Annotated in this window: 44 protein-coding genes (2 of these 44 only partly in view); 19 read left to right on the top strand and 25 right to left on the bottom strand. The window is 45.7% G+C overall.

Going from position 1 to position 57,671, the window contains the following annotated elements:
* Both purD and recQ read right to left on the bottom strand, forming a co-directional pair.
* Positions 1-984: the 5' portion of a phosphoribosylamine--glycine ligase gene (gene purD / locus C1N53_RS20055; RefSeq protein WP_137761005.1), read on the bottom strand. It extends 306 nt beyond the left edge of the window; the window shows 984 of its 1,290 coding nt (coding positions 1-984); it begins with the start codon at positions 982-984; the stop codon falls past the left edge of the window.
* A 150-nt stretch (positions 985-1,134) separates the two neighbouring features.
* Positions 1,135-3,312, bottom strand: a complete 2,178-nt coding sequence (gene recQ, locus C1N53_RS20050; RefSeq protein WP_137761004.1) for a DNA helicase RecQ — start codon at positions 3,310-3,312, stop codon at positions 1,135-1,137.
* Between the two features lie 70 nt (positions 3,313-3,382).
* Between recQ and C1N53_RS20045 the strand changes: the two genes are divergently transcribed.
* Both C1N53_RS20045 and C1N53_RS20040 read left to right on the top strand, forming a co-directional pair.
* Positions 3,383-4,354 (top strand): SIS domain-containing protein, encoded by a 972-nt coding sequence (locus C1N53_RS20045; RefSeq protein ID WP_137761003.1) that lies wholly within the window; start codon positions 3,383-3,385, stop codon positions 4,352-4,354.
* A gap of 18 nt (positions 4,355-4,372) precedes the next feature.
* Positions 4,373-5,449 carry a mannose-1-phosphate guanylyltransferase gene (locus C1N53_RS20040; protein ID WP_137761002.1) on the top strand — a complete coding sequence of 359 codons (1,077 nt, stop codon included), beginning with the start codon at positions 4,373-4,375 and terminating at the stop codon, positions 5,447-5,449.
* Between the two features lie 154 nt (positions 5,450-5,603).
* Here C1N53_RS20040 and rlmB read toward each other — a convergent pair whose 3' ends face one another.
* From rlmB to C1N53_RS20015, 5 genes are all read right to left on the bottom strand, one after another.
* Positions 5,604-6,455 (bottom strand): 23S rRNA (guanosine(2251)-2'-O)-methyltransferase RlmB, encoded by an 852-nt coding sequence (rlmB, locus tag C1N53_RS20035; RefSeq protein WP_137761001.1) that lies wholly within the window; start codon positions 6,453-6,455, stop codon positions 5,604-5,606.
* A complete protein-coding gene (locus C1N53_RS20030; RefSeq protein ID WP_240773299.1) occupies positions 6,428-7,651 on the bottom strand; it encodes a GWxTD domain-containing protein in 1,224 nt (407 codons plus the stop codon). The genes rlmB and C1N53_RS20030 overlap by 28 nt, the downstream gene beginning before the upstream one ends.
* Positions 7,652-7,724: 73 nt before the next feature.
* Positions 7,725-10,682 (bottom strand): DUF2723 domain-containing protein, encoded by a 2,958-nt coding sequence (locus C1N53_RS20025; RefSeq protein WP_137761000.1) that lies wholly within the window; start codon positions 10,680-10,682, stop codon positions 7,725-7,727.
* 124 nt (positions 10,683-10,806) lie between these two features.
* Positions 10,807-11,346 (bottom strand): T9SS type A sorting domain-containing protein, encoded by a 540-nt coding sequence (locus C1N53_RS20020; protein WP_240773298.1) that lies wholly within the window; start codon positions 11,344-11,346, stop codon positions 10,807-10,809.
* 380 nt (positions 11,347-11,726) lie between these two features.
* On the bottom strand, positions 11,727-12,476 hold the full coding sequence (locus tag C1N53_RS20015) for a biotin--[acetyl-CoA-carboxylase] ligase (protein WP_137760998.1): 750 nt from the start codon (positions 12,474-12,476) through the stop codon (positions 11,727-11,729).
* A 49-nt stretch (positions 12,477-12,525) separates the two neighbouring features.
* On the opposite strand from C1N53_RS20015, the gene rsfS reads away from it, so the two are divergent.
* From rsfS to C1N53_RS19990, 5 genes are all read left to right on the top strand, one after another.
* Positions 12,526-12,900 (top strand): ribosome silencing factor, encoded by a 375-nt coding sequence (gene rsfS, locus C1N53_RS20010; RefSeq protein WP_137760997.1) that lies wholly within the window; start codon positions 12,526-12,528, stop codon positions 12,898-12,900.
* A gap of 72 nt (positions 12,901-12,972) precedes the next feature.
* Positions 12,973-15,129 (top strand): ATP-dependent zinc metalloprotease FtsH, encoded by a 2,157-nt coding sequence (gene ftsH / locus C1N53_RS20005; protein ID WP_137760996.1) that lies wholly within the window; start codon positions 12,973-12,975, stop codon positions 15,127-15,129.
* Positions 15,130-15,140: 11 nt separating this feature from the next.
* The gene (locus tag C1N53_RS20000; RefSeq protein WP_137760995.1) at positions 15,141-15,794 is read left to right on the top strand and encodes a lactate utilization protein; all 654 of its coding nucleotides are present in this window, start codon (positions 15,141-15,143) and stop codon (positions 15,792-15,794) included.
* On the top strand, positions 15,778-16,548 hold the full coding sequence (locus tag C1N53_RS19995) for a UDP-2,3-diacylglucosamine diphosphatase (protein ID WP_137760994.1): 771 nt from the start codon (positions 15,778-15,780) through the stop codon (positions 16,546-16,548). Before C1N53_RS20000 ends, C1N53_RS19995 begins: the two co-directional genes overlap by 17 nt.
* On the top strand, positions 16,538-17,365 hold the full coding sequence (locus C1N53_RS19990) for a hypothetical protein (protein ID WP_240773297.1): 828 nt from the start codon (positions 16,538-16,540) through the stop codon (positions 17,363-17,365). The genes C1N53_RS19995 and C1N53_RS19990 overlap by 11 nt, the downstream gene beginning before the upstream one ends.
* Positions 17,366-17,370: 5 nt before the next feature.
* On the opposite strand, the gene C1N53_RS19985 is transcribed toward C1N53_RS19990, so the two are convergent.
* The gene (locus C1N53_RS19985; RefSeq protein ID WP_137760993.1) at positions 17,371-17,703 is read right to left on the bottom strand and encodes a multidrug efflux SMR transporter; all 333 of its coding nucleotides are present in this window, start codon (positions 17,701-17,703) and stop codon (positions 17,371-17,373) included.
* A 107-nt stretch (positions 17,704-17,810) separates the two neighbouring features.
* Positions 17,811-19,250, bottom strand: a complete 1,440-nt coding sequence (locus C1N53_RS19980; protein ID WP_137760992.1) for a lipopolysaccharide biosynthesis protein — start codon at positions 19,248-19,250, stop codon at positions 17,811-17,813.
* 372 nt (positions 19,251-19,622) lie between these two features.
* Here C1N53_RS19980 and ricT point away from each other — a divergent pair, with 372 nt between their 5' ends.
* From ricT to C1N53_RS19965, 3 genes are all read left to right on the top strand, one after another.
* Positions 19,623-20,942: a regulatory iron-sulfur-containing complex subunit RicT gene (ricT, locus tag C1N53_RS19975; protein WP_137760991.1), complete on the top strand. Its 1,320-nt coding sequence runs from the start codon at positions 19,623-19,625 to the stop codon at positions 20,940-20,942.
* Complete coding sequence (locus C1N53_RS19970) at positions 20,935-21,414, top strand: gliding motility lipoprotein GldH (protein WP_137760990.1); 480 nt, start codon at positions 20,935-20,937, stop codon at positions 21,412-21,414. The genes ricT and C1N53_RS19970 overlap by 8 nt, the downstream gene beginning before the upstream one ends.
* 173 nt (positions 21,415-21,587) lie before the next feature.
* Positions 21,588-22,685: an endonuclease/exonuclease/phosphatase family protein gene (locus C1N53_RS19965; protein ID WP_137760989.1), complete on the top strand. Its 1,098-nt coding sequence runs from the start codon at positions 21,588-21,590 to the stop codon at positions 22,683-22,685.
* A gap of 86 nt (positions 22,686-22,771) precedes the next feature.
* Here the strand turns inward: C1N53_RS19965 and C1N53_RS19960 are convergent, their stop codons facing one another.
* On the bottom strand, positions 22,772-22,963 hold the full coding sequence (locus C1N53_RS19960; RefSeq protein ID WP_137760988.1) for a cold-shock protein: 192 nt from the start codon (positions 22,961-22,963) through the stop codon (positions 22,772-22,774).
* Between the two features lie 422 nt (positions 22,964-23,385).
* Here C1N53_RS19960 and C1N53_RS19955 point away from each other — a divergent pair, with 422 nt between their 5' ends.
* On the top strand, positions 23,386-25,539 hold the full coding sequence (locus C1N53_RS19955) for a hypothetical protein (protein WP_240773296.1): 2,154 nt from the start codon (positions 23,386-23,388) through the stop codon (positions 25,537-25,539).
* Between the two features lie 87 nt (positions 25,540-25,626).
* Here the strand turns inward: C1N53_RS19955 and C1N53_RS19950 are convergent, their stop codons facing one another.
* The 3 genes from C1N53_RS19950 to C1N53_RS19940 form a co-directional block, all read right to left on the bottom strand.
* On the bottom strand, positions 25,627-26,502 hold the full coding sequence (locus C1N53_RS19950; RefSeq protein ID WP_137760987.1) for an SDR family oxidoreductase: 876 nt from the start codon (positions 26,500-26,502) through the stop codon (positions 25,627-25,629).
* A gap of 59 nt (positions 26,503-26,561) precedes the next feature.
* Positions 26,562-27,431: a hypothetical protein gene (locus tag C1N53_RS19945; RefSeq protein WP_137760986.1), complete on the bottom strand. Its 870-nt coding sequence runs from the start codon at positions 27,429-27,431 to the stop codon at positions 26,562-26,564.
* An 88-nt stretch (positions 27,432-27,519) separates the two neighbouring features.
* The gene (locus tag C1N53_RS19940) at positions 27,520-31,461 is read right to left on the bottom strand and encodes an AAA domain-containing protein (protein ID WP_137760985.1); all 3,942 of its coding nucleotides are present in this window, start codon (positions 31,459-31,461) and stop codon (positions 27,520-27,522) included.
* A gap of 373 nt (positions 31,462-31,834) precedes the next feature.
* Between C1N53_RS19940 and C1N53_RS19935 the strand changes: the two genes are divergently transcribed.
* Complete coding sequence (locus C1N53_RS19935; protein WP_137760984.1) at positions 31,835-32,794, top strand: NAD-dependent epimerase/dehydratase family protein; 960 nt, start codon at positions 31,835-31,837, stop codon at positions 32,792-32,794.
* A gap of 3 nt (positions 32,795-32,797) precedes the next feature.
* Here C1N53_RS19935 and C1N53_RS19930 read toward each other — a convergent pair whose 3' ends face one another.
* On the bottom strand, positions 32,798-33,820 hold the full coding sequence (locus C1N53_RS19930; protein WP_137760983.1) for an AraC family transcriptional regulator: 1,023 nt from the start codon (positions 33,818-33,820) through the stop codon (positions 32,798-32,800).
* A gap of 191 nt (positions 33,821-34,011) precedes the next feature.
* On the opposite strand from C1N53_RS19930, the gene C1N53_RS19925 reads away from it, so the two are divergent.
* From C1N53_RS19925 to C1N53_RS19915, 3 genes are all read left to right on the top strand, one after another.
* A complete protein-coding gene (locus C1N53_RS19925) occupies positions 34,012-34,266 on the top strand; it encodes an autorepressor SdpR family transcription factor (RefSeq protein WP_137760982.1) in 255 nt (84 codons plus the stop codon).
* Positions 34,267-34,269: 3 nt separating this feature from the next.
* Complete coding sequence (locus C1N53_RS19920; protein WP_137760981.1) at positions 34,270-34,932, top strand: SdpI family protein; 663 nt, start codon at positions 34,270-34,272, stop codon at positions 34,930-34,932.
* A 174-nt stretch (positions 34,933-35,106) separates the two neighbouring features.
* Positions 35,107-36,525 carry an alpha/beta fold hydrolase gene (locus tag C1N53_RS19915; RefSeq protein WP_137760980.1) on the top strand — a complete coding sequence of 473 codons (1,419 nt, stop codon included), beginning with the start codon at positions 35,107-35,109 and terminating at the stop codon, positions 36,523-36,525.
* 26 nt (positions 36,526-36,551) lie between these two features.
* Here the strand turns inward: C1N53_RS19915 and C1N53_RS19910 are convergent, their stop codons facing one another.
* The 3 genes from C1N53_RS19910 to yidD all read right to left on the bottom strand — a co-directional run bounded on the left by C1N53_RS19910 (position 36,552) and on the right by yidD (position 39,185).
* On the bottom strand, positions 36,552-37,247 hold the full coding sequence (locus C1N53_RS19910; protein WP_137760979.1) for an ABC transporter ATP-binding protein: 696 nt from the start codon (positions 37,245-37,247) through the stop codon (positions 36,552-36,554).
* Between the two features lie 114 nt (positions 37,248-37,361).
* Positions 37,362-38,834, bottom strand: coding sequence for a DUF5687 family protein (locus C1N53_RS19905; protein WP_137760978.1), 1,473 nt, complete (start codon positions 38,832-38,834; stop codon positions 37,362-37,364).
* Between the two features lie 129 nt (positions 38,835-38,963).
* Positions 38,964-39,185 carry a membrane protein insertion efficiency factor YidD gene (gene yidD, locus C1N53_RS19900; protein WP_137760977.1) on the bottom strand — a complete coding sequence of 74 codons (222 nt, stop codon included), beginning with the start codon at positions 39,183-39,185 and terminating at the stop codon, positions 38,964-38,966.
* Positions 39,186-39,464: 279 nt separating this feature from the next.
* Between yidD and C1N53_RS19895 the strand changes: the two genes are divergently transcribed.
* Both C1N53_RS19895 and C1N53_RS19890 read left to right on the top strand, forming a co-directional pair.
* Positions 39,465-41,786 (top strand): S46 family peptidase, encoded by a 2,322-nt coding sequence (locus C1N53_RS19895; RefSeq protein WP_168194066.1) that lies wholly within the window; start codon positions 39,465-39,467, stop codon positions 41,784-41,786.
* A gap of 144 nt (positions 41,787-41,930) precedes the next feature.
* Complete coding sequence (locus tag C1N53_RS19890; protein ID WP_137760976.1) at positions 41,931-42,746, top strand: hypothetical protein; 816 nt, start codon at positions 41,931-41,933, stop codon at positions 42,744-42,746.
* Here the strand turns inward: C1N53_RS19890 and C1N53_RS19885 are convergent.
* Positions 42,743-43,999 carry a sodium:proton antiporter gene (locus tag C1N53_RS19885; protein ID WP_137760975.1) on the bottom strand — a complete coding sequence of 419 codons (1,257 nt, stop codon included), beginning with the start codon at positions 43,997-43,999 and terminating at the stop codon, positions 42,743-42,745. The two genes, C1N53_RS19890 and C1N53_RS19885, sit on opposite strands and share 4 nt — an antisense overlap.
* 147 nt (positions 44,000-44,146) lie before the next feature.
* Here C1N53_RS19885 and C1N53_RS19880 point away from each other — a divergent pair, with 147 nt between their 5' ends.
* On the top strand, positions 44,147-46,198 hold the full coding sequence (locus tag C1N53_RS19880; protein WP_240773295.1) for a hypothetical protein: 2,052 nt from the start codon (positions 44,147-44,149) through the stop codon (positions 46,196-46,198).
* A 42-nt stretch (positions 46,199-46,240) separates the two neighbouring features.
* Here C1N53_RS19880 and C1N53_RS19875 read toward each other — a convergent pair whose 3' ends face one another.
* From C1N53_RS19875 to C1N53_RS19845, 7 genes are all read right to left on the bottom strand, one after another.
* Positions 46,241-46,750 carry a GNAT family N-acetyltransferase gene (locus tag C1N53_RS19875; RefSeq protein WP_137760973.1) on the bottom strand — a complete coding sequence of 170 codons (510 nt, stop codon included), beginning with the start codon at positions 46,748-46,750 and terminating at the stop codon, positions 46,241-46,243.
* 42 nt (positions 46,751-46,792) lie between these two features.
* Complete coding sequence (locus tag C1N53_RS19870; RefSeq protein WP_137760972.1) at positions 46,793-48,697, bottom strand: DUF3857 domain-containing protein; 1,905 nt, start codon at positions 48,695-48,697, stop codon at positions 46,793-46,795.
* Positions 48,698-48,803: 106 nt separating this feature from the next.
* Complete coding sequence (locus tag C1N53_RS19865) at positions 48,804-50,849, bottom strand: DUF3857 domain-containing protein (protein WP_137760971.1); 2,046 nt, start codon at positions 50,847-50,849, stop codon at positions 48,804-48,806.
* A gap of 60 nt (positions 50,850-50,909) precedes the next feature.
* Positions 50,910-52,892: a DUF3857 domain-containing protein gene (locus C1N53_RS19860; RefSeq protein WP_137760970.1), complete on the bottom strand. Its 1,983-nt coding sequence runs from the start codon at positions 52,890-52,892 to the stop codon at positions 50,910-50,912.
* Between the two features lie 395 nt (positions 52,893-53,287).
* Complete coding sequence (locus tag C1N53_RS19855) at positions 53,288-53,656, bottom strand: hypothetical protein (RefSeq protein ID WP_240773294.1); 369 nt, start codon at positions 53,654-53,656, stop codon at positions 53,288-53,290.
* A 202-nt stretch (positions 53,657-53,858) separates the two neighbouring features.
* Positions 53,859-54,638 (bottom strand): TIGR03915 family putative DNA repair protein, encoded by a 780-nt coding sequence (locus C1N53_RS19850; protein ID WP_137760969.1) that lies wholly within the window; start codon positions 54,636-54,638, stop codon positions 53,859-53,861.
* 248 nt (positions 54,639-54,886) lie between these two features.
* The gene (locus C1N53_RS19845) at positions 54,887-56,152 is read right to left on the bottom strand and encodes a putative DNA modification/repair radical SAM protein (RefSeq protein WP_137760968.1); all 1,266 of its coding nucleotides are present in this window, start codon (positions 56,150-56,152) and stop codon (positions 54,887-54,889) included.
* A 250-nt stretch (positions 56,153-56,402) separates the two neighbouring features.
* On the opposite strand from C1N53_RS19845, the gene C1N53_RS19840 reads away from it, so the two are divergent.
* Positions 56,403-57,671: the 5' portion of a hypothetical protein gene (locus C1N53_RS19840; RefSeq protein WP_137760967.1), read on the top strand. The gene runs 615 nt beyond the window's last position; the window shows 1,269 of its 1,884 coding nt (coding positions 1-1,269); the start codon lies at positions 56,403-56,405; the stop codon falls past the right edge of the window.

Genomic DNA, 57,671 nt, shown 5'->3' with positions numbered 1-57,671 from the left:
TTCCAGCTTAAACTCCCCGAGTTTATGGTCGTGCAAAGCACAGAACAGCTCTACCAGGTCAGATTTAATGCGAGGCAGTATAGCTTCTGTCTCGGGATCTCCAAGCCGCACATTATACTCTATCACATAAGGCTCTCCATTCACATTCATCAACCCGATAAACAAAAATCCTGTGTAAGGAATATTATCAGCCTGCAAGCCCTGTAAAGTTGGCAGTATAACCCGCTCTTTTACCTTCTGCATAAACACGTCATCAGCAAACGGAACAGGAGAAATTGCTCCCATCCCACCTGTATTCAGGCCTGTATCACCTTCACCAATGCGCTTATAGTCTTTTGCCTCCGGCAGAAGTACATAATCTTTTCCATCTGTCAGAATAAAAACAGATACCTCTATCCCCTGCAAAAACTCCTCGATCACCACTTTGCTGCTGGCTTTGCCAAACTTGTGGTTACGCAGCATATCTTCCAGCGCATCTATGGCTTCATCATAATCCTGAGCGATAATTACTCCTTTACCCGCTGCCAAACCATCGGCTTTGATTACCGCAGGGTAACTGTGCGTGCGCAGGTACTCCACTGCATCACGGAAATTATCTTCTGTAAAGGTCTTGTAGGCGGCAGTAGGGATGTTATGCCTTGCAAAGAAAGCCTTACAGAAATCCTTACTACCTTCTAACATGGCTCCGGCCTTAGTCGGTCCGATTACCAGGATATGCTTCAGAAACTCAGAGCTCTTAAAGTAATCGTGAATACCTTCTACAAGAGCATTTTCCTGCCCCACTACCATCATCATAATGTTGAAATCGGTAGCAAACTTAGCCAGTTCCTCAAAGTTATGAATGTCAATACTGGCATTCGTGTGAAACTCAGAGGTACCTGCATTACCAGGTGCTACAAATATTTTGTCGCAGTATTGGCTTTGGCTTAACTTCCAGGCTATGGCATGCTCTCTGGCTCCAGATCCTATAATAAGTACGTTCATGTTTAGGTATTCTTCTGTTGGTTGATTGTATAGCTCCCGGCTACTAAGTTAAATAATTTATAACGGCTCCTGCTGCCAAAAAATGGTTTACGAAGGGTATAAACACAAAGAGGCTGGTGTATTACCCAGCCTCTTGCTTATGAGTTAGTATTAGTTGGCATACTCTGACAGGAACTTGATACGCATCAGGCGCAGGTCTTCTTCTGTATAGTCATCGGTGCCAAGCTCTTTAAGCGCTACCGCAATATTATCGGTGCTGGCCTGCATAAAGTAGTCGTAAATCTCATCCTGGCGCTCCTCATCTAAAATATTATTGATGTAGTAGTTCAGGTTTAGTTTCGTTCCTGAGTAGCAGATGTGCTCAATTTCTTCAATCAGTTCCTGCATCGTCAGGTCTTTAGAAGCCGCAATCTCTTCCAGGTCTACTTTCTTATCTATCTGCTGAATAATGTAGATCTTTATTTTAGATTTGTTAACTGTTGTTTTCACTACCACATCGGCAGCTGTTACAATGTCGTTCTCATCTACATACTTCTGGATCAGGTCTAAGAATGGCTTACCGAATTTCTGCACCTTGCCCATACCAACACCCGCAATGTGTGCCAGGTCTTCTTTTGTAGTTGGGTAAACAGTGGCCATCTCTTTCAGCGAAGGGTCCTGGAACAGCACGTACGGTGGCAAGCCTTTTTCCTTTGCCAGCTTTTTGCGCAGGTTCTTCAGCAGGTCGAAAAGTACTTCGTCGTGCCCGGCAGCAGCCTGGGTTTCTTCTTTTTCCTCATCCTGTTTCACTTCCTGTTCATAATCATGGTCTTTCGAAAGCTGGAACGAATGTGGGTGTTGAATAAAATCAAGCCCTTTCTGTGTCAGTCTCACCACTCCAAAGTTCTCGATATCTTTCTCGAGGAACTCCGACAGAAGAATTTGGCGCAGCACCGAGCTCCAGAACTGTGCGTCGTTTTCTTTTCCGGCACCAAACACTTCTAGCTGATCATGGTCGTAGCTGGTAGTATACTGGTTACGTAAACCTGTTAATACTGCTGTGATGTGCTCAATTCCAAAGCGCTCGCCTGTTTGCTGCACCGCTTTAAGCGCCAGTTGCACCTCTGCCTGTCCTTCAAATCGTTCTTTCGGGTGAAGGCAGTTATCACAGAAGCCGCAGTCTTTTTCGTAAGCTTCACCAAAGTAGTGCAGCAACTGCTTGCGGCGGCAAACTGCTGAATCGGCGTAGGCGGCCATCTCCTGCAGCAACAGTTTAGAGTTGTCCCGCTCCGTTACCGGCTTATCTTTATTAAACTTCTCCAGCTTGATAATATCATCATAACTGTAGAACATGATACAGTTCCCTTCCAGTCCGTCACGACCGGCACGGCCCGTTTCCTGGTAGTAGCCTTCTATCGATTTTGGTGTATCGTAGTGAATCACAAAGCGCACATCTGGCTTATCAATCCCCATTCCAAAAGCAATAGTAGCCACAATTACATCAGCTTCTTCGTTCAGGAAAGCGTCCTGGTTAGCCATACGTACACTGGCGTCCAATCCGGCGTGGTAAGGCAAAGCCCGCACATCATTTACACGAAGCAGTTCGGCAATCTCTTCTACTTTTTTTCGGCTAAGGCAGTAAACAATACCGCTTTTACCTTTATTTTTCTTTACATACTGTATCAGTTGCTTCTTGGTGTTGTGCTTCGGACGCACCTCATAGTACAGGTTAGTGCGGTTAAAAGAAGATTTAAACACAGAAGCTTCATCCATCTGCAGGTTGCGCTGAATATCGATCTGCACCTTTGGCGTAGCTGTAGCTGTCAGGGCAATAATAGGCAGATTGCCAATCTGATCGATAATGCCCCGGATGCGGCGGTACTCCGGGCGGAAATCATGTCCCCATTCCGAAATACAGTGGGCCTCGTCAATGGCTACAAAAGAAATGTTGGAGTTGCGCAGAAATTCTACTGTTTCCTCTTTCGTAAGCGATTCAGGCGCCACATATAGAAGCTTTACTTCACCAGCCAAGGTTTCCTTCTTCACTTTATTAATTTCGGCTTTCGAAAGCGTAGAGTTCAGAAAGTGTGCATTTACACCAAATGCATTCAGTTGATCCACCTGGTTTTTCATCAGGGCGATCAAAGGTGAAATAACAATAGCAGTGCCAGGAAGCGAAAGAGCAGGCAATTGGTAACACAAAGACTTGCCCGCACCGGTAGGCATAATCACAAAGGTATTCTTCCCGTTGATAATGTTGTTTATTATCAGTTCCTGATTTCCTCTGAATTGATTATACCCAAAAACTTCCTTTAATTTGTTCTTGAGATTGATCTCTTTAAGTGACATGTATGTATAGCAAAAAATATTATTCTTGTCTGAGAGGCATCTTTCCCGATTACCTTAACACAAATTTAACTTGAATCTCCTTAATAATATAACGAAAACTGCAAAAAAAGTCTTAGAGGCTGAAGCTGAAGCCGTCGGCAGACTGGCAGATTTAATCGATGAAAGCTTTGAAAATTGCGTTAAAGCCATTCTTGCCATTAAAGGGCGTGTTGTTGTAACGGGTATTGGCAAAAGTGCCAATATTGCATCTAAGATAGTTGCCACTCTTAACTCAACCGGTACTCCTGCCCTTTTTATGCATGCTGCCGACGCCATACACGGCGATCTGGGTATGATACAGCCTGAAGATTTTGTGATTTGCATCTCTAAAAGCGGCAACACCCCGGAGATAAAAGTTTTAGTACCTCTTTTAAAACGAAAAGGTTCTAAACTGGCAGCTATGGTATCGAGCACCGACTCATATCTTGCCAGATGTGCCGATTTTTTACTTAATGCTTCTGTAGAGCGCGAGGCTTGCCCTCACAACCTGGCCCCCACAACCAGCACCACTGCGGCACTTGCGCTTGGCGATGCCTTGGCCGTAGCACTACTGGAAGCCCGTGGTTTCAGTTCTGCAGATTTTGCTGTTCTGCACCCTGGCGGATCATTAGGAAAAAGACTATATTTGAAAGTAGAGGATATTTACGGACAAAATGAGGCTCCAAGGGTAAATGAGACAGCATCTGTAAAGGAGGCCATCATTGAAATTTCATCTAAACGTCTGGGAGCTACAGCGGTAGTAAAAGAAGGCTCTGGAGAATTAATAGGTATTATAACCGATGGAGACGTTCGTCGTATGCTCAACAATCATGATTCGATTGGCGGTATCCGCGCTGTTGATATTATGACGGTTTCACCTCTTACCATTGAACCCGATCAGTATGCTGCGGAAGCCATGGCAATTATGCAGGAAAAGAACATTACACAATTAGTAGTAACAAAATCAGGCAAATTCGAGGGCTTTGTGCACCTCCACGATTTATTAAAAGAAGGACTTGTATAGTATCTAATAATAGCTCCCATGGATAATAATACTTATGTAATCATAATGGCAGGCGGAATCGGAAGCCGCTTCTGGCCATTTAGCCGTACCAATTTCCCTAAGCAATTTCACGATGTGCTGGGTATCGGCGAAAGCATGCTCCAAATGACAATGAAACGCTTCAGAGACATTTGTCCTGTGGAAAATGTATTTGTGGTTACAAACAAAGATTATGAAGGCCTGGTAAAGGAGCAACTGCCTCAACTCAGCGATAACCAGATATTGCTTGAGCCTGTTGGTCGTAATACGGCTCCTTGTATAGCTTATGCTTCTTATAAAATCGCCCAGCTTAACCCAAATGCAAACCTGGTGGTAAGCCCCGCCGACCACGTGGTATTAAAAGAAGAGGCTTTTACCAGAGTAGTTACAGAAGGACTTAAAGCTGCCTCGCAAAGCGATGTGCTTATTACACTGGGCATCACACCAAGCCGGCCAGACACTGGCTATGGCTACATTCAATTTATAGATGATGACTCCAGCCCTATAAAAAAGGTGAAGACTTTTACAGAAAAGCCTAACCTGGAGCTGGCTAAGATGTTCCTGGACAGCGGAGACTTCGTTTGGAATTCGGGTATCTTTATCTGGAACGTTAAAAGCATTCTCAGTGCGTTCAGACAGCACTTGCCCGAAATCTCTGAGATTTTTGAGGATAGCTCTGCCGCTTATAATAATCCGCAGGAGCAAAATTTTATCACCAACGCTTACTCTCAATGCCGGAATGTATCGATAGACTATGGTATTATGGAGAAGGTAGACAATGTATTTGTAGTTCTTAGCGATATCGGCTGGTCAGACTTAGGCACCTGGAACTCTCTTTATACAATCGGGGAGAAAAATGAAGAGGGCAACGTAATAGACGGGGACACCATTCTTTACGACACCAAAAACTGCATCATCAAAACGCCAAAAGAGCGCCTGGTAGTGGTGCAGGGCTTAGACGATTATATTGTAGCCGAGTACGACAATGTGCTTATGATCTGCAAGAAGTCTGAGGAGCAAAAAGTAAAAGAATTTATGTCCGATGCAAAAGCAAAAAAAGGAGCTGGCTATATTTAAGCACAACAGCCCATTCCGGCTCTTATATCGGCACCAGATACAAAAATTTTCTGTGCTTACTTAGGCAAGCAAGGCTCGAATAAGATCATAAAAGCAGAGGCCTGTAGCAAAAGAATGCTACAGGCCTCTGCTTTTATAGATAAGTAATTTTAAACTACAATGGCTCAAATCTGTTGAGGTTAGCATAGCCATTTTCTCGCAGGCGCTGGCTCATTGCTTCGTACAATATAATGCCTGTCGCGACAGACACGTTCAGCGAACCTATTTGGCCTACCAGCGGAATGCGCAATCTGGCATCTGCACGTTTCAAGTACTCTGGCGAGATGCCGTCTTCTTCGCTACCCATGATAATAGCAGTTGGCCCTACCATGTCTACTGTGGTGTTGGTCAGGTGCTCCTCTGTTTTCTCGGTACAGGCTACCAGCTGTATCCCGGAATCCCGGAGGTAATCGAGTGTTTGCTTCAGGTTCGGCTCGCGGCATACCGGCACCAGGTGTAAAGCACCTGCCGATGTTTTAATAGCATCAGCATTCACCTGGGCGCCTCCTCTGCTCGGAATCACTATGGCATCCACGCCTAAACATTCTGCATTTCGGGCTATAGAACCAAAATTACGCACATCTGTTATCCTATCCAGGATCAGCAGCAAAGGGTTCTTTCCTTTCTCGAACAGCGACGTTACAATCTCTTCTAAAGGATAATAAGTGATGGCAGAAATAAAAGCAACTGCTCCCTGGTGGTTCTTTCGGGTCAGGTTGTTCAGCTTTTCTACAGGCACAGTAGCCACCGGCACATCCGCTTTTTTAGCCAGATCAGTAAGCTCGTCTATATTAGCGTTGCGGGCACCTTTCTGCAGAAAGATTTTCTCCAGCACCTTGCCTGCCAGCATTGCTTCTATGATAGGCCGAAGCCCGAATATCATTTCAATTTTATCTTCCTTCGGTTGTCTCGGACGACCTCCGTAGCGGTTTCCACCGCTTAAATGTCTGTTACTCCTGCTCTCCATTTTGCGACTGTGCTGTACCAACTCTCCTCATAATCTCGGCGCCGTACCAGCTCGTAGTGATTTTCTGTAAAGTTATTCTGTTTTTTATTAAAAACGAATTTAAGGTAAGGACTTGTATTCGTTTCGCGATAGGTCCAGGTTAATACATCTCCCGATTGATTTACTACATCTGGCTGCCCGAAGATAATATAGATCATACCTCTATCTGTCGCCCAACCACTTTTATGAGACGTAAAGGCCTTATTGGCCGCTTCTACTCTACTGTAAAAAACACGAATTAACTCTCGCGCTATACTTTTGTCTTTGGCTGTTCTGAGCCAGAATTCATCTACTGCCGCCTTCGGATCTGCTGCATTATACAAGGCTCTCCGCTCAGTGGAAGTAGTCATATAGATGAGTGGCTGAATGAGTTCATCGGCTGTGGTAAGCAAAGGAAACTTCTCCGGCCGCACCAGTATGCCAGTGGCAGAACCAGGCGAGGCATTTACTAGGTAAAGTCCGGGTTCCTCAAAACGAATGGTATCGCCAGAAGAAAAATGCAGCTTCTTCGTAATTTTCAAGGTTCGGGGAACCTGCTGCTCCTGGCTAACAGCCATTGGCGGTAAAGCAGGCGGAAAATCGGCGTTCAGGTGCTGTAATTCGATGGTTTTCGAAGTATCTTCCTGTACCACAACAACTTGCTCTGATGCATTGAGATACGTTTGAAACAAAGGCTTACCTGTACCTGCCTTTGTTAACAGGTAATCCTTTTGCAGCATCTCTTTGCGGAGCGTTATGTTTTCAGATAAAACAACTCGCTCCTGCCCTTCCGACGTCTGCCAGGCCCTAAGCTGAAAGGCATCACCTGCGGAAAACGACTCCTGCGGCAGAGCAAAGGTAAGATACACCGCTTCCTGTTCTGTTGTTCGTTTTAATAGCTTTATCGCACTTGTTACAGCCTCTCTGCCTTCTCCTTTTCTCACTGCATAATCAAACCGAAACACTTCTTCCGACAGGTCCATCACCTGCCTTACATCTTCTACCTTAAAGTACAGAAAGAGGGAGTCATTTGCAGCATTAAAATCGTGGTTCAGTATAATTTCAGATTTTACAGGCTTAAAACCTGTATACTGATCCATCTGGCTATCAAACATGGGGCCTCCACACGAACAGAGCAGGCACAGGAAAGCAAGGGTTAGATTAGCTGTATGTTTCATCGCTACCAGATTGTATTAAACTATAATGCCAGGTTGTAGCCTGGCATTATTACTTATTCGAATCGTTTTTTGTTTAGCGGCGAATACGCTGCAAGTACCCCATTAGATCCTGCTGAATCTGCGCAGCACGTTCGTCCATACCTATAGCCTGTGCTTCTCCCATCAGTTGCTGCAGTACATACAGGTTTGTCTGAATCTCCATGTCAAACAAGGCGCCTTTCGTCAGGTAATAGTCTACGGCCGTTTTTGAATTCGCAGCCATCGCTTCTAATAATTGCTTGGCCCTGTCTTCTTCACCTATTTCAGCCATCATGGAGATAAACTGAGGCGTATAGTAATCGTATGGCACCGTTTCTACAGGCAGTTGTGTAAAGCAGTGGTCAATTATTTCTTTTGCTCTGGCTGTATTACCCTGCTCTAAATAAGATGCCGCCAGCTTCGCAAATTTATCACGGGCATTGGCTGCAAACCTGTAGTAGTTCTCATCGTGGTAAATACTAGGATCGCTGAAACCACGGAAGCTGAACTTCTTCATCATGTTCTCATACATTACCTCCTGGTTTATATTAGCAGGAGAATCTTCGTCGCCACCAGACCTTACAGGTACTATGCGCGTTGTTAAACCTTCTAGCTGGAAGTACTCCGATAAGCCCATGTAGTCTGCACTGTTAACAGTAGTAGAGAAGTACACGGGGCGTTCCCAGTTGTTTGTTGCCAGCAGGTCCAGTATAATCAGGTGTTTCTTCTCGATCAGCGACTTGTTAATAGTCCACTGCATTCTGTCTACGATTTCATTTTGCTTATTGGCTGATACAAAGCCCATGTCAGCAACTTTCTGCTTATCAATTTTCAGGAAGAAGTTCTTTGTAGGCATTGTCGTTAACGTGGTGCCAGAACCAAACACCTCCTGTAGTACCGGGTGCTTCTGCTTCACCAGGCTGATGAACTGTACCAGGTCCATACCCGATGCCACCTGCGGCTTCTCTACAAATGGCAGGTAATCGTTGGTGCCTTGCCTATAGTTTTCGTTTTCCAGAGATAAAGGCCAGGGCTGCGACAGGTAAGAAGGGCGCTTCATCTGATCGATATACCAGTCTGTGTTCAGGTAGCTCAGAACGGCCACCCTTACATCGGTTCTGTATCCTTCTACCTCCTGCACATACCAGAGCGGGAAGGTATCATTATCGCCATTTGTAAACAATATGGCATTAGGCGCACAGGAGTCTAACAGGTTCTTAGCCGAATCTACGGAGTGATAGCGGTTAGAACGGTCGTGGTCGTCCCAGCCCTCTGCTGCCAGAATGGTAGGCGCTGCCAAACAAACCACCACCGCTATAGCAGACTGAAGCGACCGGTTAGCTATTATTTTACCCAGCAGGTCCGCCAGCCCCAGCACACCTAAGCCAATCCAAATACTAAAGGCATAAAACGATCCGGCAAAAGTATAATCCCTTTCCCGTGGCTCAATAGGCGGCTGGTTCAGGTACAGCGCAATGGCAATACCGGTAAAGAAGAACAAAAGCCCGATAATAAAAGCATCGCGTTCATTTTTACGAGCCTGATAGATGAGTCCCAGTATACCTACAATAAGCGGCAGCAAATAAAAGCAGTTTCGCGCCTGGTTGTTAGCAATTCTGGCCGGAAGCCCGTTCTCATTTTTCCCAAACCATAGAACTCCGGCCTGCTGCACATCGCTCTCGCGGCCAACAAAGTTCCACAGGAAGTAGCGCCAGTACATGTGCCCCAGCTGGTAACGGAACAGGAAGCTTAAGTTTTGCCCAAAAGTAGGCATCTGCCCTTCGCGCAAGTCAATCCATTTTTTGTATTCCTGCAAATGCTGCGGCTGGTCACTGTAGATACGCGGCAGCAAGGTTTTATCTTTACTGGCATACACGCTTTCTAACTTATTGCCGGTATTAATGTACTTGTCTTTGCCTTTGATGTAACGGGGCGCCCCTTCTACCTGCTCTATAGGCTGCGCGTTATATTGCGGGCCATATAGCAAGGGACGATCACCGTACTGCTCACGCTTCAGATACGCCACAAAGCTTAGGATATCCTGCGGGTCATTCTCATCAATAGTAGGGTTATAAGACGACCTGATCGGGATCATCATATAAGAAGAATAGCCTATCAGGATAAAAACGAAAGCCAGAACAGCGGTATTCAGAATGCGGTTCTGATTTTTGATAGAGTAACGAAGTCCGATAACAATTGCTGCTACCAGCAAAATCACAAAGAAGATGATGCCGGAGCCAAACGGCAGGCCAAGAGAGTTTACAAAAAATACTTCTATGTTTCCGGCTAAAGAAGGCAAACCAGGTATGATTCCCCAAAGTATGGCCACAACAATAACCGCGCTTACGGCAAAAGCTATTATGCCGCCTTTCCAGCTTGGTTTATACAATCGGAAATAATAAATAAACCCAAGGGCAGGAATAGTTACTAGGTTCAGCAAGTGAGCACCGATGGAAAGCCCTACCAGGTATGCGATCAGGATCAACCATTTATCGGAGTAGGCATGCCCCACTCTTTGTTCCCAGCGCAGCATGGCCCAAAAGACAATAGCTGTAAAGAAAGAAGACATGGCATATACCTCTGCCTCTACTGCAGAGAACCAGGCAGAATCGGTAAAGGTATAGGCTAAAGCACCTACAGCGCCACTTGCCATAATCAGTAAAAGATTACCTGTGGTAACGGCTTCTCCTTCTTTTACCAGTAACTTACGAGCCAGAATAGTAATTGTCCAGAACAGGAACAGCACTGTAAAGGAGCTGGCCAAAGCCGACAGCAGGTTTACCCACCATGCTACCTGAGAAGCATCGCTGGCAAACAGAGAGAAAATACGACCTAGTAACAGATAAAGCGGAGCTCCTGGCGGGTGCGGTACTAAAAGCTTATAAGAACAGGCTATAAATTCGCCTGCATCCCAGAAACTGGCAACAGGCTCCAGTGTTAATACATAAACGGTTGTGGCAATAAGAAACACAATCCAACCTACCAGGTTGTTAATCCGACGATAATCCATCATAGCGTTTTTACAATTCAGCCTCGAAAATACTAAATATTGATAAGCCGATATGTACTTTTTACAATAAACACAAAAAAAAGCTGGTCTTTCGGACCAGCTTTTCTATAACGGAGTTTTATGGATTCTATTTTTGAAGCACCAGACGTTTTGTTTCAACAGTCTTGTCATTGATCAGCAAGCTGTAAAAATAGATACCGGCCGGATATACGCTCATGTCCATATCCAGCACAACGGTAGTATTGTCCGGGACAGGAGGCAATTCGAAAGTGCGCATTACTTTACCGATCGTGTTTGATACTTTGATTTTATAGTTATCCCCGCCAACCTGGGTAAGCGAAAGACGCGTAGCCCCACGCGAAGGATTAGGATAAGCACTGATGGAAGGCAACTGACGTACTTCACGCGCCGGAGCAAAAGAAGCGAATGTGATGCTATACAGGCTTCTGGTAACGTTATCAGACTCCCCGCCATGGAATTCAGAGCTCACAGCCGAAGCAAAAATCTTAGAGCAGGTATGTTTGCTGTTGTCAACCACAAAAGCCGGGCGGGCATTCTGGGCAGACAAGGTAAGCTCTGCTTTTTTCTCAGGCATCAGTTTCCACAGAGTAGCTCCGCCTTTATATACCGGATCAACTCCCAGGTTTTGTTCCTGATTTGCTATCATTCCATTTTTATCTGCTGCGAAACTCAATAAGTGAGAGCTTATAAGCGTTACAACAAAAAATATCTTCGTAAAAGTCTTCATAGTCAGTACCTCAAATTTTAAACTGCTGCTACAGTATTGGCTTGGGTTAACAAATATAGTTGATCTTGAGCAGAATAATTTAAAAAGTTGTAATTAATTTATCAGGATTTAATAAAAATATAATACAGTTTTTGCGCTTCCTGCCCGCCTTCCACCAAAACAACAGTATCAATAATTGTGCCCTTTCCTTCTAAACCACGCCCAACCAATATAGAAAACTATAAATTTTTTAATTCATTAGAAAAAATCAATAATTTATTTGATAACCTATAGCTACTACTTTCATTGAAAAAGGCCAGCTAAATCAGGTAAGCAATTTCTTTAAAATCAAAATACTGCAATTGCTGCTCTATCTCCACCGCTAACCTGCCACTCTCCTCTACCCCCACTATTGTGCCGGCCACTCTTTTGCCGCCTACCTCAAAGCAGGCAGGCTCCTGGTAACGATATAAAGCCTGCAGGTAATCAAATTTGAGCTGGCCCAGCTTACCAGCTCGCAATCCTAGGTAACGCTTTTCCAATAGTTCCAGCATACGAACGGCAACTTCTTCCACGTTTAATGCTTTATTAAGAATCTTTGAGACCGAAGTTGCCGTAGGATTGCCGAACACTAATTGGTTTATGTTTAAACCAATCCCGACAATGCTATGTTGTATAATTTGGCTGTTTATAGTATTTTCTATTAATATCCCGCCAAGTTTACTATCTTCAAAATACAGATCGTTGGGCCACTTTACTTTTGCCTGAGCAAGCCCCAGCTCATGCAATAAGTCTAGTACTCCCAAAGAAACTGCTATATTTAAGTAAAATTGGTGCCTGACAAACAAGAAAGAAGGTGACAAAATAACAGAAAGCGTAATATTTTTGCCAGGTGCAGCCTCCCAAAAATTACCTCTTTGTCCTCGCCCATTCGTTTGCCTGTCGGTTATAATAGTACAGCCTTCTGTGGCTTCATTTTTGATAAGAAGCTTATGGGCTTCTGTGTTTGTAGATTCGCAAACCTCCAGCTTGTATAGCTGATGGCCCATAAACAACGTATTAGGCAACATACATTAAACAGAATTTAATACTTTTGTACTTCAAAATTAAAGATAGCAAATGAAAGAAAATAAGATTGAGGCTAATTCAGACATATTGGCAGAGCTTGTGGTAAAAGGTATGCAGGAAAGAAAAGCTACCGATATTGTCGTACTTAACCTTAAATCACTTAAAAATGCCGTCTCCGACTATTTTGTAATAGCATCTGCTACTTCTGATACGCAACTCGATGCCATTGCTACTTCTGTAGAAGAAGAGGTGTATAAAGCCCTTCATCAGAACCCATGGCAGAGCGAAGGACGCATTAATAAAGAGTGGGTGCTGTTAGATTACGTAGACGTAGTGGCACATATATTCCTAAAAGACAAACGTCAGTTTTATGCTTTGGAAGAGCTTTGGGGCGATGCCAACATCAAACAGATAGAATCTGTCTAAAATATTAATGACAGGAATCCCAACAAACCTGGATGGGTAACTGTTTTTTATCAAAGTTGATACTAAAAATTCATGGCAGAAAAAGATAAACAACCAAAAAATAAAAAGAAGAAGCCAATGATTCCGCCCACGCCTCCACGGCCTACTATGCAATTGTGGATGCTGGCGATTTTGATCCTGGTTATCTTCGGACTCACCTACCTGAACAAGAGCAACTCTTCTATCGAAATCGTACAACCTGATTTTGAAGAAATGCTGCTCAGCAACGATGTAGACCGATTGGTTATCGTGAATAAAAATGTGGTAGAGGTTTATCTGAAAAGGGAAGCCCTCAACAACGAGAAGTACCGCTCACAGCTCGAAAGCCGGGGCGTACTCTCCATGAACGAGCAAGGCCCGCATTATCATTTTCAGGTAATCTCAGCCGAATCGTTTAAAGAAGACCTCGAAAAGCTGCAGGCTAACGTACCGCGCGACCAGCGTGTAGGCTATACCCTGGATACACGTACCGGCTTAACTGACTTTTTCTTCCAGTGGGGCTTCCTGATTCTGGTGCTGTTCGGTTTCTGGTTCCTGATGCGCAGGGTGACAGCCGGTGGAGCCGGTGGTCAGATCTTTAACATTGGCAAATCGAAAGCGGCTCTGTTCGATGCTGAAAACAAAGTAAAGATCACCTTTAAAGATGTAGCTGGTCTGGAAGAGGCAAAAGAAGAAATCCAGGAGATTGTAGAGTTCCTGAAAAACCCGACCAAATTCACCATTCTGGGAGGTAAAATACCTAAAGGAGCGTTGCTGGTTGGCCCTCCGGGAACTGGTAAAACCTTGCTGGCCAAAGCTGTTGCAGGCGAAGCCGATGTACCATTCTTCTCACTTTCAGGTTCCGACTTTGTAGAAATGTTTGTGGGTGTGGGTGCAGCACGTGTCCGCGACTTGTTTAAGCAAGCAAAAGCGAAGGCGCCATGTATTATATTTATAGATGAGATTGATGCGATTGGCCGCCACCGTAGCCGCGGACAGCAACCAGGTGGTAACGATGAACGTGAAAACACGCTGAACTCCCTGCTGGTAGAAATGGATGGTTTTGCTACAGACTCAGGTGTTATTATCCTGGCAGCAACTAACCGCCCTGATACACTCGACTCTGCTTTACTGCGTCCTGGCCGTTTCGACCGCCAGATCAGTATAGACAAACCAGATATCAATGGCCGTACCGAAATCTTTAAAGTGCACCTGGGTCCTCTTACACTGGCCTCAGATGTAGATGCTAAGAATCTGGCTGCCCAGACTCCTGGTTTTGCCGGTGCCGAAATTGCCAACGTTTGTAACGAAGCAGCCCTGATAGCTGCCCGCCGCAATAAAAAAGCAGTAGATCAGCAAGACTTTAACGATGCTGTAGACCGTGTGATTGGTGGTTTGGAAAAGAAAAACAAGATTATCTCTCCGGAAGAGAAGAAAATTGTGGCTTATCACGAAGCTGGTCACGCTATAGCAGGCTGGTTCCTGGAGCATGCCGATCCGTTGGTAAAAGTAAGTATAGTTCCACGTGGTGTTGCCGCTTTAGGTTATGCACAGTATCTGCCGAAAGAACAGTTCCTGTATACAACTGAGCAGCTGATCGACGAGATGTGTATGGCACTTGGTGGCAGGGCCGCCGAAGAAATCGTTTTCAGTAAGATATCAACAGGTGCGCTAAGCGACCTGGAGCGTATCACTAAAATGGCGTATAGCATTGTAACCATGTATGGTATGAACCCTCGCATAGGCAACATATCTTACTACGATTCCAAGCAAAGCTCCGATTATTCGTTTAATAAGCCTTATTCTGAAGCAACTGCCGAGACTATCGATAATGAAGTGCGCAGCATTGTAGAAGCCGCTTACGAACGAACTAAAAAGCTGCTCACAGACAAGCGCCAGGAACTGGAGACGGTTGCACAGGAGTTACTGCAGAAAGAAATCCTCTTTCAGAACGATCTGGAGCGTTTAGTTGGTAAGCGTCCTTTTGGCACCCTTACCACCTACCAGGCACATACAGCAGGTACAGACCGTAGCCAGACTTTAAGCGAGGCGGAGCAGGATAAACATGCCCTCGAGCTGGAGCAGCATGCAAAAGCACATGTACAGCCGGTTAGCAAGCAGCAAAATGCACCTGCCCCTAAAGCGTCTGAAGAAGAAGACGATGATACTCCTGCTGAGAAAGGTAACTCTGTCAACTCCAGAACAGCTTGATAAAAGCAGGCATGTACGAAGCAAAAACAAAAGAAATAGTATTAAGAAGAGTAAGAGAGGCGCTGGCTAAGTCTGCGCCTTTTCTTCCTCCTACCCCAGACTTTACAACCGGATTACACCTGGCTATTCCAACAGAGGAAATGTCGGTGGTTTTTGCTCAGAATTTCTTGAACAACAGCGGCACCTTCTTTTATTGCGAATCAGAAGAAGACTTCTTTGATCAGCTGTACGTCTTTAAAAAAGAGCAGAACATACAACACCTGTTTGTGTGGGAGCCTAACCTGCAGAATATCCTGTATCAGGCTGGCATAGACTATATCGATAATGATGAAAACTTTGTACGTGATGCCGAAGCTGGCTTAACTACCTGCGAAGCCCTTATAACCCGTACCGGGAGCGTTTTAGTCAGCTCTGCCAGAGCAGGCGGAAGAAGGCTAAGCATATATCCTGCCACTCACCTGGTGGTTGCAAAAGCCAGCCAGTTGGTGCACGATATCAAAGACGGCCTGCAGCTGATCCGGGACAAGTACAAAAATAATTTTCCCTCTATGATATCGTTGGTAAGTGGCCCAAGCCGAACTGCCGATATAGAAAAAACATTGGTCATGGGAGCCCATGGTCCTAAACAATTAGTCCTTTTCCTGATTGATGACCTTCCGCATTAAAGAACTGGCGCCAGGTAAAAAAGTATACTTTGCTTCTGATTTCCACTTAGGTGTCCCTAACGCTGCAGCCAGTAAACAACGAGAGCTGAAAATAGTACGTTGGCTCGACCAGATACAGCAGGATGCCGCTGCTATTCTGCTGGTTGGTGATATTTTTGATTTTTGGTTTGAATACAAGCATGCTATCCCCAAAGGCTATATCAGGCTTTTAGGAAAACTTGCTGAAATAACAGACGCAGGAATTCCGGTGCTTTTTTTCACGGGCAACCACGATATGTGGATGTTTGATTATTTCCCGCAGGAATTAAATATTGCAATTATGCGCCATCCTATTTCAACCCGGATCGGGGAGAAAACCTTTTACATTGGCCATGGCGATGGCTTGGGGCCCGGCGATCATACTTATAAATTCCTAAAAAAAGTATTCGCCAATAAAGCCTGCCAATGGCTTTTTGCTCGTGTACACCCTAATTTAGGTATAGGTGTGGCCAACATGTGGTCCAGGAGAAGCCGCATCAGTAATAACGAGAAAGATGAAAAATTTTTAGGGGATGATGAGTGGCTGATGCAGTATTCAAAAGAGGTAGAGGCGAAACAACACCACGATTATTATGTATTCGGGCACAGGCACTTACCACTCGACCTGCCGGTAACTGAAAACAGCCGCTACATTAACCTTGGCGAATGGGTCAATTTTTGCTCTTATGCTGTGTACGATGGAACTACACTTAAACTAGAGCATTTTGAAAAATAACATTTGCTTTATCGCACTTTTACAGCTGTGCCTGCTTATTTCTCCGGCTTTTGCACAACAGAGCTACAGCACTTTAACCTACAGCCATAGCCTTTCTACCAGTTCTGCTTCCACTATCTCACAGGATCGTGATGGAAATATATACATGCTGGATGCAAAACGGACATTGCGGAAGTATGATCCTTCCGGTAAACCTTTACTTCACTTTTCTCCGACCACCAGAGGGCAAATAGCAGCCATAGAAGCCTGGAATCCGCTGAAAGTGCTGCTTTTTTACGAAGACAGACAGGAAATTCTTTTGCTCGACCGCTTTCTGAGGCCAATTACCAGTACCCAGCTCTCCGACTATAATATTTCGGGCACTGTACGGGCTGCTACTCAATCTTCCGACGATAGCTTCTGGCTTTTTAATGAAACGGAACTTACACTCAGCAAACTGGACATCAGAAACAGGAGCGTGACGGTAAGCACCCCTCTTAACCTGATCCTGGACCAGGCCAATTTGGATGTAAGGCAACTGCGCGAATACCAGAACAAGGTATACATGCTGGATGCTAACGGAGGAGTGTTGGTATTTGACAATTTAGGCAACTACACGACTAAACTTCCTTTTACAGGCCTCTCCTATATAAGCTTCTATGGCAATGAGCTGTATTTCGTAAAAGATAATATTCTGTACTTTTACGACTTATATCAGCAAAAGCAACGCACCATAGCACTTCCTTCTTCTAAAGTATATCAGGCAGCTTTCGTGAGCAACAAGTATACATACCTGTTTTCCCAAAAGGAACTGGATGTATACAATCTACAACCTTGATCTACTTAGCCTTTGCCTTCTGAAAAAAACTTGAGCCCGATAACTCCCGCTATAATTAAAAGCAAACAGAGTATGCGCATCATGTCTTTGGGCTCATTCATAAAAAACATACCCAATATAGCCGTACCAGCAGCACCAATACCTGTCCAGATGGCATAAGCTGTACCTAAGGGCAATGTTCTCATGGCCTGCGAAAGCAGAACAAAGCTCAGAATCATCACAACTACTGTAACAATGCTGGCACCAACCTTGGTAAATCCTTCGCTGTACTTTAACCCAAATGCCCATCCTATTTCGCAGAGTCCCGCTAAAATCAGGTAAAACCAAGCTGTATTCATTCTTTAAAGTTTAATGTGAATAAACAGATACTTAAACAGGTAATACCAAAGTATCTGGAGAACTAACGGAGCCACTAGTTTGCGAACAAAAGCCTAACTGCAAAGCTTTAGCCAATATCTTTTTTTACTGCAGGAGATAATCTGTGCCTTTGTGTAATCAGATATACAATAGCGGCAGTACATCCTGCACTGGTTATCACTACTTTTAGCCGCAGATCAATTGCAGCCAGCAAGTAAACCGTGAGCAATGCCAGTATAGTTACGCTCAACCAATGTAAAGGATAGTAATTTACGAGAGCCGCCTGCTTGTAAGCCTTCAGAAAATGCCCGGCATACCCCATATACATGAGGGCTGCAAACGTGGTAAAGGCGGCAGCCTGATACCCAAACACCGGAACAAGCAAAAAATTAAGCCCCAGATTTGCCACGCCAGCTACTAAAGACACCTTCCAGAGCTTATTGGTATGTTCTCTGTATGCCAGTAAATTCATAGCGGCCAGGTACATGGGCCTGAAGTTATACCCCATCAGGATAATGATTGCCAGCGGGTAAGCCTCCTGTAAAGCCTCATTCCGGATCAGGAGCTGAAAAACCTCCTTCATCCATAAGCTGCCCAGCGAAGTAGTCAGCAGAAAGAGAGTCTGCAAAGCAAAGGTCATTCTTCGGGCCAGCTTAGCGGCCTCAACATCTGCTTGCTGTGCGTAATACCGCATATAAAAGGGAGAGGCGGCCTGTACAACTGCATTGCTGGCAATCATAAAATAATTGCCAAAGCTGGAAGCAACATTGTAAAGGCCTATCTGATGCAGCGGTACTTTGAGGACATCCAGTACCAGCCTGTCGGAATTATCCAGCAGAAAAAACGAGAAATTATGCGGCACTACAGGCAAAGAAACATGGAGGGCTTTCTTAATCTCGGCCCACCTGAAGTTTATAATCGGCCACCACTTTAGCTTTACATATACACTATAGCTATTGAAAAGGAATCTTACACCCGTTGAGAGGAAGTGCGCATAAAACCAGCCCATATAGCCCATTCTCAGGTAAACAATGGTAAAAACCGTAGTTGCGACGCTTACTGCTCCAACCAAGAAAGACCGCAACGCCACCGGCAGAGGCTTCTGCGACAGCTGGTAGTATAAGCTTGACTGCATATCTGTACTTGCAAAGAACATAACCGGCAGGCTGTACAGACAGGCAATGGCAAAGCGATCTTCAGCAGCAATCCCGGGCACAGCCAGGTACAGCACACCCAGCATCAGCAGGCCATACAGCATCGACCACAGCAACAAAAAACCATGTAGCTGCCTCCATACCCACACATACCGCTTCGGATACCGGGCAAACGCATTCACCATCACCACCGACAGGCCCAGCGACTGCAGCATGGTTAGAGCATAAGCATAGGCTGCCACGACTCCTGCTACTCCATAATCATCAGGCGTGAGGTACTGCGTAATAAGAGGCAGCGCCAGTACACCAGCCAGACGAGGCACTTGCGATGCCAGTCCGTAAATTGCCGCATGTGAAAGTAATTTCCGAAGCATTGCCTAAAATTATACTTTATTTTTCAGCACTTTCTACTTTCATGCTGAATTGCTTAGCGGTTCTGGAGGCTTTTATGAAGCACCTTAGCACTAAAAAACCGAATTAGGTGTTCACAAGCCGACGACAAATAGCAGCAGCTGAAGCAAAAGCTCAAAAAATTAGTATATTTGTTAATTATCATAATAGAAAAGAAGAATTAAATAAGCTTAACAGCTATATAAGGAGATAAAACTGTGGGATGTAGTTCATGTTCTAGTGGCGGATGTGGCACAAAAAGCGGCGCTGACAGTAGCGTTGCCGGCTGCAAAAGCAACGGCGGATGCAGCACAGGAGGTTGCAACCGTTTAAATGTGTTCGACTGGCTCAGCGATATGGAATTGCCCACATCGTTTGAGGAATTCGACATTGTAGAGGTTCGTTTCAAGGGAGGTCGTAAAGAATTCTATCGCAATACAAACAGGTTAAATCTTACTACCGGCGATGCCGTTGTTGTTGATGTACCAAACGGCCATCATATAGGCCATGTGTCGTTGAAGGGCGAGTTGGTTCGCCTCCAGATGCTGAAAAAGAAGATAGACAACAACGAAGAGATCCGAAGCATTTACCGTATCGCCAACGAACGCGATATGGAGAAGTTTGACGAGGTTCGGGATATGGAAGGCGGCACCATGTACCGCTCACGCGAGATTATACAACAGCTCAACTTAAAAATGAAGCTGTCAGATGTAGAGTACCAGGCAGATAAAAGCAAAGCTACTTTCTACTATTCTGCTGATGACCGTGTAGACTTTCGTGATCTGATTAAGAAGCTGGCAGAGGAGTTTAAAGTGCGTATCGAAATGCGCCAGATCAGCCTTCGCCATGAAGCGGGTCGTTTGGGAGGTATAGGCTCTTGTGGTCGTGAACTCTGCTGCTCTACCTGGCTCACCGATTTTAAGAGTGTATCCACTACAGCAGCCCGGTACCAGAACCTGTCGCTTAACCCTAGCAAGCTTTCCGGCCAGTGTGGCAGGCTGAAGTGCTGCCTCAATTATGAGCTGGAAACGTATATGGATGCCTTAAAGGATATTCCTACGGTTAACAGGCCTTTGCAAACGCAGCAGGGTGATGCCATTCTGCAGAAAACCGACATCTTTAAAAAGATGATGTGGTTCGGCTACAAAGGCGACAATAACTGGTATCCTGTGCCTGTACTGCGTGTAAAGGAAATACTGGAGCAGAATGCCAAAGGTGTTGCGGTAGAAGCCTTGGTTATTGAAGCGCAGGCCGAGCCAAAACAAAACGAGTTTGTGGCACAGGTAGAAGGTAACCTTGAGCGCCTCGACGACAAATTCAAGAGTAAAAAGAAAAAGAAGAAAAAGAAAAAGAAAACTGATGCTGAAGGTACCGCGGCACAACAGCAACCTGTAGAAGCTCAGCCAAAGCAGCAACATGCCGAAGCAAGGCCTCACAGCAAAGAACAGGAGCAGCAACACAAGCAGCGCAAAAGCCATAAACCTTTTAAAAACAAAAATAAAGCGCCAAGAGAAGATGCTCCTAAAGCCGGAGCGGCACAAGCAGGACAGCAACAGGCTCAGCCCAAACCAGCTGCTGTGGCAGAAGCTGGTCAGCAGCCTAAAAAGCACAAGTCCCGCAAGCCATTCAGGGGGAACAGGTCAGATCAGCAGAATAAACCGCGTACAGATGCCTAAAAAATTAGCGCTACTTGCTTCTCTGGTGCTACTCATGCTAAGCAGTTGTGACCCTAACCGCTTATATGAACAAAATACAGAGATTGAAAACGGAGACTGGGCAGTAGAGAACACACCAGTATTTGAGTTTGTAGTACAGGATACTACCCAGCGGTATAATATTTACTTTAATGTAAGGTACTCGCTTTCCTACGACTACTATAATTTGTATCTGCGTCACCAGTTGCTGGGGCCGGATGGCCAGCAGCTTTCGTCTCAACTGCACGAGCTGCACCTGATGGATGCTAAAACAGGCAGGCCGCTAGGGAAAGGCTCCAGCGATATTTATGACTTGCAGGCGCTCGCTATTAAGAATGTAGCTTTTCATAAAGTTGGAGCGCACAAGCTTGTATTAACTCAATACATGCGCCGCGATCCGCTGCCGAATATCATGTCGGTGGGTGTGCGCGTAGCCAGGCACTCAACCGAATAAGTAGCTCTTTGTAACTTACCCATGGCCCTTGCAACTTAATGTTGTAAGGGCCATTTTTATTTCAAGCTTTCAAATGAAATATTCATCGGATTAAATGCTGATACGTACAAGATGCAGGAGAAACAAAAACGGTAATTTTCAAGTATCCATTACCCCCATACCTACACATAAGCATGAAAACCACCCTCTGTATATTAGGCGCAATTCTTTCGGTATTCTCTTTTCTGCCGCTCATCAAAACCACTGCCTGGTGGATCAGAGTACTTGATTTTCCGAGAGCGCATGTCGCCATTATCTTATCCGCGGTTTTAATTACCTACCTGGCGCTTTACGGCCTTCCGACTGCTTCAGCAGTAGAAATTACAATGCTTGTCATATGGGCTTTAGCTATTCTGAACGAAGTCAGGTATATCTACCACTTTACCCCGCTGGCCCGCAGAGAAGCTTTGCGTGCGCAGAAGCAGGCACCGGATAATACCCTGAAGTTTATGATCTCAAATGTCAGGATGACAAACAAGCATTACCGGAAGTTTCTTGAGCTGGTACTGCAGGAGCAACCTGATATGCTGGTAATAAATGAGCCGAACGAGAAGTGGCACCAGGAGTTGCGGCCTGTGCTGGATAAAGAGTACCCCTATTCTATTAAAAAGCCGCTCGAAAATACATACGGCATGCTTTTTTACAGCAGATTTAAATTACATGATACCGAGGTACGCTTCTTAGTAGAAGACGGTATCCCTTCTATGTATGCTGTAGTAGAACTGCCTGGCGGCGCAAAGTTCGATTTATTTCTGGTACACCCTCAGCCACCGCGCTTCCTGAAAGATACAGAAACCAGGGAAGCAGAGCTGCTTATAGCCGCTAAGATGTCGAAAAAAACGCCTTATCCTTCGATTGTGGCCGGAGACCTGAACGATGTAGCCTGGTCGAGAACTACGAAGCTATTCAAGCACATAAGCGGACTTATTGACCCACGGGTAGGCCGGGGCTTTTACAATACATATAATGCCTTTGTTCCTCTGTTCCGATACCCCCTCGACCATGTTTTCTACGATCCCGTTTTTCGCTTAGCGGAACTTCGCCGGCTATCTAAATTCGGTTCCGATCATTTCCCGATAGCCATTACGCTAAGTTATGAACCACAGCACGAGCAAGCGCAATATCATCCTAAACCTGTGCAGGAAGATAAACAGGAAGCCCAGGAACTGATAGAAGAAGGTCTGGAAAAAGGGGAAGAGAACAACGAGGAAAAGAAAAGCTCAAAAGCCTGAGCAGAAAGCTAAAAAAACCCGCTCATGAACATGAGCGGGTTAAAATAGATGGAATGGATAGTCGGGAGACTACTTATATGTATAACTTAGATTTTCTCTACGTTAATTGCATTCAATCCTTTTTTACCTTCTTTCACCTCGAAAGAAACGCGATCGTTTTCACGTACTTCATGGATAAGACCAGTCTGGTGAACAAAGATGTCTTGGTTTGTATCGTCAGCTACGATGAAGCCAAAGCCTTTAGATACGTTGAAAAATTTTACTTTACCTGTTTGCATGATAATAAATTTAAATAATACGACAAAGATAGGAATTACTTTGAAATAACAATCACCCGAGCTTAAATATTAGCAAAAACATCTGAAATACTGGCACTTCCAAACCAGAACACACAACTTTCCCAGCAGATTTAGCCTATATAAAACAGCCTGGCGATGCTGCTTTACACGCTATTCCGGCCTATACTTTACGCCCTGCCTATATATTTAAAAAATTATATTTTAATAGACCAGATTCAAAATCCTTAAAAGAACTATGTACCATTAAGTTCGTATAGCTAAAACGGTCTGTCTCATTTAAAAACAGCTTAAAAACTATAGCCAATCCTGCTTTCTGTATGACTGGCAGCCTGTTTTATTGAATAACAGATTATAGAAAAAGAACTATATTAAATACTAATAAAACCAAGGAGAATTGAACTATGAAAGAAAACGAAAAAAATCAGGCGACGGATCAGTCAACAGACTCAACCAATGATGCGTCAAATTTCTTATCACGCAAAGATGAAGGCGGCAGTAACGATAGCTCATCAACTGCATCTGCTTCTCCGGAAGCCTCTTCATTAAAAGGCTCTGGCAAGACTTCAGCCTCTGACTCTAAGTCTTCTTCCACCAAAGCAAAGTCAAGTTCTAAAACCGACGCGAAATCTTCTGATTCAAAAAGCACTAAAGCAACTGCCAAATCAAACGATATTACTAAAAGCACTGCCGGCAGCTCTTCTTCCAAAAAGCAAAGCAGTGGCAAAGATTCAGGCAGCACTACCACAATGGCTAACACAGGCACTGGCAGCACCAGTGATAGCTCTGAATCTAAGATGAACAGCTCCTCTTCACAAAACAACAGCACACAGAGCAGCAGTAATTCTGGTTCTCAATCAAACAACAACCAGGACGAAAGCACGAAGGGAGGCTTTGGCGGCCAGAGCGGCTATGGTTCGCAAGGGGGCTATGGGTATGGTTCACAGAACAGCAACTATGGCGGCCAAAGCGGTTATGGCTACCAGAGCGACTATGGTTCTTCCTCTCAGGGCGGTGGTATGTCCAGAGGCCAGGGCTATGGCGGTGGCTATAGCAGCAGCATGAGCGGCCAGGGTGGCGGTAGCTACGGCGGTGGCGGCAACTATGGCGGCACTTCCGATAACGATAACGACAGAAGCGCACGCTACGGCTCTCAGGGCAGCGACTACGGCAACTCCGGGGCAAGCTATGGCGGCTATTCGCAATGGAACAACGACAGAGGAAACAACAGTGGCAGTGGCAGTGGCAGAGACCGTGACAGAGATGACTACAGAAGCTCTATGTATGGCAGCTCTGGCAGCGACTACGGCGATCAGGATAACCTGGGCTCAATCGGCGGCTTTAACTATGGCAACCAGGGTGGCATGGAAGGCAATCGTGTCAGGTTCCAGGATCAGGATTACGGTGCTTCCAGAGGCGGACTGCAAGGCGGCTACCAAGATAGAGAAGGAGACCGCCAGGGTGGCATTATATCGGGAGGTACTTCGGGTGCGTTTGGTACACAGGGAAACTCCTCTCAAAGCTACTATGGCAGCTCCGACAGCGGCCTGAGCGGTAACTTCAGAAACCAGGGTGGCGGCTATACCAGCAGCAACCAGGGCCCGAGAAACTATTCCGGCTCCTCTTATAATTACGACAACGACAATGTGCAGGGTGGCTATGGTTCACGCAGAAGCAGCAACCAATCTGGCAATGGCTCATCGCAGGGCAATGGCAACTATGGCGCACAAAACAACTACGGCTCCGACGATATGGGCTGGGGCAACTACGGCAGCGGGCAGGAAGGGCGTGGCTCCGGCAGATCGAATTCGAGCGGAGGCTATGGCGACCGCGACCGTTATGGCTCAATGGGCTACGGCTCATCAAGAGGCATGAGCGAATACGACCGCGACGACCGTGGCTCTTCCAGAGGATATGATTCTCAGAGCTCAATGCAAGGTGGCTATGGCAGCCAGGGCGGCTACGGCTCCAGAGGTGGTTCTTATAACGATGAGTACGAATCTTCCAGAAATGAAAGAGGCGGCAGCCGGGGCGGACAAGGCTATGGTAACCAAGGATATGGCAACCAAGGCAGAAGCTATGGCGCAGGCCAGGATAGCTATGGCTCGCAGAGTGGTTATGGCAGCGGACAAAGCGGCCGCGGTTCCAGCATGACAGGCTCAGGTTCCGGCAGATCGAACTATAGCGACCGCGATGACCGTGATTTTGGTGCATCCAGTGGTTATGGTGCTAACAGAGGCTTTAGCGGTGGCGGCTACGGTTCTTTAGAGAACCAGTATAACCGTGGCAAGTATGGTCAGGACGACTGGAGAGAAGGTGGCTACAACCAGGGCGGCCGAGGCGGCGATCAAAGCCGTTACGGCTCCATGGACAGTGGCACTTCTTATTACAGCGATAACCGTGGCTCTTCTTCGCGCGAAAACTACCGCAATAGCTCCGGCGACCAGAGCTCTTCCAGACGCGGTGGTTATTCTAACTACAACGAGAACGAAGACGACAACCGTTACCAGAGCCGCAGAAGCGATCGCTACCGCGACATTAACAGAGATGATGATTAACAGAAATAAGTTTAGCACAGAAACAAAAAATCCCTCTTATAGAGGGATTTTTTGTTTCTGTGCTAAACTTAGCTGCTGCCGTCCTTATCAGGCAGGTATAAAACAAGCTTTATAGTCTTCGGCAAACTGGCTGAAGCTATGAGGGCTGTTTCCTGTAATTTCTTCTACGGCAGTAGTTACCTGTGCTCCGTACCCTGCTCTATAGAGCCCGTAAAGCTCCAGCATGGCATCGGCTTTCCAGGCTGGCATCTGCTGCGACAGCATGGTTTCACGTGCAGCTTCTTCCGGCACATCTACAAAAGTGATCATCCGGTCTAAGGTATGTGTTAAAACCGTAGCTATTTCGCTGTGGCTAATGGCCTCCGGACCTGTTAAGGTATAGGCTTTATGGTAATGCTCATCAGAAGTAAGCACCTCTACGGCCACAGCTGCTATATCGCGCACATCAATATAACTAACCTTTCCCTCGCCAACCGGCAGGTAAAACTTATTGTGCTCGTTTATACTGTCTGCATTATAGTTTACAATGTTTTGCATGAAGCCGGAAGGGCGCAGAAAAGTATATGGAATGCCACTTGCCTCTATGTACTGCTCGACTTCGCGATGCCACCGGCCCAGCTGTATGCCCGGCTCTGCTTCGGCTCCGCTGGCAGATAACTTCACAATGTGCCTTACCCCCTGTTTCTTTGCCTCATCTACCAGGTTTTTCTCCATCTCTACCTGCCCTTCTGTAAAAGGAGCAACTATAAACAAACGATTGGCATGTGTAAAAGCGGCGTGTAAAGAAGCCGGATTTTTAAAATTGATTTCTGTTACCCCTACCTCTGGCAGGCGCTTCAGGTTTTCACCTTTTATAATGGAATGCACTCCAGCACGCACATGTACTTCGCGCATAGAAAGCTGTTTTATTACTTCACGGCCTACAGTGCCTGTGGCACCTGTAACCAATATCGTTTCCTGCATAAGGTCTGTTTATTAATGATGATGCTTCTGCTATACTACGGCAATTGCTATATAGTTGGTTAATTCTGATGCCTCGGCGCAAACGTTACCAGGTATAACTTTCCTCTTTCATTGGATACAAGCAGCTGGCCCGGAGACAGGTAAAGCACCGCCTCTGCCTGACCTGTTCTGCCAATGGGCAGGCAGTAGCGTTTCCCATTAAAGTTAACCTTACCCGCAGCACTGGCCGGCTTAAATAGGTATAACCTGCCGTAGCCCAGCAAAGCAAAAGCATCTTCTGCAGGAGCTATATCGGCAGCGGTAACAGGAGATTGCAACCTTAGCTCTTCCTGGGGCTGCACATCGTATTCTCCTGCCTGCGCAGGCATTTTATACAGTCTTGTGATCGGTTTAAAGAGGGCCCTGCTCTTGGAAAAGAGGTACAAGCTATCTGAGCGGTAAAAGAAAGCCTCCAGATCGTAATGTCTTTTTCTGAATGGCGGCGGAAATACCTCCTGGTCGGCAAAGCGGAAGTTAATGGTATCTGTTACTGCCATAGTACCTGCCTGTACTTTATAAACCCGCAGGTCGGTGCGTGTGTTGGCGTTGTTACCGAAATCTCCAATGTATAAATTACCGGCCTTATCCTTGGCCAGGTCTTCCCAATCGTAGTTAGAAACAGGCAGCGATACAACATCTAGTAAGTCTCCTTTTAAATTGGTCAGAAAAAGATCGCTTTTAAGACCACTGTCGCCATGTGTCCAGAAGGTGCTGTCGGAGGCATGGGCCAGACCGGAACTTTCTAGTATACCCTCATCCACAGTAGCAATCCGCTGCACTTTCACTTTATAATCTTTCCGTAGCCGCACAAAATCGCTATGCCACCTGTCGCCGCTACAACCACAAATTAAACTTTGCAGGTATACATAAATAGTAAATAATTGAGTCATCTATTTTAGGGGGCAAATCACAGCTGTATACTTCATGCGCAAGAATGGGTATAGATACGATACTTTTCAGATGCTGAGGTATCAGAAACTATTCTGACGATACATTCATCTTTAGCCGCTCCAGCACCTTGGCTGCATCTGCCCAGTACTCCCGGCTATACACTTTACAATACGGCCACTCCCGCTCCTGTAGTTGTTTGGGTAAATCGGCATGGTGGTGGCGCACCGATGGCTGGCTATAATATAGATCGTCGTCGGTTAAAACGACGCCCATGTATTTTTGCTCCTGCTTTACCGAAAGATCGGCGAAAGGCAGCTCCTGCTTTAGTAACGGCAGTTGCATCGCTAACTTTTCTTTAAGAGAAGGATAATGCGCAGGCATAGGTACTTGCCGGGGAGCAGGCGCATACTTTCCTTCAGAAACAGCACGAGTATAGGCCAAGTATTCTTTCAGCAATTTCGGACCTGCATGCACGGCAGCATCAACCTGCAGTTCTTCTGCATAGATACTGCTTACCACCAGCACCTGCTTTCTGGCTCGTGTAACTGCTACATTCAATCTGTTCTCGCCTCCTGCCTGGCTCAGACTACCGAACTGTGCTACTACCCTCCCCTGTTCATTTGGTGCATACCCGACAGAAAGTATGATCAGATCTTTTTCATCACCTTGTATGTTTTCGATATTCTTTACTACCAAAGCTTCGGGCAAGAGCACCTGCTGTAGCATAGCCTGTTCTTCCAGCAGATCCAGTATCAGTTGCTGCTGCGGGTAATTAAATGTGATAACGCCTATTTCAGTCTGTCCTGTTTTTAGCTGTTCCAGTACCAGTTCCACTACCCTGGCTGCCTCAGGCACATTACAGTTCTCTTTCCAGAGGCCGTTTACCTTTATAAACGCGATGGCAGGTGTGGCAGCATTCAGGTTGTGGCGATGCGGTACCAGCTCCAGTTTGCCCTTATAAAAACGGCTGTTCGAAAAGTCGATCAGTTCCGGGTACTGGCTGCGGTAATGCTGCGTAAGCATTACGTTTGGCAGGTACAGGTTACAAAGCTGCAACAGCGATTCAGCCGAAAACTCTTCTTCGTCTTCTGCTGTAGCCCAGCGGGTGCGGTAAATGTCGGTTGGTTTTAGCTGCTGCTCATCGCCGGCCACCACCACCTGCTTGCCTCTCATTATACCGGGTATACCTGTTTCGGCAAAACATTGCGAAGCCTCATCAAAAATAACTAAGTCGAAGTAGGCCTGTAGCGGCATTATGGCCGATACTGTTTCAGGAGAGCACAACCAGCAGGGCACCAGGTCCAGCACCTCCTCCCCGAACAGGGCAAGCAGCTTACGGATCGGGTACAGGCTTCTTTTTTTGCTTACCTGTGCCTGTAGCCTTCGGTAGGTAACGGCATTTCCCAGGCGGTTATACGTTATATTCCGGTAGGTCTGCTCCCGCAACCGCGACAGCACAATCTCCTGGCTCAGCTTACTTTTCTCTGCCAGCAACTGCTGCAGCTCCTGCTCTATGGTATGTAGTTCTCCGCTCGAAGGCAGCCGCAAAACCGGCTCCTGTTGCTCCAGATCCTGGAGCCAATGCAGGTATAGCCCGTTCAGAAACAATTCTACTCCCTCCTCTGCCGATTCCGGTTTCTGCATTACGACCTGCTGTACTACTTCCTTTTCAGCTTCTGAAAAAGATGCAAAAGCCGTGTCGTACGCCACCAGCGTTTCGAAATGCTGCTGCAGTGCTTTTAGCAGGATTTCCTTATGCTGATCATCCCTTAGCAACTGCATTACCTGCTCACCGGGCAACCACTGCAGCCACTCCTGGGTTAGCTCTTGCAAGTTATTAACTGCGCCTGCCAGCAAACCTAGCTGCTCTTGTAGGCTACTTTGCTCCCACTGCGCTTTATGCAGCACCTGATGCTTATGCAGTTGCCGGAGCAACTGGCAGGCTTTTAGCGCCTGCTCTGCCAACTGCAGTTTTTGCAGCATTGGCGTTGGATTATCTTCTAAACTCAGTTTAACTGCCAGGCTACTATTCACAAAGCTGATCATTTGCGTTGCCTGCTCTCTCAGCTCCAGCCGATACCGGAGTTTACCCACGTTTGCCTCCGTTAGCGCCCAGTTGTATCGCGACAGCGCCTGCTTTAGCACTTTTTTATCAACGGAAAAGGCCCACCCTATACCTTTAAAAAAGTTTACATGCTGCTGCTCATAAGCTATTAAAGCACGGTTCACCTCATTTACTAACCCTTCCGGAATAGCAGCATCAGGCGCAGGGCAAACCATGTATAAGTCGTGTAACTGCTTTACCTGCTCCGACAGCTCTTTAATGTTGCTGTTTTTCTGTACCAGTTGCTGCACGGCTCTTGCTACTTCTTTGTGCTGCAGCAAGTTTTGTAGTTGTGTGATAACTGGCAGGGCATTTAAGAACACGGGCAGCTGCTCCCAGGCAAAGGCGTAGCCACTGCAGTGGCTTAATTGCTGCTGCCAATAAGTATAGTTAGGCCGTATAGTATCGATTAGCCCCTCCAGCCGATTTCGTTCCGCCCAGCCCCAGCCTTTCAAACTGTGCCGTGTTTTCAGTACAAAATCTTGCTGCTCAAACACCTGCGCCTGTTCCAGGTAGCTGCGGAGGCGAGGCAAGAATTCAACTAAGGTATCGGCTGTAAATCTTTTGTACAAAGTGCCCAAGCGCAGGTGAGGTCTTGACAAATTACTTTGCAGGTATAACTCCTTGGCAGACCAGCCGCACCGGCTTGTACTAAAGAGCGCCTGCTTAAAGGCTTCTAATGTCTGGATGCACTTGTTAATGCCACGGCTTACTTCCAGAAAACGCCGATCGGTATAGATGCTGTTCAGGGCCAGGTTTTGTTTACGATATTCCTCTACCTGCTCTACCTGTAGCTGAAGTTGCTGGTAAATATTTCTTCTGTCGGCATGTATATCATGCACCAGGGCAGCGAAATCAGCCAGACCTTTCGAAGCCAGCCGTTGGTGCACCACATCCAGGGCTGCCCGCTTCTGGCTCACCACCAGCACCTTTTTGCCTCGGGCCGTAAAGTCAGAAACCAGGTTGCAGATAAGCTGCGATTTACCTGTTCCGGGCGGCCCCTGCACCACCATCGATTTCCCCTGCTTGACCTGCTGCAGCGCTACCTCCTGCGAAGCATCCAACCCGAACACGGTAAAGGTATGTTGCGCCTGTGCACTTCCTGCTCGTTCTGTTTCAGGCTGAGAAAAAAGATCCTCAGGCTGCTGTAGCTCCTCCCGCTCCAGCAGCTCGTCGTAATCAGCCACCAGGTAAGAAGCTGCCTGTGGGTAAATGCCCAGTACGGCTTCCTGCTCCAGGTGCAGTTGCCCTGGCTTTATTCTTTCTTCAAAATCAGCCTTCTTATACGCTTTAAAATGAGCAAGCCTATCTGCAAACAGCTCCCGCCCCACATGCACCGCCAGCCTGCATTCTTTAAGCAGTTCGTACAGCTTGGTGCGAAAGTCCAGCGGGTCCTGCGAAAGAGAACTTATATCGAACTCCACCAGCTCTTCTGCCACAGGTACGTGCATATATTGTGCATAGGCCAGCAAGAAGCTTTGGTTAAAGTGTGCCTGCTGCATAGTATCCTGCACCAGCTCCCACTCCTGCGCCGCATTTACCTGCAGCTGTACCGGGAAAAACAGCAAAGGGCAACGCGCTACTGTGCCATCCGTAAACCTGCCATGCACAAAAGGCCAACCCAGGTATAACTCTTTGCTGCCCCGCTCCTCAAACAGCATTTCCTGTTTTCGTTTTATCTGCCGCAGCTGTCGGCTCACAGGTGTTACTGGTGCAAAGCGGCTATCTGCATAAGGGCAAAGCTGTATTTTTTGCTTTCCGGCAAGCAGTCTTTGTATGATACTGAAAGCAGACTCACTGTTTAAAAAGTCCAGCTCCTGCACATCCAGATGCATCTCTTTAGACAAACGCAAGAGCATCAGCGCCTTATTATTAGCACTCAGGTTCAGGAGCCGACGGCGGTAGTTCTTGAGAATGTTTTTCATTTTGAATGCTCAAACAAAAGACACAGGATGTGAGCCATAAGACAGTGCGAAGCTTTCGCCGTGCATGATACGGCATGTCTCATACTTCAGGTTTTCCTGTAAACGGAGAACGGCATCAGGCAAGTTAACAGGTTTTGAGCAGAGTTGGAAGCACCAAATACACAAGAAGTATAACAAGAACCCATGATCTGACGATAAAGCTCAGGGTTTAGTTTAACAATGGTGCAGCCAAAGGCATTCCTAAAGTATTTCTGATTTATAATTTCTCACGCCCCATCCATATTTGCACGATCGGTCATGTTGTTTGCAGCTTCTGTCAAGAGGGAAGGCTACCTGTAAGTATAGCTTTGTAGTGTACTTTAATTTAAAGCAGATGGCACAGCAAAACAGACACTATTTAATTTTAGGCAGCACGGGCAGCATTGGTTATGCATTTGCAAAGGAGGTGCTGCAACAGGGCGAGCAGGTAACTTTACTTGTCAGGGACAGGAAAAAAGCCGAGAAGCTTTTTCCGGTGTCTGCCAATTTACAGTTTGCAGAAGGTGATGCGCAGCATAAAGAGCTGCTACAACAGCTGGGTGCTCAGGCTACTCACATCTTTCATGGCATTAACTATCCTTACCCGAAATGGCAGGGCAATATGCAGCGGGTAACAGTAAATGTTATAGATGCCGCAGCTGTAAACAAAGCCACCATTCTTTTTCCTGGCAATATTTACAACTATGGCCTTACCCGCGAAATCACAGAGACCAGTCCTGAAGCTCCCAACACACGGAAAGGCGCTATTCGTGCAGAGCTGGAGCAACTGCTTAAACAAGCTGCTGCAGGCAAATGCCAGGTAATTAATGTAAGGCTTCCGGATTTCTGGGGACCGAACGTACTGAATGAAGGAATTGCTCCTGTCTTTAGAGGCGCCTTGCACGGGAAGGCCATGCCCTGGCTGTACCGCAACGATATACCGCACCAGCTTGTGTACACACCCGATGCAGCGCTTGCCTTTTATGAGCTCTCCAAACTTCCGCAGCCAGAACCCTATGCACTTTACAACTATGCAGGCGAAGTAGTGCCCAGCATAAAACAATGGCAGGCGCAAATTGCAGCTATGGCAGGCACCAAACCGACGCATAAACTTTATAGCAAAGCCATGTTTTCTGTTCTGGGTTTATTGATGCCTATGATGAAGGAGATTTCGGAAATGGCTTACCTCTGGCAGAACACCGTGCTCCTGCGCGATGATAAGCTACGGCAGGCTTTACCTCAGCTGCACCGTACCCCAATGCCGGAAGCCATACAGGATACGTTGCAATGGTTCAGGGAATACGATGCAAAATAAGTGTTAAGGAATAAGCACCTGCTGCCTGTAAAGCTGCGGCGGCAGGCCTGTCCATTTTTTAAAAGAATGGGAAAAGGCGCTGGGCTCTGAGAAACCAAGCAGGTAAGCTACATCTGAAACAGTATGCATCCCGCTTTTGAGGTGGCGGATAGCCAGTTCTTTGCGTACTTCATCTAACTGCGCCTGGTAACTAGTACCCTCTTCCTGCAGTTTGGCCTGAAGCGAACGGATACTAAGGGCCAGATTACGAGATACTGTCGTGATGGTAGGTTCTTCTCCTTTGAGCAGTTGAGCCAGTTCCCGCTGCACCCGCTCGGTAATGCTTTTGGGTTCCCGCAGCCGTTGCAGGTACTCGTTCGCATATTGCTCAAACAGCAGGTTCAGCTCAGGGTTAGCACTTACGACAGGCTTTGCCAGCCACTCCGCATCAAACACGAACCCGCTCTGGGGCATATCAAATAACAGTTCTGCATTATCGAAAATGCGCTGGTGTTCTTCTGTACTGTCAGGTTTAGGATAAGCAAAGCTGATTTGCTTAAACGGTATCTTTTCTCCTACCAGTGCAGCAAAAGCACTGCTGTAAATTACCATTTCACAATCGATGGCATACCTTGGCTCTGTTAAGGCCGGGCTTACTACCTGCAATACCACATGCGCTTCCTGCCGCTTTACTTCAAAGCTTGTCTGGATACCTTCACACACAATATCCTGGTACTTACACAGCTTCCTGATTGACTCATGCAGATCAGGCGCATTCATCATAACATAGGCAATAATACCAGCCGAAGTGGGGTTAACAGCTTCGCCTATCTGCAAGGCAATGTTCGGATTTTGTGTGATGCGTGCCGCCTCTTTCCAGAGCGCCACCATTTGCGCAATTGTTACCCGTGCGTTTACATCCTGTAGCTGCTCTGCTGCAATACCTGCCTCCCGGCAAAGTTCCGCAGCACGATAGCCCTGCAGCTGCAGCACATGCAGCACCAGATTTACAGAAGAAGCACTTAAGGTATGTTCGTGTGGTTGCATAAGCTGTTTTTAGAGCATGATGACATTATGCGCTATTTGCAGCGCCAAGAATAGAATTTAAACATACTCTGGCGAAGATAGCAAACACAAATTAGATATATGGCTTAACTTCTTTCAGAGAAAAATATTTAGCCAGTATGCAGAAAATAAAAAATAATATTTAGATATTTGTCTAAATACCTAACAGAACAGTGAACAAAGTATTTAAAGCCCTTAACGACCAGACCAGGCGTGATATCCTGAACCTGCTAAAGGAGAAGGATATGACAGCAGGTGAAATTGCTGAGGCTTTTAACATTACCAAACCCAGCATTTCGCATCACCTGGATATTCTGAGCCAGGCAGAGCTCGTTACATCGGAAAAGAAAGGGCAGTTTGTAATTTATTCACTTAATACTACTGTTCTGGATGATATACTGAAATGGATGATTACATTAAAAAGCTGACTCATGACATTGAAAAGCCTTTCACGAGAAATAGCAATATGGTTTGCAATGCTGCTACCCTTTGTGTACCTCGCATGGGTATGGGATGAACTGCCGGAGCGTGTACCTATTCACTTTAACCTGCAAGGCGAAGCCAATGGCTGGGGCAGCAAAACAGGATTAATCGGGATCGTGTTCGGGCTTACTGTATTTATCAACCTGCTGTTGTTGCTCATTCCGAAGCTCGACCCAAAAGGGAAAATCGAAAATATGGGCAGCAAATATGATCGGTTCCGCCTGCTGATGGTCCTGTTTATGTCTGCTTTGGCTGTGCTGATTATCTATAGCGCCAGCAGCCGGGAGACTTTTAGCCCAAACCTGCTGTTTATCCTGATCGGTGGCTTATTTATAGTGCTGGGCAATTATTTTCAGGCATTAAAGCCGAACTATTTTATTGGTATCCGCACACCCTGGACGCTGGAGAGTGAGACTGTCTGGAAGAAAACGCATCGCATGGGCGGCCGCCTATGGGTGCTGGGTGGCGTTTTGATTATCCTGACTTCATTTCTACCACAAGGTACCTTTAAGTCTGTTCTTTTTATAGCCACTATTGCGGCTGTCTCACTTATCCCAACTGTTTACTCTTACCTGGAGCTACGGAAAGAACAGCGGCAACTTAAGCTTTAGATAGTAGGCAAAGGACACCTTGGCAAGGGGGTAAAAGACTTTCTTGCTCTTTGGGTTAATCTGAAAAGTATAACCTTACATTCCGATAAGCAATGTCGTGCTCTACAAAACATTTACGTGCTTTTACTTTTCTGAGCAGATCTGCAAACTATACATAAACTAAACCTGAATTTTATGAACCGCTTTCCACTGCTTTTTCTCATTTCACTTCTAGTTCATACAGCTTTTGCACAGCAGCTTGTTAAATCAGATCAGGTTATAGGGGATTGGGGTGGTATAATAGATCCGGATGGAGCAAAACTAAACCTGATCTTTCACATTAAAGCAGCTGAAGACGGCTCTCTTGCCGCTACCATGGATATACCTGGCCAGGGCGCAGCCGATATCCCCGCCAAGGCAGTACGCCTGACCTCCGACAGCCTTTACTTAGACTTCAGCCATGTAGGCGGTATTAAGTATGCAGGTAAAATAACCGGTCCTGAAACCATAGACGGGCACTGGAAACAAGCGGGCATGTCGGTTCCTGTTCCCATCAGTAAAGGAGCAGCTGCTGCCATGCGAAAACCGCAGGAGCCGCAACGGCCTTTCCCTTACCAGGAGAAGGAAGTAGCAGTTGAAAACAAGGACGCTGGCATTACGCTGGCTGGCACGCTTACACTTCCACAGGGCAAAGGTCCGCACGCTGCCGTTATCCTTTTTACGGGATCCGGCGCACAGGACAGAGACATGAGCCTACTGGGGCACAAGCCGTTCCTGGTGCTGGCCGACCACCTGACACGGCAGGGGATTGCCGTGCTACGGCTCGATGACCGGGGTGCAGGCAAATCGGGAGGAAACCCTACCACCGCCACTACAAAAGATTTTACTTCTGATGGCATGGCTGCTTATGCTTTTCTAAAAACACAGGCCGGTATCAACCCTAAAAAGATTGGCGTGCTGGGCATTAGCGAAGGAGCTAATATAGCTGCCAGTGTAGCCGCCCAACATGCTGATGTTGCTTTTGTAGTGCTAATGGCAGGAGGCGCCGTGCCTGGCACAGAATTACTTTTAGCCCAGAATGAAGCCATTTTTAAACAAGCTGTTGCAGATCCCGCTCTTTTGCAAAAGCTGTTAAACCTGCGCAAAGCCCAATTTGAGATTGCTGCAACTGAACAGGATGTATTTGAAGCTTCTAAGAAAATCAGGCAACTGGAACAGGAGGCCAAAACCCGGTTAAACGAACAGGAAAAAGCACAACTGGGGTTAACTCCTCAAAGCGAACAAGCACTTGTTGCCCAGTTAAGTAGCCCCTGGATGCGCTATTATTTAGCTTACGATCCTGCACCCGCCTTACAGAAACTTAAAATGCCGGTACTGGCTTTGAACGGCAGCAAAGATGTGCAGGTGCCAGCTGCGCAGAATCTCCCTGCTACTGAAAAAGCCCTGAAAGCAGGAGGCAATAAAAAATATACTGTTAAAGAATTGCCCGGGCTTAACCATATTTTTCAGACAGCCACTACAGGCCTGCACACAGAGTATGCGAAAATACAGGAAACCATGGCTCCTGTAGCGCTGGATACCATTACACAGTGGGTGAAGGGTGTTGTGAAGTAGGAGATACTCCTGCTTCACAGTTCTACTCATACTGTAAAATAAGTCTCCAGCTCCTGCAGTGTGTTTTCTGTCGTAGCCATATCCTGCACTACCTGCCCTTTCTCCAGAATAACGATGCGTTCGCACACTTCAATTACGTGGTTCAGGTCGTGGCTGGAGATAAGCATGGTCATGTTCTTTTCCTGGCGCAGCCGCTTTAACAGGTTCTTCAGGCGAATCTGTGAGCTTGGATCGAGGTTGGCAAATGGCTCATCCAGGATCAGCAGCTCCGGGTTAATGAGTGCGGCGGCGGCAACACCTACTTTCTTCTGATTGCCTTTCGAGAAGTCGCGGATGTACTTTCGCTGACTCAGTATCTCTCCATTAAAGAAATCCAGGAAGGGTTGCAGACGTTCAGTGATGTCACCGTCGGAAAGCCCATGCAGGTCACCTACAAATTTGAAGTATTCTTCGGGTGTGAGATAATCAATTAAAAAGCCTTCATCCAGGTGTGAACCTGTATAGGTTTTCCACTCTTCGGATAAAGCAACATTAACTCCTTTCGAAAAAACTTCTCCTTTAGACGGACGAATCAAGTCCAGGATCATGCGAAAAAGCGTTGTTTTGCCTGCTCCGTTGTTACCAACCAAACCAATGGCTTCGCCTGCCGAAATACTTAAAGCAGGTATCTGCACTACTGTTTTGCCATTGTAGGCCTTCTCCAGGTTCTTAACTTCAATCATGGTGTATGGCTTCGCCAAATTAAAAATTAGAAAATATAAATTATGAATGCACAATTCGCTGCTTGTAAACTATACTGAAAGCGCATGATATACTATCGGTAAGCTTTGGATTTCTTAACTCTGTCTGAAGCCTGCCGCAATTTTATACTTGTGCTCCACAAAGCGCTGGGTTGTTAGCCGGAGCAACTGGCGGTGGAAAACAAATCCGGCCAGGCCGATAATCCCTATTGCAAACACTCCCCAATACGGTATATCCAGAAAACCAAAAGGAGCATAAACAATCAGGGGCAGCAACATAAGCGGCAACTGCATTACAAATTTAGAAGCGCCTACTCCCTGCCAACTAAAAGCAGAACCACTTAAATTTAACCTGTTGCGGTTTAACACTGAAAAATAAAATACCACAAACGCATTGATGCCTATGTTAAAAAGAAACGCAGCAAAATTGATCAGAATAATTTTATAGCTTATAAAAGCATAAGGCAGTGTAAGCAGAAAAGCGACAAACGTAACAGGAACAAAAAACCAGAACTTTGCCTGGTAGAACTGGTAAGGCGAGATACGCCTGGAGAGTAATGCATCAAAATGCGCGCTCTGCCAGCTTGGGATAAACTGCCCGTAATTAAACATGAACATGCCTGTTGTAAAAATGCCTACAAAAATGAGCATGGCAAACCCATCAAGAAACACAGGATTATTATAGAAGATGAGGCCATAAAAGATAAACAAAGCCGAAATAGTGATGATAGACTTGGAGCGTTTGTGCCGCCAGATCAGCTTCATTTCCAGCGCAATCAGTTTGCCTACATCACCAAAGCGCTGCAGAAAAGCAATGTCTCCGCCTGATGCCTTTGTTTCTTTTTTTACCGCAATTTCTTCGGGATACGTGTGGGCTTTTAAGAACTTGTAATTCAAAAAGTAGGCAAACAATACCAGCAAGGCAGGAAGCACAACCAGCCAGGGCTGTTCTAACAGATAGTCGAAGGCAATACTGGATGCCTCCCGTAGCGAAAATACGTGCAGGTAATCCAACAGTATCAGGCCTACCACCGCCAATCCGAAGTAAAGCGTCATAACGGGTTTGGTGCTCAGCTGCCGTTTAAAGTAGATGAGCAGGAAATTATTAAAAAAGGTAAGCAATAATAAAGAGATCAGCCATATTACTCCCACGCCTGTACCATAGGCAGGTATAACTGCATCGAATAGGAAGGGCACAAATACCAGCAGCAGGAAAAAGTTAAAGATGCTCGGAATAGATTTCAGCAACACAAAATGAATGAGCTTGCCTTTTGGAAGAGGCAGGTGCAGGTAGGGCTGAATAGATAGAATAGGCAGTTCCTGCAACATGAACCGCATAAACAGATCAACTAAAAAGTAAAAGAACATGAACCCGTTAAACACCCAAACAGGATGCTGCCCCGGGTACATCTCCAGCAGCAGGTTGTCTACAAAAAAGCCCAGCACCAGGAAGTTCAGCCCGAAGTAAGCAATAAGAACACCCAGAATAATGTTAACAGCTCTGTTTTTTTGGAATACCGAAGAGCGTCGGGTTTCCAGCCATTGGTGTGATAACAGTGTCAGAAACATGAGGAAAAGGAAAATGTTGTAAGTCTATTCAATATAGGCATTTCCCTATCCCCGGCCAAGTATTATACTATTTCTTTCGTAAAAAGCAGTTGGTGGCAGGATGATTGCTTCCTCATCCCAGGTAAATTATCAGGGCACCGGATCGTAACCGCTCCCGCCCCAGGGATGGCACCGGCCAATCCGCTTTAAGGCCATCCAGCCTCCTTTAAAAGGCCCGTACTTCTTTACGGCCTGCACCGCATAGGTGGAGCAGGTAGGTGTATAACGGCAACTGGCAGGAGTGAGCGGGGATATCATGTGCTGGTATACCCATATCAGGCCTAATATAAGCTTCTGTAAGAGCCACTTCATGTTATAAGGCTTTGCCAAATTAAAAGTTAGAAATCTGCATCAGAACTGATGAGCACAATGCCCTTCCGGTTACCCTTTTATGGGAAAGTCAATTCTCAAATTCAACCTTGTGCATTTTCTTTAACCTATATATTTGCAACTATATTGCAGCATTAAGAAATACTGCACAGTTTTTGCTAAATTTGCAGCAAGTCATGTTTACACGTCTTTTACGCAGCACGATGGCTATAAGAAGATGCCGTGTAAAGATGAATTTTTTAACTAAACTAAACACAATACATGTTTAAAAGAATTTTATCATTCCTGCTTTTAGTTTCGCTAAGTGCTCCATTTGCGGCCAAAGCAGACGAAGGCATGTGGCTGCCTATGCTCATTAAGCGCCTGAACCATGCCGACATGCAGAAAAAGGGCTTACAGCTTACAGCCGAGGAAATTTACAACGTAAATAACTCCAGCTTAAAAGATGCCATTGTGCAATTTGGCGGCTTTTGTACCGGGGAATTTATTTCTAAAGAAGGCTTGTTATTAACCAACCACCACTGCGGTTACGGTGCCATTCAGTCGCACTCTACCACCGAACACGATTACCTGACCGATGGCTTCTGGGCCATGGATCGCAAGCAGGAGCTTCCGAACGAAGATTTGTTTGTAGACATCCTGGTGCGGATGGATGATGTGACCGGCCAGGTGCTGGAAGGCATTACCAATGCAACGCCAGAGCAGCAGCGCGCACAAACTGTAGCACAGCGCATGCAGGCAATCGCTAAAGAAGCCAGCAGCAATGGCCAGTATGTGACTTATGTACGCGACTTTTTTAACGGCAACGAGTTTTACCTTTTCGTGTACGAGCGTTACAACGACGTGCGCCTGGTAGGTGCTCCGCCTTCGTCGGTTGGCAAGTTTGGTGGCGACACCGACAACTGGATGTGGCCACGCCACACAGGCGACTTTTCTATGTTCCGCGTATACATGAGCCCGGATGGCAAACCGGCTGCTTACAGCCAGAACAACGTGCCTTACAAACCAAAGCACCACCTGCCTATTAACATTGGCGGTGTAGAACAGGACGATTTTGCTATGGTTTTCGGTTTCCCAGGCCGCACCAAGCGTTTTATGACGTCACAAGGACTGCAACTGGAGGTGGATCACCTGAACAAAACCCGTATTAAACTACGTGAGAAAAAGCTGGCCCTCTGGAAAGAAGACATGGATAAAGATGCTGCAACACGCATTAAATATGCTTCTAAATACGCCTCTACTTCCAACTACTACAAATACTCTATCGGCCAGAACGAGGGTATCAAGCGCATGAAAACCATTGAAGGTAAGCAGGCAGATGAGCAGAAGTTCCAGGCCTGGGCAAATGCCGATGCGCAACGCAAAGCTCTTTATGGCAATGTGCTGACAGATATCGACGAAGCTTACGCCAACATCGAAAAGTATAACCTGGGCTCTGTATACCTGAACGAAGCTATACTGGGCACTGAATCGTTGCTGTTTGCTTACCGCATGATGCCGCTTTACAATGCGCTGAAATCAGGAAATGAGGCTGCAGCTAAAAAAGCGGCAGACGACATAAAAGCAAGGGCTGAGGCACACTTCAAAGATTACAATGCCGCAACCGATAAAAAGGTGTTCGCTGCTTTGCTGCAGTACTACTACGAAGATATTGCGAAAGATCAGCAGCCGGAAGCTTTTAAGAACCTGGTGAAGAAGTACAACGGCAACTTCCAGAAGCTGGCCGACCATGTATATAATAACTCTTTTGTGGTAGCGCAACAAAAGCTGAATCAGTTCCTGGCAAACCCTACCCAAAAGCAACTGGAGAATGATCCGGCTTTCCAGGTGGTACAGCCTATCATCGAAAACTATACTGCTAACATTGCTCCCAAAATTGCAGAAAGCAATGCCAAGCTGAATACAGCCAACCGTTTGTATGTAGCAGGTCTGCGTGAGCAGCAGCCAGACAGAGTATTTTACCCGGATGCGAACTCTACATTGCGCCTGAGCTATGGCAATGTAAAAAATTATAAGCCTTACGACGGGGTTACCTATAACTACTATACTACGCTGGAAGGTATTATGCAGAAAGAAGATCCGAACAACGAAGAGTTTGTGGTGCCTGCTAAGTTAAAGCAATTGTATCAAGCCAAAGATTTTGGCCGCTATGCAACCAAAGACGGACAGCTTATCACAAATTTTATCACGGATAACGATATCACGGGCGGTAACTCCGGTTCTCCTGTGATTAACGGTCGTGGTGAGCTGATCGGTCTGGCTTTCGACGGTAACTGGGAAGCCATGACCGGTGACTTGGTATACGACCCGGACTACAAGCGTTGCATTAACATGAGCTCAAACTACCTGTTGTTCATGATTGATAAGTATGCAGGCGCTACGAACCTGATCAACGAAATGACGATTGTAGACACCAACAGCCCAGGCTCTGCAGATGCTACTGCAAGTACGGCCGCTGGTTCTTCTAACTTGTTAGAAGAAGCGGTAAACGAGGCAAAAGCTGACTTGGCAAACGGCAAATCCAGTGTTAAGATCAAAAAGAAAGAAGGTAAGAAACAAGTAAAGCTGGAAGTGAAAAACTAGATTTAACTTTTCTACAGGAAAAGGCGCTGAGGTATACTTAGCGCCTTTTTTGTTTTATTTCACCTGGAATTTTAAACATTAACGCTGTCAACTTCCGTACAATAATACCTATACATAATGCCAATAAACAGGTAATAGCCTTTCATGCTGAAGCAACTATACCTTTTACTGATTTTCTTATCTCCCTACTTCGCTTACGCTCAAGCCGATATACCTGCCGGTGCCCGGGCGGCTGCACTGGGCAATGCTTCTGTAACACTGCCAGATATCTGGGGACTGCATAATAACGTGGCTGGTATTGCTCGCCTGGAACAGGCACAGTTTGGAGTTTACACCGAAAACAGGTTTGGCATGCGGGCCTTATCTACAGTTGCACTACAGGCCGTTTATCCTACTGCTAGTTATGGCAATTATGGGCTCAGCCTGAGTCGGTTTGGCGATGAGCTCTTTAGCCAGCAGCACATTGGTTTAGGCCTAGGCCATAAATTAGGGCAATTTAGTTTGGGCGGCAAAGTAGATGTATGGCAGGTGGCGGTACAGGGGTACGGCAGTAGAAAAGCCGTAGCTCTGTCGGTAGGCGGGCAAGCCGAAATTGTACCCGACCTGAACTTTGGTGCCTATGCTTACAATATTAACCAGGCAAAACTGGCCGAGTTTGAAGATGAACGGTTGCCTACTATTATGAAAGCCGGCCTCTCCTATCGCCCATACCAGAGAGTAGTACTGCTGGTAGAAACAGAAAAGCACATCGATTTTGCGGCTGATTTCAAAGCTGGCCTGGAGTACCTGCTGCTGCAGGAAAAACTGGCGGTACGCACCGGCTTCTCCTCCGAAACCAATAAAGCTACGTTTGGTGCAGGCTTTCAGGCTCGGCAGCTACAGGTAGATTATGCTTTTGGCTCCACTACTTTACTTGGCATCAGCAACCACTTATCTGTCTCCTATAAACTTCGCAATTAAATTTTTTCTTTTACCACACCTCGTGATACACGCCTGATAAACGGCTCTATAGTTAAGCCCTGTACCACCAGCGAAAGTAGCACCACCGCATATGTAATGGCCGTAATCACTTCCCGCTCCATCTCCTGGGCAAGCGAAAGCGCTAAAGCAATAGAGATTCCCCCACGCAGGCCGCCCCATGTCATAATAGATAAGGTATTGGGCGCAAAGGTCCGGTTAAGGCGCAACACAAAGGAAGGAACGGCAAGGGCAATATAGCGCACCAGCAGCACAATGCCAGTTGTAATAAAACCAACTAAAAGATAAATTGCATGAAACTCGATCAGCAGCAGCTCCAAGCCTATCAGCACAAAAAGAATAGCATTAAAAATCTCATCTACCATTTCCCAGAACTTGTGCAGGTAATCAGCAGTGGTTTTGCTCATGGCATGTTCTATGCCCTGGTTCCCGATAAAAAGCCCTGCCACTACCATTGCCAGTGGTCCGGAAAAATGCAGTATCTGCGCCAGGCTATAGCCGCCCATTACCACCGCCAGCGAAATAAGTACCTCCGTTTGATAGTGGTCTATCTTTCGCATAAACCTAAATGCAATATACCCCACCACCAGGCCTAACACCAAACCGCCTCCTACTTCCTCCAGAAAAAGTTCTCCTATAAATGATGCCTCAATATTTGCTGCACCTCTTTGGGCAATCATGTATAGCGATGTAAAGACAACCACTCCTACCCCATCGTTAAACAAAGATTCGCCGGTTATACTTACCTCCAGCGATTCGGGTATATCGGCTTTCTTAAGTATGCCCAGCACGGCAATCGGGTCGGTAGGCGAAATAAGGGCACCAAAAATGAGGCAGTAAATATAATCTATCGGCATGCCCATCAGTTGCAGCAGGTAGTAAAACAAAGTACCCACCACTGCAGTAGAAATAAGTACCCCAACCGTAGCAAAAGTAAGTACAGGCCACTTTGATGCCGACAGCTTTTCCAGATCAGTATGCAGTGCGCCGGCAAAAAGCAGGAAGCTCAGCATAAAATCCATCAGGAAATCAGAAAAATCTATTGCTTCCAGCCTGGCTCTGACCACCTCTATAAAAGCAGGCGATACCATACCTATACCCTGCACCACCAGCGACACAAAAAGCCCCGCCAGCAGTAACCCGATAGCACCAGGCAGTCTGATAAATTTCTGGTTGATATAGGCAAAAAAAGCAGAGGCAGCCAATACAGCTGATAGGACGTGAAAAAGCTCCATGTAACAATTTTTAGCTGAAGTATAGTAAGCTAATTATTTACTGCTTGTTACTTTTAGCCTGTAGGTGCGCCAGGTGACAAGTAAACATCAAGAATTTATCTGCCTATGGTACGAAGTTTACTCCTGTGCTGGTTAAGTTTTTTTCTGATGGCGCCGCTAAAGGCGCAGGATTATCCACGCCAGCTTTTCGACTTCGACCTGTTTGTGCAGGAGCTTTTTGCGCAGCAGGAAGACGAGAACGTGCCCTACGAAGACTTTTACGAGACGCTTTTTCAGTACTACCAGCGCCCCATCGACCTGAACAATACGAACCCGGAAGAACTGGCTTCCCTGTTTATTTTATCGCGTCCGCAAATTGCCTCTTTCTTTGGTTATATAGCCGAAAACGGAAAACTGCTGAGCATTTACGAACTACAGGCGGTGCCTGATTTTGACATGCTTACCATTTACAAGCTGGTGTATTTTGTACGGGTAGATGATGCAGGGCTTAATGCTGACCAACGCCCGCTGTGGCAGCGTATTGTAGGAGAAGACAACAATGCGCTTGTTTTCAGGTATGAACGTACCCTGCAGGAACGCCGGGGCTATACGCCACTAGACCCCAACAGTCGCTCTACCAGTCGTTATGTAGGCTCTCCTGAAAAACTCTTTATGCGCTACCGTGTAAGCCACACCCGCGATTACAGCCTGGGCATTACAGCCGAAAAAGATGCAGGAGAGCAATTTATCTGGGACCCCGATACCCGGCGCTATGGTTTCGACTTTTATTCGGCTCACCTGCAGCTGTACAACAAAGGCCGGTTTAAAACGATTGCGCTGGGCGACTATCAGCTGCAGTTTGGGCAGGGGCTACTGTTATCTTCTGGCTATACCGTAGGCAAGGGAAGCGAAACCATTACTACCGTAAGTCGCGCAAACTTGGGCATCCGGCCATACAGCTCTGTACTGGAGTATGCCTATTTCAGGGGAGCCGCTGCCACTTACAAGCTGACAGACCAGATCGATATAACAAGCTTCTATTCCAGTAAACGCGTAGATGCCAACCTGCAGGCCCAGCTGGATACTCTAGAGAACTTCGGTGATTTTTTCACGGGAATACAAACCACAGGCTTCCATCGTACGCCTACCGAACTGACCAACAAAGGGCGGGTGCGGGAGCAAATAGCAGGTGGTAATATTACTTACCAGAGCCGTAACAGATCTTTTCTGGCAGGTGTTACAACAGTAGCAACCAACTATAGCAACCGCATACAGAAAGCAGGGGCGCCTTACCAGCGCTTTGAGTTTGAAGGCACCAGCAACCTGAACATTGGTGCAAACTATAGCTATACCTATCAGAATGTATACTTCTTTGGAGAAACAGCTCTGTCGAAAAGTGGTGGCCTTGGAACCATAAACGGGCTTGTTGCCAACTTGTCGAATAAGGTTGAACTGGCTATGCTGTATCGTTACTTCGACCGGAATTTCCATAGCTTTTACGGCAACGCCTTTAGCGAAAGCACCCGTAACATAAATGAACGCGGCTTTTATACAGGCATCAAAATAAAACCTTTTCCCAAGTGGGAGCTTACCGCCTTCTACGACCGCTTCCGTTTTCCGTGGCTGCGCTACCGTGTAGATGCGCCTTCGCACGGTGATGAATACCTGGCCCGCCTCCTCTTCAGGCCGAACAAACAAACTACCCTGTATGCGCAGCTACGTGCAGAAAGTAAAGGCCGTAACGTGGCCGACAATATAACCAATATAGATTATGTGGGACAGGCCGAGCGCACAAGCTACCTGCTCTACTATGAGTTTTCTCCTACTCAAATGGTAAATCTGCGTTCGCGGGTGCAATTCAGCAGCTTTGAGCTGGAAACACCCAAAAGCACGGGCTATTTTATTGCACAAGATATAAACTTTAATTTCAGCCGCTTCCGGTTCAGCACCCGTTACGCCATTTTTGATACTGATAACTACGACACACGCATTTATGCTTTTGAACGGGATGTGCTCTATGCTTTTTCCATACCTGCCTTCAGCGGCAGAGGCACCCGGCTGTATGGATTGCTTCAGCTACGCCTGATGCGCCAGATGGATGTTTGGGTAAAGTACGGCATTATGCATTACCGTAACCAGGATACCATCGGTTCAGGTTTGGAAACAATAGAAGGCCCCAGAAGATCGGATGTAAAAGCGCAGGTGCGGTATAAATTTTAAAATACAACTGTGTCTCTAAAATGTAGGGCATCTTTTTGAAGCTTATAACCCTACTTTACTACTTCTCCGCTCCAGCAGGCAGATATCCCGCCACTGTCCGTGTAGTTGCCCCAGTCGTTCCCGCACGCCTATCAGCCTGAACCCACACTTTTGATGCAGCTGTATGCTTGCTTCATTTTCCTTGAAGATGCCTGCCTGTAGTGTCCAAAATCCTTCCTCCTCTGATTCTTCTACTAATTTAGATAGTAGCATTTTACCTATGCCTCTGCCTTTTGAAGCCGGATGCACATAGACACTTACCTCTGCCACACCACTATACACGCATCTTCCTGAAACAGGCGTTAGGGCAGCCCATCCTACAACCTGCTCCTCTTGCAGTGCAACCAATCGGCAAGCAGCCAGATGCTTTGCATCCCACTCCGGCCACTCCGGGGCATTTGTTTCCAGAGTAGCGTTGTTGGTAGCAATACCAAGCGCGTAGATTTCTTTTACCTGCCCGTAATGTTCAGGCAGCATAGCAGCTAAAGTAATATTTCCAATGATCGTTTGCATAGCGAAAGAAAGTAGTAGTCTACGAACGGCCAAAAGCTAACATTAATTTATATTCTTCACAAATACAGCCTGCTGTCCGTCGGCCTTTACAATGTTGTTGATAAACTCTACCATGGCCGGATAAGTATCTCTGTTGTAACGGCCTTTGTGCATTTGCAGCGACCTGATATAAACCAGCTTTTGCCCATCTACCTGCACCTTTGCCTTATATTCTCCGAACTGCGAAGTATGCACAACCTCCTGTGGCTGGTATTCTAAAGTATAACCAACCGGTATCTGATATTCTACGGTGTCTATATCAAAGAACGACATGCCACGCACCACTTCATATTGGCGCTTTTCTACCTGACGTGGCGCTGACTCCCACCTGTTCATCAGGTTAAGGGTAACAAACATTCGTTTTCCACTTAGGGTAGCACACTGGCGCAGGTTCAGCTCCAGCTTTTCTGTTACAGTAGGAATCCGGTCTTTTGTCTGGTTAAAAGCAAAACTTGCTATTTCGAAAGAAGGCATTTTAATATTGTTATAAAGCCATTTCTTCTGGTCTTCGGGCTTGAGATGATTCATCATTCCATCATAAGACTCCTGCTGTTCCCCCGCATATAATGTTGTGATGCGGGCCAGGCCATTCCCTTTCTCGTCCAGGCTAACAGCTATAGAACGTTTTTGTAAATTATCAGGGGCTTTATAATCAGGTGTTTTTACTATTTTACCACCTGTTGGTGTTATTAGTAAAGCATTGCGGTTTCCTGTTGAGCTTCCCATATAACCTGCCGATGCATTCTGGCTTGTACATTCCAGCCATAGCGTATCCGCTTTCATCGGCACACACAAAATAACATGGTTAAACTGTGAGCTCGGGAAATCGGCCTGTATGTTAGGAATATTATCTCCGGCCCTGATTAAAGCATGATGAGATTCTATACCTATTGCCTGCAGCATTGACTGCGTGTAATTTGTTAAAGCTTTACAATCTCCATATCCTTTTGCATCGACAAAAGAAGCTTCAAAAGGTTGCCAGCCACCTATACCCAACTGTATAGAAATGTAGCGTGTGTTCTGCTGCAGGTAATTGTATACTATTTTCACCTTCTCTGCCGGATCCTGTGCTTTGGCTACCATATCCTGCAGTTTCTTTTTAGTTGCCTCTGGCAGTACTCCTCGGCCTTCGTTCAGCTTGTTAATCCACTTTCCATAAGCTTCCCAGGTTTCCATGTTACCTCTGTAGCCTTGTACTTCAAAATCATTTGGGGCTGTTCGCACCATTGGTATTACCTCTGAAAAGTAAGGTCCGTATGGTTCTAGCTCCACAGCAGCTAAGTTATTTACTTTCCAGACATACACCTCATGTGTAGGCGTGCTTTCCTGCTTTACCTTTTCCTGCAAATTGTACTCCTGGTAACGCAGATTCATCCCCTTCGGCATTAAAACTTTAAAGGAGGCGTCTTTCACTGCTAATTTATCATCATCCTGAGGAGCCCAAGTAGGATAAAAAAGCATATTGTTAGAGGTAGTCTGGTACTCGTACTCAACTACATAAGGGTAAGAAGTATGGGTAAGATCAGCAATTTTCACCCTATTATCTTCAAACAAGGAAAAATCATTAATAGAGCTAACATCTACAATATCGCTTTTCTTTAAAGTTTTAATTTTCTTGCCGAAGCGATCATAAGACGTTCCTTTGATGAAGTCTACTTTACTAAGTTTATCGTAAGGCACATACAGCTTTGCTCTACGTTTTCCGTTATCATTCAGAATGGTAATAGTAGTTTTAACAAGCGTTGTTCCACTGCTTATCGAATTAACTGTAAACGTTGTCTCTTCCGACACAATCACATTAGCCCCTTTCTCAAGATCAGCGCTGTATGCCCTGCCAGGTAATACAACAGCAAGTATCAAAAATGCAATGCTTAAACTATAGCTAAGCACATTGGTAAAAATTTTCATACGCTTCGTAATGGTATAACCTAAATAGTAGGATGGTATTTTTGTTAAGCTATGGAGTATTTGCAGAAAAGCCGCTGCCGGTACAGCAGCGATTTTATGGTACTTTCTAATTTTGCGCGATTTTTTTAAGCACTATCTGCTCAGCATGTTTCGCCACAATCTGGTTGTAGAACTCTTTTAAGGAAGCATATTCCGGGGCATAAAACACAGGTTTGCTAATACTGATTTTACTCAGTATCTGGATTTTGTTTCCATTCTTTTCCACAACATACATAAACCTGCCTCCATTCTCAGGTAAGGCCACTACAGCATTCTTGGGCGATTCCTCTACTTCAAAGCCATCCGGTATGGTAATGGTACATATATATGTTTCGTCTTTCGGAGCAGCAAAATCTACCGGGTATAGCCTTTCTTCCAGTTTAAAAGGGTTCTCTTTTTCTGCCTGGCTCAACATAGGGTTAATGTAAAGCATGCTGTTTTTCTGGCCGTTGCCGCTCACTCTGATGTCGTATACAAGTTCCAGGGCTTTTCCCAGATCTGTCAGGTTCTGAACCTTGGCATTCTCAATTTTATAGTTCCCAGACTCTTTCGCCATTTTCTCCGCAAACTTGTCCTCGCCTTCTTCCAGAATAACTCTGCGCATAAATAAGGCATTATACCCGCCGTTCGATTCTGTGGCCTTACCCGACATATCGCCGGTTTCTGATACTGTAAGCGTGCTGGTAAAAAAAGAAGTCTGCTGCCCCGTAGGCTTTAGGTCCACCCAGCGATTGTCGCCATTCTTTATAAGCCTGCCCTGGCCGTTCAGGCAACGGAAAGGCAGCATTCCTGCCGTTAACAGGGGATCTGTGGCATCGAGCAGCACTTCATAATCGCCTAGTTTAACATGCGACAATACATAGTTAAACTTGTTCAGCATAGGAGAACCCAAAGGCGGGCGACCGTGCTCTCTGGTACTCACCAGGACAGGTGCCGCATCTAAACCTGCTTCCAACAACATAGCTGTTAACAGTATGTTAATGTCTGCAGCATTTCCTATGTGATTATCAAAAGCCTTGCGAATAGGCCCGGTTGTTAAATAATGATACTTGCCATTCCACTTGACACTCTTCTTAACCAGTTCGTGTATAGCAGCTATCTGCTCCTCTGGCTTAGTGTATTTGGCCGCAATGGCCGCTATTTCATTTTTAAAGAAGCCATTCCTTCTCAGCTGTGTTCCAAAATTTTCTGACTTCATCAAGTCCACTGTTACTTCGTCCCAGTTGCCTGTCATTACCCTTGGTATTTCACCAGGATATTTTACTGTCTGAAGCTCGAATTCAAGTTTAGTCTGATAGTCGCGCATAGTGGTAATAAAACTTTCCGGGCGTAAGGCAGGTGCATCTTTTACAACCCATAGGTGGGTTACATTCTCCGCCTCTACCTGCGTAGAACCGCCAGGTGTTCTTCCTCCTCCTAAACCCGCATCAATAGAGGCCTCCCAGGTAACAGTGAACTTCTCCCTGCCTCTTTCAGTTTTAGATTCATCGCTAAAGCGCAGGTAACCTTGCTGGTTCAGCTTGTAGTTGAAATACTCCGGAATGCGTACTTTATACTGGCTATAAGCGATAGGAATAAAATCCTGGAACTCCCATTCTCTCAGGTTGTATAAAAAGTCGGATGTGATGGTATAAGAAAATTCTATTACAGAGCCTTCTTTCACATTCGGCATGGTAAACTTTTTAGTGAACCAGTATTCACTTGTCTGTTCATCAAAAATAGCCTTTCCTTCCAGCTTCTCTTTCACCACTTTGCCATCTACCAGATTATAGGTAAAGCCTTTAATGTTTATAACCTTTTCTTTGGAAGCGTTCTTTTGATAAAAAGGGATAGAAATGTTGGCCCAGTCGTAGCCAGACTTCTTCAGAATTTTTATTCGGGTTTGCCGCTCAAACACAAACTGGAATCCTTTGTAGTAAGTAAAGTAAGTATTGCCAACATCGGAGAGTACTACAGCTGCAGCACTTGTGTCTTTGTCGTAGGTGAGCATTTTTAGCTCGCTTTCCTCAATTTTGCCAAATTTGGCTGGCGCTTCTTGCGCATGTGCAACAACAGAAGTAGCCATCAGGCACAGAAGTAGCAGAAATAATTTAGTAGAAGTTACTGCTTTCATAAGCACGAAATATAAAGGTGGAAGTTTTTTCTTCAGATTTAAAGAAGCCTTGGATACATCTTATAGTGTTTTACCCTCTCCTTTTTTAATCACTATACTTTCAGCCTGTTTAGCTACAATCTGGTCGTACAGTTCTTTCAGGTATGGATATTCTTCAATTCCAAACACAGTTTTATTGATGCTGATCTTACTCATAAGCGTTACTACATTCCCCTGCTGTTCTACTCTATAGAGAAACTGTCCGCCTTTGTTAGGCAAAGCAATGCTTACAGGCGCTGGTTTTTCATCTAAAGTATAGCCAGCGGGCAGTGTAAAACGGTAAGATAGCGTTTCATCTATCGGAACCGCAAAATCGACAGGGTAGTAGCGGTACTTAAGCTTGAATGGGTTCTCTTTCAAATTCTGCCCCATCATCGGGTTCAGGTAAATCAGGTTATTTTGCTGCTTATTTCCCTCTACCTGAACTTCATAGCTTAGCTCCAGCGGCTTCTCCACACTGTGCAGATCTTTGAAAACTGTTCCGCTTCTTTTATAGTCTCCGGCACTCTTGTTATGCTCTTCTGCATACTTCTGCTCTCCCGCCTCCAGAATTGAACGCCTTAAATCGAGGGCGCTATAGCCCTGATAGGAATCAGTAGTTTTTCCTTTTACTTCACCAGTTTCAGAAATGGCAAATTCCCCTATTCTAAACTCTGTATAACTAGCTTTAGGCTTTAATGGCAGCCAGACATCGCTTTTAGATTTTACCAGCCTTCCTTCACCATTCAGGCACTGATAAGACAGCATACCGGCTGGCAACAAAGGATCTGTAGCATCGAGCAGATAGTCTTTATTGTCTATTTTTACATGAGCTACTATGTAGTTGAATTTAGTTAGCAGAGGTGTTGCTTTATAAATTTTGCCATGTCTTCTGGTACTAACCAGCACAGGTGCTGCCTCTAAACCTGCCTCTTGCAGCATAGCCGTCAGCATCAGGTTAATTTCGGCCGCGTTGCCTTTGCCATTGTCGTATACCTTACGCAGAGGGCCGCCAGTGTAGATAGAGTGCATGCCATCCCATTTCACTTTCTTTTTTACCAGCTCGTGTATGGCCTCCATCTGCTGTTCAGGTGTGTTATACTTGGCAAGAATAGCAGCTACCTCATTCTTAAAGTAGCCTTTCCGGTTCAACTGAGTTCCGAAACGCTCACTCGACAGCAACTCGTCAATTACCTGGTTCCACTCGCCAGTCATTGTTTTAGAACCTTCAACCGGATGGTGCACAACCTGCAGCTCAAATTCTATCTTCGCTCTGTAATCATCCAAGGTGGTTATATAGCGTTCTTCTTTTAAGGCGGGCACATCCTTCATTTTCCAGCTATACACACCTCTGTTAGTATCCAGATCGAAGCTGTCACCACCACCTTTACCTGTTTTATGGAACGGATGATAACCATTATAGAGGAACTTGTAATCGAAATACTGCGGCATCTGCACTTCATATTCGCTCCAGACTGTAGGCACAGAGGTCTGGAACTCCCAATCGCGCAGGTTGTATATAAAGTCTGATACAATTATGTAGGAATACTCTACTACAGAACCTTCTTTTACATTAGGCATCGTAAATTTTTTAGACGACCAATGTTCGTTGATTTGTTCTTCGAAAACAGCTTTTGTCTCTAACTTATCCTTGGTTAGTTTTCCGTCCACCAGATTATAGGTAAAGCCCTTAATACTGTTCACCTTCTCCTTACTGGAATTATTCTGATACAACGGAATAGAAACGTTTGCCCAGTCATAGCCAGATTTCTTGAGAATTTTGACACGAGTATGCCGCTCGAAAATCAGCTGTGTTTTGCCGGTTGTAAAGTTAAAATGAGAATAGGCATGATCGGAGAGAACTACTGCTTCAGCGCTGGTATCAGCTTCGAAGGATTTAAGAGCCAGTTCCTGCTCTTCAATTTTACCGAATTTTGCACCCGCATCCTGAGCTGAAACAGAAAAGTAACTTCCTGCCAGAATGATAAGGCAGCAATAGAATTTAACAAAAGCTTTTGCTTTCATAGAAAAAGTGTTGAAAGAGTATTATGAATATGCTTAGCTTGATGATCTTTTTGGGGCTCGTACAGGCCCAACCATGACACCCATCAAATTGCCTCCTAAATTAAAATATTTTAATAGATAAATTCAATACTACTATATAATATTTATTTAATTTATTCGTTAATAAATTATGATGTGGCGCTGAAGGCAATGTGAGGTTGATTTTGGTGTTGATTTGATGTTATTACTTTATGCCCCGGCAAGTTGAATGCTGTTTTGCTGTGTTGTTAGCAGATTTTTCCTACCCCTTTACAAACGAAGAAGCCTGTGGCAGATGCCACAGGCTTCTTCGTTTGTAAAGGGGTAGCCAGTCAGGAAGCTAATTATATGAATGTAGGCTTACTTCCTGCTAAATATTAAAGATAGGAGGTAAAGTTTTTACTGTCTTGCCAGAAAGAACGACATGCTTCCCTTTGCTCTTCTATGAATTGAGGATCTTTTTTAAGATCTTTCCAGTCGCCGTATCCTAATCTTTCACATAATCTGAAGAATGCATCGCCTTGGTTTTTTTGCCCTTTAACCGGGATAAGAGAGCTTAGCAATGGCCTTCCAGCAGCATGCTCTTCTTCTGAGATTTCACATATAACTTCGTTTAGCTGAGACTTTTCAAAAGAATTATCCAGGTTAAGGCCTAGTTCGGCTTCATATACAAGGTTCTGAAAAGACATAAGATTTGCTCGACCACGAGCCACTTGGATGAGTTTCTTTCTGATGCGGGAATTCATAAGTAATAATCTATAAGTTGTATAGCAGATTGTTACATAAAGCCAATCCAGTTGGCACAACCTACCATAATTAAAGATATATATAGTATTTTATACTTATAAAATCCGCCTTTTGTTACAAAAAAGTTGTTTTTTACTAAAAAAACCTTCTTCCTCCCGAAACAAAGTGCTTTAAATACGTACAGGTAAGGTTTCTGAATATTTAACCCGACTGCTTTTCAGACAGGAATTTCCAATAGCGTTTGGGCATGTGCCGCAGATGCAGCTTCGGGTTTCTGCGCTCGGGTATATTTACATGCTTAAAGTACACCTGCCATAACTGCTGATATTTTTCTTCCTCCAGGTGATAAGCATGATTAGGGAGTATGCCTATAGCTTTATGCTGCAGCAGCGGTTCATCCAGCGTTACAATGGCCGTGGATGTTAAATCATAATACAGGCCATAGTGCCTTTTGGTATCATAAATAGCCCACTGCTGATCGGCGTACCTTCTTTCAAAATGCCCCTGGATGAGCGGAAGCACATTATAATCAGGTGAGATAGCCGCATAAAACAGGTTATCTGCCGTTTTCTGAAAACGCACAAACGCTTCCATCCTATGCTTTTCCCGATGCACTTGCTTTCGGATCTGCTGTACTTTAAGCACTGCTGCTACTGTAAAATTGCCTGTTATATCTTCCTTACTCTCAAAGGCAAGGCGGGCAAAATCAAATATCAGTTTTTCAAATTCGGGCTGCTCCGACAGATAAGTATAATACAGAGCCTGCAATGCTTCGGTGGTAAGCCTTTTCTCCAGCCCTTTCCATACCCTTCCGGCTTTTACTGCATCTGCTGTTATAACAATAGTATCGTAGAACATAGAAGGCTGTGCCATGCTTTCCTGTTCTATACTAATTGGCCAGACCTTTCGCTCAAAGGCTTCGAATATAATTGTCAGCAGCCCTTCAAATGAGCCATCGTAGCTATAGTGGCACAAATTCATGGTTTACTTGGAATTATGATGCGCCCGCGATGTATCATGCGGTGCATCAGATTGCAATCTGGCAGAGAGGCTCTGCAACTGCGGAACCAGCATATTTAATTTGCAGCAAAGGGATACGCGGGCAACTTTCTGATTCTTTCTCATAACATTACTATCTATTGGTTGGGAAGATGATTGATCTGATGTTAAAGTTTTCTTATGAATTCTTTTTCTGGCCATTTCACATTGCTTCCTGCACTTACTTTTACTTAGCCTACTTGCTTAAACAGGTCCAGCTGCTGTGTTAATAATGCACTTCGCTTAGAGCCCTCTCCAAAAAGTATTTTATTCCTGATATGCAGCGAATCCAACTCCTGCCGCAGCATACTTTTGGTGTTGCACGTTATAAAGTATTTTGCCCTCTTGAGTACTACCCCCATCTGGCGCAAATGCTCAAACTGCAGTGGTGCAAAACGCCGGGCGGACACAATTTTCTGAGCAGACTTCACACCGATGCCCGGCACTCTTAAAATCATTTCGTAATCGGCCGTATTTATTTCCAAGGGAAAAAAATACCGGTTTCGCAAAGCCCAGGCCAATTTCGGGTCCACATCCAAATCCAGGTTCGGATGATGCTCGTCCAGAATCTCCTGTACATTAAATCCGTAAAAGCGCATCAGCCAATCTGCCTGGTAAATGCGGTTTTCACGAATAATAGGTGGCTCCATTATAATAGGTAACCTGCTATCGGAACTTACCGGCACATAGCCGGAGTAGTATACCCGCTTTAAGCTATAGTTTTTATACAGCTGGTCAGACAGCTGCAAAATCTGCTTATCGGTTTCTGCCGATGCCCCTACTATTAGTTGCGTACTCTGCCCTGCCGGTGCAAACACCGGAGCTCCTTTAAACAACCTGCTTTCTTCCTTCGCCTGCACCAGTTGGTCTTTAATAGAGCCCATTGGCACCAGTATTTCCTTATAGTTTTTCTCCGGTGCTAATTGCTGTAAGCTCTGCTCCGAAGGCAACTCTATGTTTACACTTAGCCTGTCGGCATACAAGCCTGCCTCCTTTATCAGCTCTTCGCTGGCACCAGGTATTGTTTTAAGGTGAATATACCCGTTAAACTTATGCTCCTGCCGTAGCTTCTTTGCCACCCTTACCAAGCGCTCCATCGTATAATCTGCATCTTTAAAAATGCCGGAGCTCAGAAACAACCCTTCTATATAGTTGCGCCGATAAAAATTAATGGTCAGGTCTACGACCTCCTGCACTGTAAATGCCGCCCGCTTTATATCGTTGCTCTTGCGGGTAACACAGTAGGAGCAATCGTAAATACAGAAATTGGTGAGTAGTATCTTCAGCAAAGACACACACCTGCCATCTTCGGTATAACTATGGCAGATACCCATTCCCTCTGCATTTCCTAAACCCTTATTCTCATTCTTTCGCTTTCCCCCACTGGAAGAACAAGAAACATCATATTTAGCAGCATCTGCTAATATCTTTAGTTTCTCAATCACTTTATCCTCCATCTCCCTGATTTACTTTTGCTTTAATAATTTAAAAATACTAGCCGCAGTCTTTTTTACCAATATTTTTAGCTAAAAGTTATTCACATTTTATCAACACAACTAATTTTATTAGCAAACACAGTTAAAACATTACACACCGCTTTGCGTAAAACTTCCGTCCTGAAATTGACCCTAAGGCATTATCACAACTACCATTTATTTGCGTTATATTAGGTGGCATTAATTGCATCTGAGCCACGTATATCTATATATGTCTTCTTGTCGCCCTTTATATTTCTTTACACGCATCGCACTGCTGGCAATATTGTTATTGCTAACGGAGCTATGTCTGGCACAGGAAGTTTCACCTCCACAGGATAGCACCCGAACCGATACCACGCAGAAATTCGATGAGCGGGTTATGAGCAGACTCCGCGAAATCTCAGAGCGAAAAACCATTATGGGTAAGTTGCTGAAAGCGGTGCTTGTGTTCGACAGAAAAGATGAAGAGCTGACGGGTTTAGATGCAGAGCTGATAGAGCGGGAGTATGAAAAGCATAACTATAAAATTGTCAGGTCTATTGAAGTTATCACACGAAATCCTTTTGGTTACTCTATTACCGACACTACACAATTACCGAAGAATTTTTTTGAGAAAGCCGGTAACTCCCTGCACGTAAGAACCAATAAGCGCTTAATAAGAAACAAACTGCTGTTTAAGCAGAACGCTCCCCTGGAGCCTTTAGCCCTTGTAGAATCGGAACGCCTCCTCCGCCAGACAGAATATATTTTAGACACGCGCATTGTCGTGGACGAGTATTCCACAACAGAGGACAGCGTGGATGTAGTTGTTATTGCCAAAGACATCTTCAGCCTGGGAGGCTCAGGCTCCTACTCTCCTTCCTCCGGCTCAGGAAGAGCTGCTATCAGGGAACTCAACTTCTTAGGCCAGGGGCACCAGCTGCGTTCGTCTTACCGGTTTAATATGGTGGCACCCCGCCCATGGGAGCTAACCGGCGAATATACTATTGAGAACATTGGCCGGACTTATATATCAGCAGATCTTAACTATATTAACCAGAACTATTATCAGGAGAAAAGTGCTTTTCTGAGCCGCGACTTTTTTGCCACCAATACCAAGTATGCAGGTGCTGTAGGAGTTAGCTGGATAAATGAGCGGCTGCTCCTGCCTATGGGCCCTGATGATGTTACACCGCCAGGCTTCGGAAACCTGGGATATACCAGGCGTGACTTCTGGCTTGGCAGGGCCTTCCGGTTTAAATCTTATAACCTCGGCTTCGAGCCCCGCGGACGGCTGATTCTTGGTGTCAGGGCCATAGACACTAAATTTACGGAAACTCCTACCGACAATTACCAGAACAACACGCTGCTGCTATCTAGCATCGGTTATAGTGTAAGGCGTTATTATAAAGACCGCTACTTATATGGTTTTGGCCGGACAGAAGACATACCAGCCGGCACACGCGTTTCTCTTACCATGGGTCAGGAATTCGGGCAACGGGAAAACAGGCGGTACATC

Origin of the sequence: Pontibacter sp. SGAir0037, from assembly GCF_005491705.1 — a bacterium.
Taxonomy (GTDB): Bacteria; Bacteroidota; Bacteroidia; order Cytophagales; family Hymenobacteraceae; genus Pontibacter.
The sequence above is the reverse complement of the archived record's forward strand: the minus strand, read 5'-3'. Positions and strand labels throughout refer to the sequence as shown.

What these genes read in the sequence shown, in the direction of transcription:
- C1N53_RS19950 (WP_137760987.1), bottom strand. Translation starts at nt 26,502, where the DNA reads ATGCAGGAAACGATATTGGTTACAGGTGCCACAGGCACTGTAGGCCGT.
- C1N53_RS19890 (WP_137760976.1), top strand. Translation starts at nt 41,931, where the DNA reads ATGCTGAAGCAACTATACCTTTTACTGATTTTCTTATCTCCCTACTTC.
- C1N53_RS19905 (WP_137760978.1), bottom strand. Translation starts at nt 38,834, where the DNA reads ATGTTTCTGACACTGTTATCACACCAATGGCTGGAAACCCGACGCTCT.
- C1N53_RS20040 (WP_137761002.1), top strand. Translation starts at nt 4,373, where the DNA reads ATGGATAATAATACTTATGTAATCATAATGGCAGGCGGAATCGGAAGC.
- C1N53_RS19920 (WP_137760981.1), top strand. Translation starts at nt 34,270, where the DNA reads ATGACATTGAAAAGCCTTTCACGAGAAATAGCAATATGGTTTGCAATG.
- C1N53_RS19855 (WP_240773294.1), bottom strand. Translation starts at nt 53,656, where the DNA reads ATGAATTCCCGCATCAGAAAGAAACTCATCCAAGTGGCTCGTGGTCGA.
- C1N53_RS20000 (WP_137760995.1), top strand. Translation starts at nt 15,141, where the DNA reads ATGTACGAAGCAAAAACAAAAGAAATAGTATTAAGAAGAGTAAGAGAG.
- C1N53_RS19860 (WP_137760970.1), bottom strand. Translation starts at nt 52,892, where the DNA reads ATGAAAGCAAAAGCTTTTGTTAAATTCTATTGCTGCCTTATCATTCTG.
- C1N53_RS19880 (WP_240773295.1), top strand. Translation starts at nt 44,147, where the DNA reads ATGGCGCCGCTAAAGGCGCAGGATTATCCACGCCAGCTTTTCGACTTC.
- ricT (WP_137760991.1), top strand. Translation starts at nt 19,623, where the DNA reads ATGGAATTGCCCACATCGTTTGAGGAATTCGACATTGTAGAGGTTCGT.
- C1N53_RS19870 (WP_137760972.1), bottom strand. Translation starts at nt 48,697, where the DNA reads ATGAAAATTTTTACCAATGTGCTTAGCTATAGTTTAAGCATTGCATTT.
- C1N53_RS19930 (WP_137760983.1), bottom strand. Translation starts at nt 33,820, where the DNA reads ATGCAACCACACGAACATACCTTAAGTGCTTCTTCTGTAAATCTGGTG.
- C1N53_RS20025 (WP_137761000.1), bottom strand. Translation starts at nt 10,682, where the DNA reads ATGATGGATTATCGTCGGATTAACAACCTGGTAGGTTGGATTGTGTTT.
- C1N53_RS19865 (WP_137760971.1), bottom strand. Translation starts at nt 50,849, where the DNA reads ATGAAAGCAGTAACTTCTACTAAATTATTTCTGCTACTTCTGTGCCTG.
- C1N53_RS20030 (WP_240773299.1), bottom strand. Translation starts at nt 7,651, where the DNA reads ATGAAACATACAGCTAATCTAACCCTTGCTTTCCTGTGCCTGCTCTGT.
- yidD (WP_137760977.1), bottom strand. Translation starts at nt 39,185, where the DNA reads ATGAAGTGGCTCTTACAGAAGCTTATATTAGGCCTGATATGGGTATAC.
- C1N53_RS19915 (WP_137760980.1), top strand. Translation starts at nt 35,107, where the DNA reads ATGAACCGCTTTCCACTGCTTTTTCTCATTTCACTTCTAGTTCATACA.
- C1N53_RS19940 (WP_137760985.1), bottom strand. Translation starts at nt 31,461, where the DNA reads ATGAAAAACATTCTCAAGAACTACCGCCGTCGGCTCCTGAACCTGAGT.
- C1N53_RS20015 (WP_137760998.1), bottom strand. Translation starts at nt 12,476, where the DNA reads ATGTTGCCTAATACGTTGTTTATGGGCCATCAGCTATACAAGCTGGAG.
- ftsH (WP_137760996.1), top strand. Translation starts at nt 12,973, where the DNA reads ATGGCAGAAAAAGATAAACAACCAAAAAATAAAAAGAAGAAGCCAATG.
- C1N53_RS19945 (WP_137760986.1), bottom strand. Translation starts at nt 27,431, where the DNA reads ATGACTCAATTATTTACTATTTATGTATACCTGCAAAGTTTAATTTGT.
- C1N53_RS19965 (WP_137760989.1), top strand. Translation starts at nt 21,588, where the DNA reads ATGAAAACCACCCTCTGTATATTAGGCGCAATTCTTTCGGTATTCTCT.
- C1N53_RS19995 (WP_137760994.1), top strand. Translation starts at nt 15,778, where the DNA reads ATGACCTTCCGCATTAAAGAACTGGCGCCAGGTAAAAAAGTATACTTT.
- recQ (WP_137761004.1), bottom strand. Translation starts at nt 3,312, where the DNA reads ATGTCACTTAAAGAGATCAATCTCAAGAACAAATTAAAGGAAGTTTTT.
- C1N53_RS19845 (WP_137760968.1), bottom strand. Translation starts at nt 56,152, where the DNA reads ATGGAGGATAAAGTGATTGAGAAACTAAAGATATTAGCAGATGCTGCT.
- C1N53_RS19935 (WP_137760984.1), top strand. Translation starts at nt 31,835, where the DNA reads ATGGCACAGCAAAACAGACACTATTTAATTTTAGGCAGCACGGGCAGC.
- C1N53_RS19885 (WP_137760975.1), bottom strand. Translation starts at nt 43,999, where the DNA reads ATGGAGCTTTTTCACGTCCTATCAGCTGTATTGGCTGCCTCTGCTTTT.
- C1N53_RS19910 (WP_137760979.1), bottom strand. Translation starts at nt 37,247, where the DNA reads ATGATTGAAGTTAAGAACCTGGAGAAGGCCTACAATGGCAAAACAGTA.
- C1N53_RS19960 (WP_137760988.1), bottom strand. Translation starts at nt 22,963, where the DNA reads ATGCAAACAGGTAAAGTAAAATTTTTCAACGTATCTAAAGGCTTTGGC.
- C1N53_RS19985 (WP_137760993.1), bottom strand. Translation starts at nt 17,703, where the DNA reads ATGAATACAGCTTGGTTTTACCTGATTTTAGCGGGACTCTGCGAAATA.
- C1N53_RS19895 (WP_168194066.1), top strand. Translation starts at nt 39,465, where the DNA reads ATGTTTAAAAGAATTTTATCATTCCTGCTTTTAGTTTCGCTAAGTGCT.
- rsfS (WP_137760997.1), top strand. Translation starts at nt 12,526, where the DNA reads ATGAAAGAAAATAAGATTGAGGCTAATTCAGACATATTGGCAGAGCTT.
- C1N53_RS19970 (WP_137760990.1), top strand. Translation starts at nt 20,935, where the DNA reads ATGCCTAAAAAATTAGCGCTACTTGCTTCTCTGGTGCTACTCATGCTA.
- C1N53_RS20020 (WP_240773298.1), bottom strand. Translation starts at nt 11,346, where the DNA reads ATGATAGCAAATCAGGAACAAAACCTGGGAGTTGATCCGGTATATAAA.
- C1N53_RS19875 (WP_137760973.1), bottom strand. Translation starts at nt 46,750, where the DNA reads ATGCAAACGATCATTGGAAATATTACTTTAGCTGCTATGCTGCCTGAA.
- C1N53_RS19980 (WP_137760992.1), bottom strand. Translation starts at nt 19,250, where the DNA reads ATGCTTCGGAAATTACTTTCACATGCGGCAATTTACGGACTGGCATCG.
- C1N53_RS19955 (WP_240773296.1), top strand. Translation starts at nt 23,386, where the DNA reads ATGAAAGAAAACGAAAAAAATCAGGCGACGGATCAGTCAACAGACTCA.
- rlmB (WP_137761001.1), bottom strand. Translation starts at nt 6,455, where the DNA reads ATGGAGAGCAGGAGTAACAGACATTTAAGCGGTGGAAACCGCTACGGA.
- C1N53_RS19850 (WP_137760969.1), bottom strand. Translation starts at nt 54,638, where the DNA reads ATGAATTTGTGCCACTATAGCTACGATGGCTCATTTGAAGGGCTGCTG.